At 71.4% G+C, this 55,111-nt stretch carries 50 protein-coding genes, 5 pseudogenes and 2 riboswitches (2 of these 57 cut by a window edge); of the genes and pseudogenes, 20 read left to right on the top strand and 35 right to left on the bottom strand.

All coding sequences use genetic code 11. The features are described 5' to 3' along the window. The 3 genes in view from AB0L75_RS14380 to AB0L75_RS14370 are tightly spaced (each overlapping or abutting the next) and all read right to left on the bottom strand, a layout consistent with a single transcriptional unit that may run on beyond the window. A protein-coding gene (locus AB0L75_RS14380) for a V-type ATPase 116kDa subunit family protein (RefSeq protein ID WP_365180368.1) crosses the window boundary here: on the bottom strand, positions 1 to 1,243 show its 5' portion. It extends 182 nt beyond the left edge of the window; only the first 1,243 of its 1,425 coding nucleotides appear in the window; the start codon lies at positions 1,241 to 1,243; the stop codon falls past the left edge of the window. Next, positions 1,230 to 2,153, bottom strand: coding sequence for a hypothetical protein (locus AB0L75_RS14375; protein ID WP_365180365.1), 924 nt, complete (start codon positions 2,151 to 2,153; stop codon positions 1,230 to 1,232). The genes AB0L75_RS14380 and AB0L75_RS14375 overlap by 14 nt, the downstream gene beginning before the upstream one ends. After that, entirely contained in the window at positions 2,150 to 2,587 is a 438-nt protein-coding gene (locus AB0L75_RS14370) for a hypothetical protein (protein WP_365180362.1), read from the bottom strand. The genes AB0L75_RS14375 and AB0L75_RS14370 overlap by 4 nt, the downstream gene beginning before the upstream one ends. A gap of 175 nt (positions 2,588 to 2,762) precedes the next feature. Here AB0L75_RS14370 and AB0L75_RS14365 point away from each other — a divergent pair, with 175 nt between their 5' ends. Continuing rightward, positions 2,763 to 3,647, top strand: a complete 885-nt coding sequence (locus tag AB0L75_RS14365) for a CBS domain-containing protein (protein WP_365180359.1) — start codon at positions 2,763 to 2,765, stop codon at positions 3,645 to 3,647. Positions 3,648 to 3,650: 3 nt separating this feature from the next. Here the strand turns inward: AB0L75_RS14365 and AB0L75_RS14360 are convergent, their stop codons facing one another. The 6 genes from AB0L75_RS14360 to AB0L75_RS14335 form a co-directional block, all read right to left on the bottom strand. Next, positions 3,651 to 4,358, bottom strand: coding sequence for a response regulator transcription factor (locus tag AB0L75_RS14360; RefSeq protein ID WP_365180356.1), 708 nt, complete (start codon positions 4,356 to 4,358; stop codon positions 3,651 to 3,653). A gap of 118 nt (positions 4,359 to 4,476) precedes the next feature. After that, complete coding sequence (locus AB0L75_RS14355) at positions 4,477 to 5,133, bottom strand: CBS domain-containing protein (protein ID WP_365180353.1); 657 nt, start codon at positions 5,131 to 5,133, stop codon at positions 4,477 to 4,479. Between the two features lie 129 nt (positions 5,134 to 5,262). Next, on the bottom strand, positions 5,263 to 6,933 hold the full coding sequence (gene sulP, locus AB0L75_RS14350; RefSeq protein WP_365180350.1) for a sulfate permease: 1,671 nt from the start codon (positions 6,931 to 6,933) through the stop codon (positions 5,263 to 5,265). Between the two features lie 170 nt (positions 6,934 to 7,103). After that, complete coding sequence (locus AB0L75_RS14345; protein WP_365180347.1) at positions 7,104 to 7,625, bottom strand: hypothetical protein; 522 nt, start codon at positions 7,623 to 7,625, stop codon at positions 7,104 to 7,106. Positions 7,626 to 7,675: 50 nt separating this feature from the next. Further along, positions 7,676 to 8,269, bottom strand: coding sequence for a cadmium resistance transporter (locus AB0L75_RS14340; RefSeq protein WP_365180344.1), 594 nt, complete (start codon positions 8,267 to 8,269; stop codon positions 7,676 to 7,678). Continuing rightward, positions 8,269 to 8,925, bottom strand: a complete 657-nt coding sequence (locus AB0L75_RS14335; protein WP_365180341.1) for a hypothetical protein — start codon at positions 8,923 to 8,925, stop codon at positions 8,269 to 8,271. The genes AB0L75_RS14340 and AB0L75_RS14335 overlap by 1 nt, the downstream gene beginning before the upstream one ends. A gap of 139 nt (positions 8,926 to 9,064) precedes the next feature. On the opposite strand from AB0L75_RS14335, the gene AB0L75_RS14330 reads away from it, so the two are divergent. Continuing rightward, positions 9,065 to 9,376, top strand: a complete 312-nt coding sequence (locus tag AB0L75_RS14330) for a hypothetical protein (protein ID WP_365180338.1) — start codon at positions 9,065 to 9,067, stop codon at positions 9,374 to 9,376. Between the two features lie 20 nt (positions 9,377 to 9,396). Here AB0L75_RS14330 and AB0L75_RS14325 read toward each other — a convergent pair whose 3' ends face one another. After that, positions 9,397 to 11,757, bottom strand: a complete 2,361-nt coding sequence (locus tag AB0L75_RS14325; RefSeq protein WP_365180336.1) for an arylsulfatase — start codon at positions 11,755 to 11,757, stop codon at positions 9,397 to 9,399. A 323-nt stretch (positions 11,758 to 12,080) separates the two neighbouring features. Between AB0L75_RS14325 and AB0L75_RS14320 the strand changes: the two genes are divergently transcribed. From AB0L75_RS14320 to AB0L75_RS14305, 4 genes are all read left to right on the top strand, one after another. Further along, on the top strand, positions 12,081 to 12,422 hold the full coding sequence (locus AB0L75_RS14320) for a DUF202 domain-containing protein (protein WP_365180333.1): 342 nt from the start codon (positions 12,081 to 12,083) through the stop codon (positions 12,420 to 12,422). Between the two features lie 4 nt (positions 12,423 to 12,426). Next, complete coding sequence (locus AB0L75_RS14315; protein WP_365180330.1) at positions 12,427 to 12,939, top strand: SRPBCC family protein; 513 nt, start codon at positions 12,427 to 12,429, stop codon at positions 12,937 to 12,939. 110 nt (positions 12,940 to 13,049) lie between these two features. After that, positions 13,050 to 13,958, top strand: coding sequence for a universal stress protein (locus tag AB0L75_RS14310; RefSeq protein WP_365180327.1), 909 nt, complete (start codon positions 13,050 to 13,052; stop codon positions 13,956 to 13,958). A gap of 34 nt (positions 13,959 to 13,992) precedes the next feature. Further along, positions 13,993 to 14,895 (top strand): universal stress protein, encoded by a 903-nt coding sequence (locus AB0L75_RS14305; RefSeq protein WP_365180324.1) that lies wholly within the window; start codon positions 13,993 to 13,995, stop codon positions 14,893 to 14,895. 99 nt (positions 14,896 to 14,994) lie between these two features. Here the strand turns inward: AB0L75_RS14305 and AB0L75_RS14300 are convergent, their stop codons facing one another. The 4 genes from AB0L75_RS14300 to AB0L75_RS14285 all read right to left on the bottom strand — a co-directional run bounded on the left by AB0L75_RS14300 (position 14,995) and on the right by AB0L75_RS14285 (position 17,681). After that, positions 14,995 to 15,438, bottom strand: a complete 444-nt coding sequence (locus tag AB0L75_RS14300; RefSeq protein WP_365180321.1) for an OsmC family protein — start codon at positions 15,436 to 15,438, stop codon at positions 14,995 to 14,997. Beyond that, complete coding sequence (locus AB0L75_RS14295) at positions 15,435 to 16,616, bottom strand: site-2 protease family protein (RefSeq protein WP_365180318.1); 1,182 nt, start codon at positions 16,614 to 16,616, stop codon at positions 15,435 to 15,437. Before AB0L75_RS14295 ends, AB0L75_RS14300 begins: the two co-directional genes overlap by 4 nt. Before the next feature lie 212 nt (positions 16,617 to 16,828). Then, on the bottom strand, positions 16,829 to 17,218 hold the full coding sequence (locus AB0L75_RS14290) for a hypothetical protein (protein WP_365180315.1): 390 nt from the start codon (positions 17,216 to 17,218) through the stop codon (positions 16,829 to 16,831). A 295-nt stretch (positions 17,219 to 17,513) separates the two neighbouring features. Beyond that, the gene (locus tag AB0L75_RS14285) at positions 17,514 to 17,681 is read right to left on the bottom strand and encodes a hypothetical protein (RefSeq protein ID WP_365180312.1); all 168 of its coding nucleotides are present in this window, start codon (positions 17,679 to 17,681) and stop codon (positions 17,514 to 17,516) included. A 254-nt stretch (positions 17,682 to 17,935) separates the two neighbouring features. Here AB0L75_RS14285 and AB0L75_RS14280 point away from each other — a divergent pair. Together AB0L75_RS14280 and AB0L75_RS14275 are read left to right on the top strand one after the other, a co-directional pair. Continuing rightward, positions 17,936 to 18,974 (top strand): annotated as a pseudogene (locus AB0L75_RS14280) (alcohol dehydrogenase catalytic domain-containing protein). Positions 18,975 to 18,994: 20 nt separating this feature from the next. Further along, positions 18,995 to 19,678: a pyridoxamine 5'-phosphate oxidase family protein gene (locus tag AB0L75_RS14275; RefSeq protein ID WP_365180309.1), complete on the top strand. Its 684-nt coding sequence runs from the start codon at positions 18,995 to 18,997 to the stop codon at positions 19,676 to 19,678. A 67-nt stretch (positions 19,679 to 19,745) separates the two neighbouring features. Here AB0L75_RS14275 and AB0L75_RS14270 read toward each other — a convergent pair whose 3' ends face one another. Together AB0L75_RS14270 and ppdK are read right to left on the bottom strand one after the other, a co-directional pair. Next, entirely contained in the window at positions 19,746 to 20,249 is a 504-nt protein-coding gene (locus AB0L75_RS14270; RefSeq protein WP_365180306.1) for a pyridoxamine 5'-phosphate oxidase family protein, read from the bottom strand. A 13-nt stretch (positions 20,250 to 20,262) separates the two neighbouring features. Then, positions 20,263 to 22,950, bottom strand: a complete 2,688-nt coding sequence (ppdK, locus tag AB0L75_RS14265; RefSeq protein ID WP_365180303.1) for a pyruvate, phosphate dikinase — start codon at positions 22,948 to 22,950, stop codon at positions 20,263 to 20,265. A 243-nt stretch (positions 22,951 to 23,193) separates the two neighbouring features. Between ppdK and AB0L75_RS14260 the strand changes: the two genes are divergently transcribed. The 3 genes from AB0L75_RS14260 to AB0L75_RS14250 all read left to right on the top strand — a co-directional run bounded on the left by AB0L75_RS14260 (position 23,194) and on the right by AB0L75_RS14250 (position 26,379). After that, on the top strand, positions 23,194 to 24,972 hold the full coding sequence (locus tag AB0L75_RS14260; RefSeq protein ID WP_365180301.1) for a GAF domain-containing sensor histidine kinase: 1,779 nt from the start codon (positions 23,194 to 23,196) through the stop codon (positions 24,970 to 24,972). A gap of 66 nt (positions 24,973 to 25,038) precedes the next feature. After that, positions 25,039 to 25,752: a CBS domain-containing protein gene (locus AB0L75_RS14255; RefSeq protein WP_365180298.1), complete on the top strand. Its 714-nt coding sequence runs from the start codon at positions 25,039 to 25,041 to the stop codon at positions 25,750 to 25,752. 69 nt (positions 25,753 to 25,821) lie between these two features. Continuing rightward, entirely contained in the window at positions 25,822 to 26,379 is a 558-nt protein-coding gene (locus AB0L75_RS14250) for a hypothetical protein (RefSeq protein WP_365180295.1), read from the top strand. A gap of 278 nt (positions 26,380 to 26,657) precedes the next feature. Here the strand turns inward: AB0L75_RS14250 and AB0L75_RS14245 are convergent, their stop codons facing one another. Further along, entirely contained in the window at positions 26,658 to 27,311 is a 654-nt protein-coding gene (locus AB0L75_RS14245; protein ID WP_365180292.1) for a CBS domain-containing protein, read from the bottom strand. A 26-nt stretch (positions 27,312 to 27,337) separates the two neighbouring features. Further along, the gene (locus tag AB0L75_RS14240; RefSeq protein ID WP_365180289.1) at positions 27,338 to 27,796 is read right to left on the bottom strand and encodes a cyclic nucleotide-binding domain-containing protein; all 459 of its coding nucleotides are present in this window, start codon (positions 27,794 to 27,796) and stop codon (positions 27,338 to 27,340) included. A gap of 331 nt (positions 27,797 to 28,127) precedes the next feature. On the opposite strand from AB0L75_RS14240, the gene AB0L75_RS14235 reads away from it, so the two are divergent. Continuing rightward, the gene (locus tag AB0L75_RS14235; RefSeq protein ID WP_365180286.1) at positions 28,128 to 28,553 is read left to right on the top strand and encodes an MBL fold metallo-hydrolase RNA specificity domain-containing protein; all 426 of its coding nucleotides are present in this window, start codon (positions 28,128 to 28,130) and stop codon (positions 28,551 to 28,553) included. A gap of 337 nt (positions 28,554 to 28,890) precedes the next feature. Here AB0L75_RS14235 and AB0L75_RS14230 read toward each other — a convergent pair whose 3' ends face one another. After that, positions 28,891 to 31,578, bottom strand: coding sequence for a GNAT family N-acetyltransferase (locus AB0L75_RS14230; RefSeq protein ID WP_365180283.1), 2,688 nt, complete (start codon positions 31,576 to 31,578; stop codon positions 28,891 to 28,893). A 242-nt stretch (positions 31,579 to 31,820) separates the two neighbouring features. Here AB0L75_RS14230 and AB0L75_RS14225 point away from each other — a divergent pair, with 242 nt between their 5' ends. From AB0L75_RS14225 to AB0L75_RS14215, 3 genes and pseudogenes are all read left to right on the top strand, one after another. Next, a complete protein-coding gene (locus tag AB0L75_RS14225) occupies positions 31,821 to 32,315 on the top strand; it encodes a CBS domain-containing protein (protein ID WP_365180281.1) in 495 nt (164 codons plus the stop codon). Between the two features lie 66 nt (positions 32,316 to 32,381). Further along, positions 32,382 to 32,486 (top strand): annotated as a pseudogene (locus tag AB0L75_RS14220) (hypothetical protein); the annotation flags it as partial. 103 nt (positions 32,487 to 32,589) lie between these two features. Next, positions 32,590 to 32,784, top strand: a complete 195-nt coding sequence (locus AB0L75_RS14215; RefSeq protein ID WP_365180278.1) for an SPFH domain-containing protein — start codon at positions 32,590 to 32,592, stop codon at positions 32,782 to 32,784. A gap of 246 nt (positions 32,785 to 33,030) precedes the next feature. Here the strand turns inward: AB0L75_RS14215 and AB0L75_RS14210 are convergent, their stop codons facing one another. After that, positions 33,031 to 33,966 carry a potassium channel family protein gene (locus tag AB0L75_RS14210; protein WP_365180275.1) on the bottom strand — a complete coding sequence of 312 codons (936 nt, stop codon included), beginning with the start codon at positions 33,964 to 33,966 and terminating at the stop codon, positions 33,031 to 33,033. Between the two features lie 447 nt (positions 33,967 to 34,413). Beyond that, positions 34,414 to 35,040: pseudogene (locus tag AB0L75_RS14205) on the bottom strand (universal stress protein); the annotation flags it as partial. A gap of 1,385 nt (positions 35,041 to 36,425) precedes the next feature. Here AB0L75_RS14205 and AB0L75_RS14200 point away from each other — a divergent pair. Beyond that, positions 36,426 to 36,923, top strand: a complete 498-nt coding sequence (locus AB0L75_RS14200; RefSeq protein WP_365180272.1) for a hypothetical protein — start codon at positions 36,426 to 36,428, stop codon at positions 36,921 to 36,923. Positions 36,924 to 36,970: 47 nt separating this feature from the next. On the opposite strand, the pseudogene AB0L75_RS14195 reads toward AB0L75_RS14200, so the two are convergent. From AB0L75_RS14195 to AB0L75_RS14185, 3 genes and pseudogenes are all read right to left on the bottom strand, one after another. Then, positions 36,971 to 38,009 (bottom strand): annotated as a pseudogene (locus tag AB0L75_RS14195) (magnesium and cobalt transport protein CorA). Between the two features lie 121 nt (positions 38,010 to 38,130). After that, complete coding sequence (locus tag AB0L75_RS14190) at positions 38,131 to 38,538, bottom strand: (2Fe-2S) ferredoxin domain-containing protein (protein ID WP_365180269.1); 408 nt, start codon at positions 38,536 to 38,538, stop codon at positions 38,131 to 38,133. Continuing rightward, entirely contained in the window at positions 38,535 to 40,523 is a 1,989-nt protein-coding gene (locus tag AB0L75_RS14185; RefSeq protein ID WP_365180266.1) for a heavy metal translocating P-type ATPase, read from the bottom strand. The genes AB0L75_RS14190 and AB0L75_RS14185 overlap by 4 nt, the downstream gene beginning before the upstream one ends. Before the next feature lie 97 nt (positions 40,524 to 40,620). On the opposite strand from AB0L75_RS14185, the gene AB0L75_RS14180 reads away from it, so the two are divergent. Continuing rightward, positions 40,621 to 41,019, top strand: a complete 399-nt coding sequence (locus AB0L75_RS14180) for a metalloregulator ArsR/SmtB family transcription factor (RefSeq protein ID WP_365180263.1) — start codon at positions 40,621 to 40,623, stop codon at positions 41,017 to 41,019. Between the two features lie 598 nt (positions 41,020 to 41,617). After that, positions 41,618 to 42,022: a metalloregulator ArsR/SmtB family transcription factor gene (locus AB0L75_RS14175; RefSeq protein ID WP_365180260.1), complete on the top strand. Its 405-nt coding sequence runs from the start codon at positions 41,618 to 41,620 to the stop codon at positions 42,020 to 42,022. A gap of 32 nt (positions 42,023 to 42,054) precedes the next feature. Here the strand turns inward: AB0L75_RS14175 and AB0L75_RS14170 are convergent, their stop codons facing one another. The 8 genes and pseudogenes from AB0L75_RS14170 to AB0L75_RS14135 form a co-directional block, all read right to left on the bottom strand. Continuing rightward, complete coding sequence (locus AB0L75_RS14170) at positions 42,055 to 42,348, bottom strand: metalloregulator ArsR/SmtB family transcription factor (RefSeq protein ID WP_365180628.1); 294 nt, start codon at positions 42,346 to 42,348, stop codon at positions 42,055 to 42,057. 52 nt (positions 42,349 to 42,400) lie between these two features. After that, positions 42,401 to 43,261: pseudogene (locus tag AB0L75_RS14165) on the bottom strand (MFS transporter); the annotation flags it as partial. 325 nt (positions 43,262 to 43,586) lie between these two features. Continuing rightward, the gene (locus tag AB0L75_RS14160; protein ID WP_365180257.1) at positions 43,587 to 44,969 is read right to left on the bottom strand and encodes a nitrate/sulfonate/bicarbonate ABC transporter ATP-binding protein; all 1,383 of its coding nucleotides are present in this window, start codon (positions 44,967 to 44,969) and stop codon (positions 43,587 to 43,589) included. A gap of 32 nt (positions 44,970 to 45,001) precedes the next feature. Continuing rightward, positions 45,002 to 46,756, bottom strand: coding sequence for an ABC transporter permease subunit (locus AB0L75_RS14155; protein ID WP_365180254.1), 1,755 nt, complete (start codon positions 46,754 to 46,756; stop codon positions 45,002 to 45,004). A 495-nt stretch (positions 46,757 to 47,251) separates the two neighbouring features. After that, complete coding sequence (locus AB0L75_RS14150) at positions 47,252 to 47,698, bottom strand: hypothetical protein (protein ID WP_365180251.1); 447 nt, start codon at positions 47,696 to 47,698, stop codon at positions 47,252 to 47,254. Between the two features lie 107 nt (positions 47,699 to 47,805). Then, positions 47,806 to 48,537, bottom strand: a complete 732-nt coding sequence (locus AB0L75_RS14145; RefSeq protein WP_365180248.1) for an MgtC/SapB family protein — start codon at positions 48,535 to 48,537, stop codon at positions 47,806 to 47,808. A gap of 46 nt (positions 48,538 to 48,583) precedes the next feature. Further along, a complete protein-coding gene (locus AB0L75_RS14140) occupies positions 48,584 to 48,952 on the bottom strand; it encodes a VOC family protein (protein ID WP_365180245.1) in 369 nt (122 codons plus the stop codon). A 35-nt stretch (positions 48,953 to 48,987) separates the two neighbouring features. Next, positions 48,988 to 50,625: an NRAMP family divalent metal transporter gene (locus AB0L75_RS14135; RefSeq protein ID WP_365180242.1), complete on the bottom strand. Its 1,638-nt coding sequence runs from the start codon at positions 50,623 to 50,625 to the stop codon at positions 48,988 to 48,990. A 307-nt stretch (positions 50,626 to 50,932) separates the two neighbouring features. Then, a riboswitch (M-box (ykoK) riboswitch) is annotated at positions 50,933 to 51,106 on the bottom strand. Between the two features lie 203 nt (positions 51,107 to 51,309). Here AB0L75_RS14135 and AB0L75_RS14130 point away from each other — a divergent pair. After that, positions 51,310 to 51,810, top strand: a complete 501-nt coding sequence (locus AB0L75_RS14130; protein ID WP_365180239.1) for an SAM-dependent methyltransferase — start codon at positions 51,310 to 51,312, stop codon at positions 51,808 to 51,810. On the opposite strand, the gene AB0L75_RS14125 is transcribed toward AB0L75_RS14130, so the two are convergent. From AB0L75_RS14125 to AB0L75_RS14115, 3 genes are all read right to left on the bottom strand, one after another. After that, positions 51,804 to 52,190 carry a glyoxalase gene (locus AB0L75_RS14125; RefSeq protein WP_365180236.1) on the bottom strand — a complete coding sequence of 129 codons (387 nt, stop codon included), beginning with the start codon at positions 52,188 to 52,190 and terminating at the stop codon, positions 51,804 to 51,806. The genes AB0L75_RS14130 and AB0L75_RS14125 overlap by 7 nt on opposite strands. 29 nt (positions 52,191 to 52,219) lie before the next feature. Further along, positions 52,220 to 52,483: a hypothetical protein gene (locus AB0L75_RS14120; RefSeq protein ID WP_365180233.1), complete on the bottom strand. Its 264-nt coding sequence runs from the start codon at positions 52,481 to 52,483 to the stop codon at positions 52,220 to 52,222. A 108-nt stretch (positions 52,484 to 52,591) separates the two neighbouring features. Next, a complete protein-coding gene (locus AB0L75_RS14115; protein ID WP_365180230.1) occupies positions 52,592 to 52,861 on the bottom strand; it encodes a hypothetical protein in 270 nt (89 codons plus the stop codon). A 1,059-nt stretch (positions 52,862 to 53,920) separates the two neighbouring features. After that, a riboswitch (M-box (ykoK) riboswitch) is annotated at positions 53,921 to 54,095 on the top strand. A 305-nt stretch (positions 54,096 to 54,400) separates the two neighbouring features. On the opposite strand from AB0L75_RS14115, the gene AB0L75_RS14110 reads away from it, so the two are divergent. After that, on the top strand, positions 54,401 to 55,111 hold the 5' portion of the coding sequence (locus AB0L75_RS14110; RefSeq protein ID WP_365180227.1) for a CBS domain-containing protein. 657 nt of this gene lie beyond the right edge of the window; the window shows 711 of its 1,368 coding nt (coding positions 1-711); its start codon is at positions 54,401 to 54,403; the stop codon falls past the right edge of the window.

Genomic DNA, 55,111 nt, shown 5'->3' with positions numbered 1-55,111 from the left:
CTGCGCCGGCCACCCCGGCGGCCCCTCGCCCGGCCAGGCCCGTGGCACCGCGCCGCACCAGGTCGGCGAGGGCGGCGTGGGTGAGCCCGAAGGCTGCTAGCCGGGTGAAGGAGAGGGTGTTGGTGCCTGTGCGCACGACGACGTCGAAGATCCGTACGGCCGTCTCGGCCAGGCCCGCGCCGCCGCCCGCGGTGGCCTGGAACAGGCCGAACGCAGCCAGCGCCAGCCCGGCGACCGCGCACGCGGCCCCACCCGCGGCAGCGGCCGGCACGTGCAGCACGAGGCCTGCTGCGGCCAGCGCGAGCCCCAGGTAGAACAGCAGCCCGGCGAAACCCGACGCCGCGTACAGCGCCGACGCCCAACCCCCCTCCCGCACCCGGTTGACCGCGCCCGTGGCATGCGCGAGGGCCAGCAGCCCGGCCCCGAAGACCACTGCGGCGGCGAGGAGCCGGGCGGGGTTCTCCAGCGGGGCCAGCCACAGCACCGGCAGCAGGCCCGTCGGCCCGAAGAACTCCCCGTAGGCAGCGCCCGCGAGCATCGAGGCCAGCCCGGCGCCCGCGAGGAACGGCCACAGCCGGCGCAGCCGGGCGAGCCGCCGAGGCCGGCCGAGGCGCAGCATCAGCGCGCCGAGCAGGAGCAGTGCCCCGTGGCCGACGTCACCGAACATGATCCCGAACATCGTGACCCAGGCGAGGCCCGCCGGCCACGACGGGTCGAGGTCCGCGTACGCCGGCGTGCCGTACGTCGTCACCAGCGGCGTGAACGACACCGGCCCGGACGGCCGGAGCAGCGTCGGGGGATCGGTGCCGCGCGGGGACCGCAGCGGCACCAGTGCGCCGCCCGCCGCTGCCAGCGGCGCCGCGACGCGCGGCACCTCGGCAGCCGGGCACCACCCGGCGAGCGCCGCCACGTCCCCGCGCCGTACAGCGCCCTCCGCACGCTCCTCCAGCTGGGCCTCGCCGGCCAACAGGCCGACATCCCGCCGCTCTTCCAGCTGGTCCAGATCCGGGGCGGCCACCGCCAGGAAGGTCGTACCACCCCCCTCCGACCCGGCAGGTTCGCCATGTCCCCGCAGTCGGCGCAGCCGCAGGCCCGCAGGCCCGGGAACCGCCTCCTCCACGCGGTCCAGCTCCACACACCCCGCTTCGGCGATCCGCACGAGCGCGTCCCGCAGCGCCGCCTGCGGCACGACCACCGCCACCCGGCGCATCCGGACCGGTGTCAACCCCTCAGTCCAGGGCATCGAACACCTCCCCGAGCCGCCCGCCCCGGGCCGCCGACTCCAGGGCCGCCCGCACCCGCCAGGCGTCCACGGACAGCACCGCGACCGCGCCGACGACCACACGGGGTCCGTACCGGCCGCCCCGCAGCATGGCGGTGCCGTCGTCCAGGACCCTGCGCCACCAGCGAGCCTCGGCGCGCCACAGCTCGTCCGGCTCCGCGACGTCCGCCAGCAGCGACCGGGCGGGCGTCGGCAGGCTGGTGCGGAACTCCTCGTACGAGGGCGCAGCCGGCGCACGCGTCCCGAGGAGCCGGGCCGCATCGTGCCGCACCGGCTCCGGCAGGGAGCGGCCATGCACGTACAGTTCACGCGCCGTCAGCAGTGCCGCACGTCCGACGGCCCAGTTCCGCGCCTGCGGTACGGCGACGGCGGTGCGCCGCGCGGCGGCCATCCGCATGCCGGTGACCAGGGCCCAGGGCGTGTCGCCGCCCGGATCGCCCCACGGGGAGGCGGCGAGCGCGGCGCGCAGATCAGCGGGGTTCCCGGCCTCTGCCAGGCGCCGCCAGGCCGTCTCCAGTGCCCCGAGCCGGTACGGTTCGAGGGCGTACGGCGTGTCCGGAGCGGACAGCCGGGCGGCCACGTTGGCCACCTCGAACCCCGAGACCAGTGGAACGAGCAGACGGGCCCCGCCCGGCGGCAGCCAGCCCGCCAGCACCCTTACATGCCACAGCAGCGTCGCGGACACGGCCCGCTGGGTCCCGGGCAGTCCGGCCGTGGCTCGCGTGTACTTCGCGTACGGTGTGTCGGCCAGCGCTTGCAGCGCCTCGCCGAGGGTCGCGCAGGACGCGAGCTCCCGCGCTCCGGCGGCACCGGGGTACCGGTCGACCAGGGTCCGGGCCCGGACCGCTCCGCCCACCCATCCGGCGCTCATGGCGCCGCGCCCGCCCCGGTCGCCAGGCGCAGCGCGTCGGCCACCGCCCGGTCCACCAGAGCGGGCATGCGCTCGCGTGCCCGCTCCCGTACCTCTGCGGCGGCCCGGTCACCGGCGGCGCGGACGGCGTCCGCCTCGCGGAGCGCGTCCCGCAGGACGGGTGCCGCGGCCTGGCGTCGTAGCTCCGGAGCCCGCTCCCGGGCCGCCGCCACGATGCCCTCCGCCTCCCGTGCCGCGTCCCGCCGGAGCCTCCCGGCAGCCTCGTCCGCCGCCGCACGGATCCGGGCGGCCTCCTGCTGAACGGCTGTCAGCTGGTTGAGGGCGGGCTCCAGTTCGGCGGCGCGCTCCGCCGCCCGGTCGGCGGGTACGCCGGTGGCGGCCGCGCCTGGTGTACCGGTCGGACGGAACCGCTCCAGGAAGTCCCGCAGGCTCATCGGCCAGCCTCCTGATCGTCGGCTGTCGGCTGCTCCTTCAGTGTCACCGTCCCCGTCCCGGCCCGCACTGGGTAGGGCCGCCACGCCGTCCCACCAGGGCCGTTCGGCACTAGGCGGGCGGCGGTGAAGCGGAAGACTGGAACGGTAGGCAACCCGACGGAGTCCGGAGGCCGCCGTGAACGAGCACACGCACTTCTCCGCACAGGCCGAGGCCCGGCGGACCCTGCCCTCCCGCCCCTGGAGCCCCGGCGAGGACAAACGGCAGGAGATGCTGGTCCGCTATCTGGGCGCCGTGGCCGCCGCCGCGGCGAAACACGCGGGGGCCGAGGAGCAGCCGCCGCCGGCACGGGAGAGCGGTGCCTCCCGCCCGGCGCCACAGGCCACACCGTCCGCGCAGCGGCCCGGCCGGGCGCCCGACGCCGGGATCCCGCTCGTGCGGGACGTCATGGACGTGCCCGCGGCCTCCCTGCGGGACGACCTGCCATACCGGGACATCGCCCGGCTGCTCGCGCGTGAGCAGGTCGGTGCCCTACCGGTGGTGGACGCCGACGACCGGGTGGTCGGGGTCGTCTCTGAGTCGGATCTGCTGGCGAAGGTCGCGTTCGAAGCCTCCGGTCACCGCCCAGGGCGCGTGGGCAGGCTGCGGGAGCGGCGCCTGTACGGCAAGTCCAAGGGCGAGACGGCGGCCGATCTGATGACCAGCCCCGCGATCACGGTGCTGCCCGGTGCGACCGTCGCCGAGGCCGCCTGGCTCGCCGCGCTGTCCAGACTGAAGCGGATTCCGGTCACGGACAGCCAGGACCGGCTGGTCGGTGCCGTGGGCCGTGACGCGTTGCTTCGGGCCCTGATCAGGGACGATGCCGCCATACAGGCGGAGGTCGAGGACAGCATCCGGGCCGTCTGCACCCCCGGTGACTTCAAGGCCGTCGAGGTGACCGTGCACGACGGAATCGTCGAGCTGGCGGGCCGGGTGCCGTCGGCGACCGGATCCCGGATCGTGGCCGAGGTCGAGACGATCGCCGACGTGGCCGAGATCAAGAACCTGCTCACCGCGGTCTGAGACTCAGTGGTCCCCGTGGTCCTCACGCCCCGCCGCGCCCGGTGGCTCCAGGTGGGACGCGAGGACCGCCGCCTGCACGCGACGCTGGACACCGAGCTTGGACAGCATCCGCGAGATGTGGTTCTTGACGGTCTTCTCGGACAGGTACAGCTTCTTGCCGATCTCCCGGTTGGTCAGTCCGTCGCCGATGAGGGCGAGGATGTCCCGTTCCCGGGGCGACAGGGCCGCGAGCTCCGACGGCAGCGAGGGGGTCGCGGCCGGGGTCCGCAGGGAGTGCATGAGGCGAGCGGTGGTGGCGGGGTCGAGCATCGACTGCCCCGAGGCGACGGTCCGTACCGCCGCGACGAGGTCGGAGCCCTTGATCTGCTTCAGGACGTAGCCGGACGCTCCGGCCATGATCGCGTCCAGCAGGGCTTCCTCGTCGTCGAAGGACGTCAGCATCAGACACGCCACTTTGGGCATCCGGTCGCGCAGTTCGCGGCAGACCGTGATGCCGTCCCCGTCGGGCAGGCGGACGTCGAGCACGGCGACGTCCGGGCGTAGCGCCGGACCGCGGATGAGCGCGTGCTCGGCGGTGTCCGCGTCGCCGACCACGCTGATGTCCGGTTCGGCGTCGAGCAGATCGGTCAGTCCGCGCCGGACGACTTCGTGGTCGTCCAGCAGGAACACACGGATCGGGTCCTGCGCGGTGAAGGTGCGTGGCTCGGTCATGACGACCCTTCGTTCCCCGGTGACGGACGGATTGCGGACTGTCCGTGAAGCCGATCATGGCCCAGTGGGTGCTGTAGGCACCAGGGCCGACCGGCCTCAGTCCCTCCATGGTTGTCAGTCACCGCATGGTCGTCTCGTGCGCGAGGTCGAACTGCACGTCCACCACGCCCTCCACGGCCCGCACCAGGCGCGCGGCCACCGGGACCAGAGCGCTGTCGCGGATGCGGCCGGTCAGCGTGACGACTCCGTCCTGCACCTCCACCTGGACGGCCGCGGACGACAGCGGGAAGAGGTGCGACACGATCTCGCGCCGGACCTCCGCGGCGATGTCCTCGTCGTCGCGGAGGAAGACCTTGAGCAGGTCGGCACGGCTGACGATCCCCTGGAGCAGCCCGGCCTCGTCGACGACGGGCAGCCGTTTGACCCCGCCCCGCGCCATGATCCGCGCGGCCTCGGCGACCGTGGCGTTCGCCCGGACGGTGAGGGCAGGGGCGGACATCAGGTCGCCCGCGGTGGCCGCCCCGGCCTTCGCCACGTCGACCGGCTGACGCAGTTGCAGGTAGGCCGCGTCCGGGTCGTCCCTCAGCTCCTCCTTGGGCAGCAGGTCGGCCTCGGAGACCACACCGACCACCCGGCCCTCACCCTCGATCACCGGGAGGGCGCTGACCTTCCAGTCCTGCATCAGCTGCACGATCTCCTTGAAGGGGGCCCGACGGCCGATGGCGGCGACCGTCTGGGTCATGACATCGCTGACGGTGTGCGGGGTGCCGTACATGGTGAACTCCGTGAGATCTGTGTCGGTCCTGCCCTTACCAGCCTGTGCCAGTGCGGCAGGCGTGGACAGGGGCCACCCGGCCCTGCGGGCGGGCCGCCCGGCTTCGGCCCGCCAGGACTCGGGCGGCGGTCACTGAGTGCCGCACCACGCCCGGTACGCCGCCACCGCCGTGGGCAGGGTCGGGAAGATGCGCTCGGCGCCGACGGACTCCGCCAGGCCGTAGGCCTCCAGGTCGTCCAGCAGGTCCTGCTTGACCCGGGCGAGGGCGAACGCGATGCCGCGGCCTGTCAGCTCCCGGCGCAGGTCGTCGACGGCGTCGAGGGCTGTGATGTCGACCTCGACATTGGCCTCGGTATTGAGCACGAACCAGCGCACCGGTTCCGTCTGTTCGTCGACGGCGGCCAGTGCCCGGCGGTGGAAATCGTCGGCGTTGGCGAAGAAGAGCGGTGAGTCGTAGCGGTACACGAGCAGCCCCGGGATTGTCCGCGCCTGCGGGTAGTCGTCGACGTCGTGCATGCCGGCCACCCCGGGCACCAGGCCCTCGACCGCGTCGTGCGGCCGGGCCACCCGCGTGAGCAGTTCGGCGACCGACAGCCCGACGGCCACGAGAACGCCGTACAGGATGCCGAGGGCGAGTACGCCCGCCAGGCAGCCGAGGGCGAGGAGAAGTTCGCGGCGCCGGAAGGATGCGAGCCGGCGGAAGCCCGCGACGTCGATCATGCGGGCCGCGGCGTACACGACGAGTGTGCCGAGCACGGCGGCCGGCATGCGGGTCAGCAGCGGTCTGAGGAACAGCAGGACGGCCAGCACGACCGCCCCCGCGACCAGCGAGTACGCCTGGCTGCGGGCGCCCGCCGAGGCCGCGAGCGCCGTACGGCTGGCGCTGCTGCTCACGGGGAAGCCGTGGAGCATCCCGGCGCCCAGGTTGGCCGCGCCCAGGGCCAGGAACTCCCGGTCCGAATCGAGCGTGCGCGTTTCCGCGTCGCGGCGGTGCGCGAACGCCCGCCCGGTCAGGATCATGTCGGTGTACGCCACCACGAGCACACCGAGCGCGGGCAGCACCAGACGGGGCAGCTCGCCGAGATCCGGCAGCGAGACGTCCGGAAGCCCGGAGGGCACCGTGCCGATGACCGTGACCCCGTACCGGGTGTCGAGGCCGAACGTGACCACGGCGGCCGTCGCGAGCACCACGGCGAGCAGCGGTCCGGGCAGCGCGGGGAGGAATCGGGCCACGGCGAAGAGGAACACCAGGACGGCGGCGGACAGGGCCGCGGTGGCCGGGTGGATCTGTGACAAGTGGGTGAAAAATGATGTCAGTTGGGGCAAGAAGTCGGGACTTCCGGCGGGCACGCCCGTGAGCCGGGGCAGCTGATCGACCGCCATGAGTACGGCGACCCCGGCGAGATAGCCGATCAGCACCGGGCGGGAGAGCAGGTCCGCGAGGAAGCCGAGGCGGACCGCCCTGGCAGCCAGGCACAGCAGGCCGACCGTGACGGCGAGAGCGGCCGCCAGCGAGGCGTAGCGTCCGGGGTCACCGGTAGCGAGGGGACCCACGACCGTGGCCGTCATCAACGCGGTGGTGGACTCGGGGCCGACCGACAGCAGGCGTGAGGTGCCGAGCAGCGCGTACAGGGCGAGGGCGGGCAGGACCGCCCACAGTCCGGCGACCGGCGGCAGCCCGGCCACCGCCGCGTACGCCATGACCTGGGGAACGAGATAGGCAGCGACCGTCATGCCTGCGGGCAGATCGCTTCTGACCCAGGCCGGCCGTCGTACGAGCAGGGTGTCGAGCCCGGGCATCAAACGCCGTCTCCCCGGCACCGCCCGCCCGCGCTTTCCGTCATGCGCCGTCCCTCGTGGTCCGCTTCCGGTATCCACCGGTGTACGGGTCTCCCGTCTCACCCGTCGCTTCCACACTGCGCTCCCCATAGCGCCGTCGACAGGGCCGTTCCGCCCCCATGGCCGTCCGGTCAGTGATGGATGGCGGTCTTGGCGACGACGATGATCAGGCCGAACACGAGGTTCACCAGGCCTGAGACCGCCACGAGTCGGCGGGAGGCGCCGGCGCGCACGGCGGCGACGGACGCCCACAGGACCTGCTCCGCCAAGGCGACACCGAGGGCGAACCAAGCCGTTCCGGCGAGTCCCAGCCCCAGCAGGGGACTGATCGCCACCGCGATGGCCGGGGGAACGGCGGCCTGGACCATCGGCCACTCGTCGCGGGCCACTCCGCGTACCTCGTCCCAAGTCAGCAGTTCCCCGTGTATCCGTTCGCCGGCCAGACGGGCGTAGACGTGCGCGGCCCAGAACACGATGCCGGTGACGAGGAGGAGCAGCACGAGCCCGAGGCGGGGAAAAGGACCGAACGCGCCGGTCCCGGCTATGACGGACGCGGCCAGGAGCGCGCCGTAGATCGCACCCGTGTAGTCGGTCCGCGGCCGGTCCGGACGGTGCCATGCGGTGGCGCCGCTCCGGGAGAGGACGCTGGGCACACTTCCAGGATTGCCGGAAGCACCGCGCAGCGCACGACGAAGGCCGTCCCCTACAGCAGCCGGCCGGCCGTGGTGGCCATGACGACGGCGCCGGCGGCGATGAACACACACGGCACCACCCACCGCACCTGGCGTTCGACGGCCGCGGCCGCGCTCGCGCGGGAACTCAGCCACGCCCCCGCCAGACACCACACGGCCACCCCGGCCGCGAACACGATCAGGATCACGGCGGTCGCCGCGGGCCCGGAGACCCGGAAGGCCGGGGTGTAGACGGAGATGTTGTCGGTTCCGGTCACGACGGTGAGCAGGGTCACGGACATCGTCCCGCCGCCCCGCGTCGCTTCGTCGGCCCGGCCTCCTCCTCGCACGGCGGCCACAAGACCCCGTACGCCCAGGCCGAACGCCACGAGCCCGAGCAGGCCCAGCCACCCCTCGGAAACCGTCGCGAGGCCGAGGGCCGCAGTGAAGGAGACCCCGGACAGCAACGCGAGCCCGGCGTACTGCCCCGCCCAGATCTCTCGCGTCGCGGGCCGCCCGTCCGTGCGGCTGGCCAGGAACAGCACTGTCACCACGACGAGGTCGTCGACGTTGGTGCCGGCGAACATCACGACCGCCGTCCCGGCCGTGCCGAGCATCCCGGTCATCAGGGCCCGGCCGCCACCAGCAAGTGGATGCTGACCAGCAGTACCCACAGGGGGAACGTCAGTTCGAACCATGCCGAGGCGGGTACGACGAACAACAGGATGACGGCGATGAGGTAGCCGAGCAGGACGAGCCAGCGCGGAAAGACACCGAGCCGGCGCCCGATCGTCGAGGTGCACGCGGCGAATACCGCGGCCATCCGCATGCAGTAATCGCTCAGGAGGGTGAAGGAGGAGTCCCGTCCGTACTCCCACACGAGCAGCCCCGTCCCCGTCCGATGACCACCGGAGGCGGCGAGCAGGCCGCCCGCACCCGCGGCCAGCCCGAACAGCGCCGCGACGAAGAGCAGGCCACTGCCGAGGAAGACGGTGGCGAAGAACTTGTCCTCCGCATCCCCGAAGTAACTGCGCACTGCCCCCATGAACCACAGGAAGGCGATACCGGCGAACGGCAGCACCGTCAGCGCCGCCCGCGCCGCGTCCCGACTGCCGGATCTGCCCAGCCATGAGCCCAGCCAGGCTTCTCCCTGTCCCGGCCCGCCCGGAATCGCGCTGCGCACCAGGACGATGACGGCGGCCAGGACCAGAGCGAACACGATCCCCGCCAGCCCGGCTGCCCGAGGGGTCTGCAGTGAACTGCCCCGTGGCGTCTTCTTCACCGTTCCTCCTCCCCCTGTCCACCGCCCCGGGCGTGACGCCGACCACGTTCGGGACTGATGGACGGTTTGGATGCCTAACATGACGCAATCTAGGGTTTTGGTGCGTTTATAGGTGGACTGTGCAAGGAGGGTGGCGCCGATGGCTGCCGACGACGTCCGTGTGGCCGCGGTGTGCGAGGCGCTGGCGCCCCTCGCCTGGCGGTCGTTCACGGCCGAGTCGTTGTGCCGCCGTGCGCTGGCCGCGATGGACCGTGCCCGACCCCTCGATCCGGGCCTGGAGGTCAGGGAGGAACGACTCGCTGTGCTGGTGGCCTCCCTGGCGGGCCGCCGCTGGCGGTCGTGGACCCTCACCGGGCTGAGCCGCCGGCTCGTGGGCGCCGTCCGGGCGTGGGAGGAAGAGCGGATGTGGTTCGACATCCGGCTCGGATGGCTCCTGGACGAGGCCGGCTGAGCGGCTACGGGTCGGCCCGGTTACTGACGGGCCATGTGCATGCGCATCTCGCTGTGGATGTCGGTGATCAGTTCCCCGGACAGGTCCACGCTCACGTTGTGCAGCGTGCCGGTGAAGGGGAACGGTGAGGTGTACTCGGGGTCCACGGCGGAGCCGGGGTTGCTGCCGCAGGTCATGCTGCCGGGGTTGAACATGACCGGAGTGGTGACGGGGATGGCCGTCTCGGCCGCGAGCGTGCGGTCGATGTAGAGCTGCGCCTTGCCCGGAGTGCCCTTGCCGTGCTGGATGTCGGGCTCGCCCGTGGGCTCGAACTCGAAGCGCAGCTCATGGCTGCCCTCGGGCACGGGGTCCGGGGTGGCCAGACGGTAGAGGGCGCGGCGGACGTAGTTGTGGGTGTAGCGCAGCCGGCCGTCCTTGAGGAACAGTGTGAAGCCGCCCGCGTCGGTGCCCTGGCAGAGCAGTACGCCTTCAGCGCCGCCGGCCGGGTTGTCGACCTGGGCGGTGATGCTGTGCGGGCGGTTGAGCACGCGCGGGGCGACCGCCGCCGGGAGGCTCTGTGTGCCGAGGCGGAAGGTGTAGTTGGTACGGGCCGTGGTGATCTGGGGCCGCTGGGTCATCATCCGCTGCACTCCGCTGCCGTCGATAGGCAGCACGTTGTACTTGCCGGCCTCCACGTACCACAGGGCCACCATCTCCAGCAGCTTGTCGCGCTGCTCGGCCGCGAGGTCGCGGGTCTCGGCGAAGTCGGCGTCGACGTGGTACAGCTCCCAGTGGTGGGCGTCCAGGTCGGAGAGGTCCTGCACGGTGATCGGGGTGCCGAAGGGGCGGCCGGCCTCGGCGAACGACGGGCCGGGCCAGGGGCAGACGGCCCGCCAGCCGTCGTGGTCGATGGCGCGGTGGCCGATCATCTCGAAGTACTGGGTGTGGTGGTCGCTCGGCGCGGCGGCGTCGTCGAAGGTGCGGGCGAAGCTCACCCCGTGCAGCGGAGACTGGGTCACACCCCGGATGCTGGCCGGGGGCTCGATGCCCAGGGCGTCGAGCACCGTGGGGACCATGTCGACCAGGTGCGCGTACTGGGTGCGGATCTCCCCGCGCGCGCTGAAGCCGTGCGGCCAGTGGACCAGGAACGGGTCGCTGGCACCGCCACGATAGGTCTCCCGCTTCCACCTCCTGAACGGGGTGTTGCCGGCCCAGGTCCAGCCCCACGGGTAGTGGTTGAAGGTGCTGGGACCGCCCAGTTCGTCGATGGAGCGCAGGCTGTCCTGAAGCGGCTCGGGCGCGTTGTTGAAGAACTGCGCCTCGTTGGCCGTCCCGGTCACTCCGCCCTCGGGGCTCGCGCCGTTGTCGGACACCACCATGACCAGGGTGTTGTCGAGCTCGCCGGTCTCCTTCAGGAAGTCCAGCAGCCGGCCGATGTGGTGGTCGGTGTGGCTGAGGAAGCCGGCGTAGACCTCCATCATGCGGGCCGCCAGGCGCCGCGCGTCATCGCTCAGGGAGTCCCACGCGGGCACGTCGGGGTCGTGGCGGGAGAGCACGGCGTCGGCGGGGGCGACGCCGAGGTCCTTCTGCCGGGCGAAGGTCTGCTCGCGGTAGGCGTCCCAGCCCTCGTCGAACCGGCCCCGGTAGCGGTCCGCCCACTCCTTGGGCACGTGGTGCGGGGCGTGGGTGGCGCCCGTGCAGAAGTTCAGGAAGAAGGGCTTGTCCGGGGCGACCTGCTTGGCGTCGGCGATGAACGCCATTGCCCTGTCCACCAGGTCGGGGGTCAGATGGTAGCCCTGCTCGGGAGTGGCCGGAGGCTCGACCTGGTGGTTGTCGTAGACCAGTTCCGGATACCACTGGCTGGTGTCTCCGCCGAGGAAGCCGTAGAACCGCTCGAAGCCCCGTCCCAGCGGCCAGCGGTCGTACGGGCCGGCCGCGGACTCCTGCTCGGAGGGCATCAGGTGCCACTTGCCGATCATGTAGGTGTTGTAGCCGTGCTGCACCAGCATCTCGGAGACGAACCCGTTCTCGAACGGGATCTGCCCGTTGTACCCCGGAAATCCGGTGGCCATCTCTGTCACGCCGGCCATGCCGTTGGCGTGGTGATTTCGGCCGGTGATGATGCACGACCGCGACGGTGAGCACAGGGCGGTGGTGTGCATGTTGTTGTACAGCAGCCCGCCCTCGGCCAGGGCGTCCAGGTTGGGGGTGGCGATCGGGCTTCCGTAGCAGCCCAGTTGCCCGTACCCGGTGTCGTCCAGCACGATGAACAGCACGTTCGGCGCCCCCGGCGCCGCCCGCAGCGGCTGCGGCCACGCCGGCTGTGACTCCTCAGCCGTCCGCCCGATCACCCCCGGAAACGCTGCCCCCGGCTGGTATTCCTTCCACGACGGTTGCGACATGACGCCCTCCGTCCCACCGACCCGGCACCCGGTGCCCATGGCCGGCACACGATCTGTGGGGGATGGATGAGAGGCACCGCTGTGACCATGTCGACGTGGCTGGGATCGCCGCTGGCCGGACGCTCCTCCCTGCCGGGCCGGGATGCGGCTCGCCAAGTTGGGGCACGGCGGTTCGACAGGCCGGCCTCGGAGCGTCCCGCGCCTGTCGAGCGCGGCGGCGGCACACCATCCACACTAGAAAGCAGGAGTCGCCCCTGCCACCGCAGGCACAGATCCGCAAGCCCAGTCGCCCGGACCTCTGCATCCCAGCGGGAGGAGGAAGCATGAAGGGCTCCGCCGCCCCCCGGCCCAACACCGGCAGCACCGCACGCGACCACCTGGCCAACGAACGCACTTACCTGGCCTGGCTGCGCACCGGCATCAGCGTCTCCTCGCTCGGCATCGCCATCGCCAAGTTCGCCCCCCACCGCGGCCACCGGGCCGTCGCCGCCGGGCTGATCCTCCTGTTCGCCGGTCTCTTGGTATCCGGCTACGGCACCTGGCGCTACCGGGCCGTCGGCCGCCAGCTGGACGCCGGGGTCTTCACTCCCGCGGGCTTCACCGCCACCGTCACCGCCGCCGTCGTCACCTTCCTCGCGCTGATCGCCCTCCTCGTCCTGGTCTGACGTCATGATCCACGGCCTGCGCCCCGAAGACCTCGGATTCCTCGACAGTGCCCCCTTCCGGCAGACCTGCACCCGCCGACTGCACGTACCGGTCGGCCCCCTCTTCGACCAGCTCGCCGGCCACCCCGAGAACTGGCCCCGCTGGTTCGCGCCGGCCGACGACGTCCACTACGAAGGGGCGGCTCCCTACGGCGTCGGGACCATGCGCTTCTTCCGCCTGTACCGCCTCGTCAGAGCCCGCGAACGGATCATCGCCTGGGATCCCGGGGAGCGCTTCTCCTACCGCGTCCAGGAGGTCAACGTGCCCGGTGTCTCCGCGCTGATGGAGCAGTGGACGCTGGCGCCGCTCACGGACACCACCACCTCCGTCCGCTGGACACTCGCCGTCGACGGCAGGCCGCCCGTCCGCCTGCTTCTCCGAGCGAGCAGGCACCACATCGACAAGCTGTTCCACGACGCGGCACAACGTCTGGAAAACCTCTGCCTCAGCGCTGACGGGCCGCCGTACGACCAGTAACCCCAAGCACCGGGGCCGTTCGGCCCCGCACAGGGACCTGCGGCCCCTGACCCCGCGACCACGGCGTCACCACGCTGGTATCGGATCCCTCGCCCCGAAAGGTGGAGACCATGACCCGAACCACCATCACCGTAGGTCTCGACGGCTCGCCCGAAAGCCGGGCCGCCGCCGAATGGGCGGCCCGCGAAGCCGGACTGCGCGGCCTGCCGCTGAAGATCCTCCACATCTTCGAGCCCCCGCCCGTGCCCGTGGCCCAGGCACCCCTGCTCGGCACCGAGACCAGCCAGGACTGGGCGGAGAGGATTCCCCTCGAGGCCGCGGAGGGCCTTCGGCTGCGCCACCCCGGCGTCGAGGTGATCACCGATCAGGTCACCGGCGAACCTGCCCAGACTTTGGCCGAGGCGGCGGACGCCGCCGAGATGCTGGTGCTGGGCTCGCGCGGCCTCGGCGGGATCGGCGGGTTCATGGTCGGCTCGGTCAGCCTGTCCGTCATCGCCCACGCCACCCGACCGGTGGTGCTGGTCCGGGCCGGAGAGCAGGCCGCCGACGAACACAAGACGGACCCCGCGGGTATCCCGTCGGCAGCGACCCCCTTCCGGCCCGTCGTAGTCGGCGTCGACACCGGCGACGTGGACGAGACGCTCCTGGAGTTCGCCTTCGAGGCCGCCGCGCTCCGCGGCACGTCCCTGAGGGTCGTGCACGGCTGGCCGGAGCCGCCTTCCGCCTTCTACCGCTTCTACGGCGACGCGGAACTCGCGGGCACGCTCTCACGTGAACAGGCGACTGTCCTGACCGAGGCACTGCGTCCCTGGCGGCAGAAGTTCCCGAACGTCGACGTGATCGAGGCGAGCCGCTGCGGCAGTGCCGCGCAGGTCCTCGTCAACGCCGCCCGCGACGCTTCCCTGGCCGTGGTCGGTCGGCGCATCCGCACCAGTCCGCTCGGTGCCCATGTCGGTCACGTCACCCACGCCGTTCTGCACCACGTCGTCGCGCCCGTCGCCGTGGTCGCGCATGCCTGATCTACGGCGAGGAGGAGGAACGAGGAGGAGGACCATGGCGGATCTTCCGATCGTCGTGGGCGTGGACGGCTCGGAGCCGAGTCTGCGCGCCGTGGACTGGGCGGCCGACGAGGCCGCCCTGCGCGCGGCGCCGCTCCGGCTGGTGTACGCCTCGCTCTGGGACCGCTACGAAGGCGCCCTGATCGCCCAGGAGCTCGACAAACCGGTGGAGGAGGTGATGGCTCAGGACGTCGTCGGCACCGCTCGGGAACGGGCGGAACGACGTCAGTCGGGCGTCAAGGTCACCACCGCTGTGCGGCCCGAGGAGCCGGAGTACGCACTCGTACGCGAGAGCCGTACCGCCCTCGCCGTGGTCCTGGGCTGCCGGGGCCGTAGCGGAATCGCCGAGGCGCTGCTCGGTTCCGTCAGTGTCACGGTCGCCGGGCACGCGCACTGTCCGGTCATCGTGCTGCGGGGCAGCCACGACAACCAGGCCCGCTCCGGGACCCGCGGCCGCGTCGCCCTCGGAGTGGGCGAGAAGCCCGCCGGCTCGGCCGCGGTACGGTTCGCAACCGAGGAGGCCGTGTTGCGCGGGGTGCCCCTGGAAGCCGTACGAGCCTGGCGGCGCCCCGCGCACGCGACCGTCAGCCATCCTCCCCCAGACTTCGTCCGGGGGTACCCCCAGCTCGCCAACGAGCCGGCACACCTCTACGAGCGGCAGGCCGTCGAGGCGGTGGAGGAAGCCCTGCGGGACGCACCGGCCGGCCTTGATGTGTGCCGCGGCACTGTCGAGGGCCACGCCCGCGACGTCCTGATCGCCGCGTCCTACGAGGCCGACCTGCTCGTCGTCGGCGCCCGGCGTCGGCCCGGACACTTCGGGCTCCAGCTCGGCCGTGTCGCCCACGGCGTGCTGCATCACGCGGCGTGCCCGGTGGCTGTCGTACCCGAACTGCCCTGATCCAACTGGCATTCGACTGAACGCCATGCGGCCGCACGCCGGCGAGCAGTCCTGACGGACCACGTCCGTCAGCCGCTCGGCCGGTGCCGCAGGGGATGCTCAGCCGAACTCGACGGTGACCCGCGGTGTGTGCCGGAGCGTGTTGTGGACCGTGCAGTGGTCGACCACCGCACGTAGCCCCTCGCGGCGCGCCTCATTCAGTCCCGGTGGCGTCGTGACACGCAGGTCTACGGAGGCCACACGGGCCGGCCGGTCGTCGGCCATCGTGAACTCGGCCGTCACACTGAGGTGTTCTACGTCGAGGTGGTGGCGTTCCAGGAAGCCTCTCGCGTAGTGGGCGACGCACGCGGCCAGGGAGACCACGAACAGTTCGACGGGAGTGGGGCCGACGTCGTCGCCACCCGCGTCGAGGGGCTGATCGATGACGAAGGCGTGGCCCCGCATCTTCACCGTGAACGCCTGGTGCCCGAAGTACGTCACCTCCACGCGACCGGGCGGCAGCGGGACGGGCGGGACGGCGGGCAGGGTCGTGTGGGACATCATTTCTCCTTCGAAGGCTCCGGAAGGTGCCTACGCGGCCCGTCGGGGCCGGGATGCGCGGCGGAGACCGGCCAGGCCAGGGCGCGGGTGATGTCGGAGAGGGTGAGGATGCCGACGAGCCGGTCGCCGTCGAGGATCAGGGCTCGGTGCAGCGGGCTTTCCTGCAGGCGGGGGACCAGGTCGACCACGGGCTCGTGCGGAGCGGCTGTCACAACCTCGTCGAGGGGGCGCATCACGTCGCCGACGGTCGTATGCGCACGCTCCTGCGCTGGCGTCCACTCCACGCGCCGCACGGTGAGCAGTCCGGCGACCGAACCGTCCGCCGCCAGGACCGGGAACGCCGAGTGCCGGTAGCGGCCGAAGGGACCGTCGGACAGGAAATCGGAGAGAGTCGCCGTCGTGGGGACGGTGACCGGGTCCGGGGTCATGACCCGGCTGACCGGGACTCCGGTCAGGGCGCCCCGCAGCTGTGCCTGACGGGCCTCGGCGGTGGCGGCGGCGATGAGGAACCAGCCGATCAGCGCGGGCCACAGGCCGGCGATGTCCCCGGCGAACAGTACGTCCGCGAAGCCGCTCACCACCATGAACCAGCCCAGCACCCGGCCCGCCGCCGAGGCGCCCCGGGTGGCCCGCAGCGGGTCACCGGTGCGGTGCCACAGGTAGGCCCGCAGCAGCCGCCCGCCGTCCAGCGGGGCGGCGGGCAGCGCGTTGAACACGGCCAGCAGCACGTTGATCGCGGCCAGCCACACGATCGCCTCGATCACTAGCCCGGACGCGTGCAAGGCGTGCAGCCCCGCCGCGGCACCCGCGAACACGGCACCGGCCAGCAGGCTCGTCAGCGGTCCCACACCAGCGATCCGCAGCTCGGCGGCGGGCGACGGGGCGTCTCCGCGTAGCCGGGCGGCCCCACCGAGCATCCACAGCGTGATGCCCTCCACCTGCACGCCGTTGCGCCGGGCGACGACGGCGTGCGCCAGCTCGTGCGCGAGCAAGGAGACGAAGAAGACGACGGCGGTCAGGACGGCGAGCGCCCAGTAGGCGACAGGGGAGTGGCCGGGATGGGCGGCGGGGAAGCGTCCGTGTGCCAGCGCGACTGTGATGAGGGCGAAGATGACCAGGACGCTCCAGTGCAGGCCGATCCGGACACCGGCGATCCGGCCGAGGGGCAGTGTCTCGTCCATGAACCTCGCCTCACCTTCCGGCTTTCACCGCATGATCCACCGCTCCCGCGCTGCCGGCGGGGAGTGCGTCAGTGGCACCTTCAGCGTGTGCGCCGGCCATTCCGAGTTGGAGGGGCCGGTCGGCTCTCGTCGGGGGCGGGTCGGCCCCGAGGCGGTCGGTACGGCACGCCACGCGCGGGCGGAACTCGCCCACGTCGACCGGCTCCGCGGCCTCAACGGGGTTCCACCGCGTCCCACTCCCGGTCCCAGCGGGCCATGCGCCGTCGGTCGAGCCGGGCCCGTGCGAACGCCGCCGCCCCGTATGCGGGGGCGGCGAGGGCGGCCACGGCGCCGAAGAGGCTCGCCTCGACGTCGCCCTCGGCACCATCCGTCGGGTTCGAGGGAGCCAACCGGCCCTGGTCGTCCTGCCAGACCAGCACCCGGGACCCGGCTCGCAGGCACCCGTCGACCAGCGTCTGTCCGGTGCGCGAGGTGCCGTCCAGAGCCGTCCAGCGCACGGCCGCCCGGACCAGACCGTCCGCAGTCAGAGCCGCGGCGGCGCGACTCGGCGCCTCGGCCAGGAGTACGGCATGGGCCGCGTGCAGGTGCGCACGCTGCTGCACGACACATCCTCGGCGGCACGGTCCGTCCTCACTCCGGCTACGGCGCCGCCGACCACCACGACGCCCCAGGCCTCGACGACGTCCTCGCGCCGGCCCAGTGGATTGCTCCGCCAACGCCACAGCGGATTCCTGACGTTCATCGGTCACCTCCTCGTCGTGGTGACACCCAGACTCCGCCGCGTGATCAGGGAGACCTCCACTGTCGGCGAAGGGCGAGGGAGTCGTGGGTGCACGTCGGAGACGTCCCGCAGCCCCGCGACGCGCAGAGTCCGCAAAAGGCCCGCGTCGTCCCTGATCAGCCGCAGTCGTCCTGGCCGGGCGAGACCCGGTTGTCCGCGCGGCACAGGACAGCCAGCCCGGCACAGTCGGTGAACGTGACCGGACGCGGATCCAGCACCAGGTCGGGGCGCGGATCCGGGGTGAGCGTGTCCAGCCGTTCCGACGGCGGGGGCGTCGACAGCACGTCGCTCTCTCCCCCCGCAGGGCGACCACTGTCGCTCTGCAAGCTGAGCGGTGGGCCACACATGACACCGACCGGGGCATCCGCGTCGCAGGCGAACGCCGTGGGCTCGCAGTGGCGCCGTCCAGCCGGAGGTCAGGGCCGTACGGCCCAAGCGGAGCGGTTCACGCCGTGCCGAAGCTGAACGTGAGGGGGGTCCGGCTCGTGCCGGAGCCGCCGATCCTGCGACGGACCGACCGAAGAGGGTGAGGAAACCCATGAAGGGCTTCGTCTTCCATGGTCCCGGACAGGCGTCCTGGCAGGACGTCCCGGACCTCGGCATCAAGGAGCCGACCGACGCGATCGTGAAGGTCGATGTCGTGACGATCTGCGGGACGGACCTGCACATCCACCAGGGCGACGTACCCGAGGTGCGTCCCGGAACGGTACTCGGCCACGAGGCCGTCGGTGAGATCGTCGAGATCGGAAGCGATGTCCGAACCGTCCGGCCTGGTGACCGGATACTGATGCCGTGCATCACCTCCTGCGGCCGGTGCCGCTCCTGCCGCGAGCAGAGCTACGGCCAGTGCAGGGGCGGCGGAGGCTGGATCCTGGGCCACCTGATTGACGGTACCCAGGCCGAGTACGTCCGTGTGCCCTACGCCGACCTGTCCGTCCACCCGCTGCCCGCCACCCTGCGCAGCGAGGACGCTGTCCTGCTCGCGGACATCTTCCCGACCTCCTACGAGGTGGGCGTTTTCAACGGGCACGTACGCCCCGGAGACACCGTGGCCATCGTCGGCGCCGGCCCCATCGGGCTGGCTGCCATCGTCACGGCCCGGCTGTTCGCTCCGGAACGGATCATCGCGATTGACCTGGCACCGGCCCGGCTGGAGGCAGCCCACCGAGGCGCCCGGCCAGTTGGTCGCCGATCTGACCGACGGGCTCGGCGCGGACGTTGTCATGGAGGCGGTCGGCGTTCCGGAGAGCTTCGAGCTGTGCACGCGCATGGTCCGCCCCGGCGGGCATGTGGCCAACATCGGCGTGCACGGCAAGCCCGTGACGCTGCACCTCGAAGCACTGTGCATGCAGAACGTGACGATCACGACCGGCCTGGTGGACACCTGCTCCACACCCACCCCGCTGCGGATGGCCGCGGCCGGCCGGCTGCCGACCGGGCAACTGGTCACCCACACCTTCCCGCTGGAGCAGATGGCGGAGGCGTACGACGTCTTCGCCAAGGCCGCCGAGACCGGTGCGCTCAAGGTGGTGCTCGGCGGGGAGCAGCACGCGGAAGTCGCCGTTCCCGCGGCCTGATCGGAAAGGACAAGCGGGCCATGACCGAACAACAGACGATGACGGGCACGGCGGCAGAAGCTCCGCTGGGCGACCTGGGCCGCCGCCTCGCCACCCGGCGGGCGCAACTCGGCCTGCCGCGCCGTGAGGTGGCCCTGCGCGCCGGCATGTCGGTCGGCTACCTGCGGTATCTGGAGGAGTATCCGGCCGCGACCCCCGGCAGCGGCTCGCTGATCAGGCTGGCCCATGTGCTGGAGAGCACGGTGACGGAGCTGACCGGCGGTGCCGTCGACCTGCCGCCCGGCCCCGGACTCGCCGTATGGGGACACCACTTCATCGAACTGGGTCCCGCCGAGTGCCGGGCTCTGCTGGGGTCGCACGGCGTGGGCCGACTGGCGGCGCCGACGGGCACCGGACCGGTGATCGTGCCCGTCAACTACAGCATCGTCGATGGCTCGATCGTCTTCCGGACCGGCAACGGCGCGACACCGTCGTTCGCGTCCGGACACCAGGTGGCTTTCGAGGTCGACCGCATCGACGACGCGTTCAGCCAGGGGTGGAGCGTGCTGGTCCGCGGCAGCGCCCTGATCGTGACGGACGAGCGGGACACACGCCGGTTCACCGAGCTGGCGTACAGCACCCCTTGGGCGGGTGGCTCGCGGGACGTATGGGTGCGGATCGAGCCGCACACGGTGACCGGGCGACGGATCAGGGTTCCCGATTAGGACCACCGGCTCGGAGCCTGCAGTAGAGGCGTATAGGCGGTGTGCGTGACGCGATACGCGCACCGCCTCAGTCGTGCGGTTGTACCGACCTCCGGCCATGCTCCCATGCCTGGCCCGGCACCTTCTCCTCCATCCCTTCTTCGCCGGTGAGCCGGACGCCTGCGACCAGTTCGGGGCTGATGCGGACCGCTTGGTCCATGCCCGGCTGTGGCGCCCAGGCGTGCAGCAGGGACCGGATACGGGCCAGTTCGCCGGGATCGGTGACGAGACGGGCGTACCCCGTGACCACCACGCTCCAGCCGAGGTGCGTGACAGGGTCGATCGCGTCCGCCTCGTAGGCGACGACCACGCCGGTGCCGTCGTCCTGCTGTGCGTGATAGGTCAGGGCCGCGCCCTCGTGGGTGCGGATGACGATGTCGCCATGGTCCAGGATGTGGTTGACCGGGCGGACGGTGGGCAGGGCCTGGCGGGTGAAGACGATCCGGCCCAGGGGCACAGTGGCCAGCAGCCGCAGCGCCTCGACGCGGTCGAGATCGATGCGGCGGCATGACGTCTGGTTGTCCTGGGGCATGGTTTGACTCCGTTCACCTGCTGTCACCGGTGTCGGCCCCGCCGAGAGTGGCCCGGCCGGCCTCCAGACGGGCCACTGGGACCCGGAACGGCGAGCAGGAGACGTAGTCCAGACCCACGGTGTGGAAGAAGCGGATCGACTCCGGATCACCGCCGTGCTCCCCGCAGACACCGGTCTGCAGCTCCGGCCGGGCCGCACGTCCCTCCTCGACCGCGATCCGGACCAGCCGGCCCACGCCCTCCCGGTCGAGCGTCTCGAACGGCGAGGCGGCGAACACACCCTTGTCGAGATAGGCCGAGAAGAACGCGGCCTCGACGTCGTCGCGAGAGAAGCCCCAGGTGGTCTGGGTGAGGTCGTTGGTGCCGAAGGAGAAGAACTCCGCCTCCTTGGCGATCCGGCCCGCCGTGAGCGCGGCCCGGGGCAGTTCGATCATCGTGCCGATGGGGCAGTCGACTGGTACGCCGGTCTCCTCGCCGACCTGGGCCAGCACGCGCGCCACCTCCTCGCGGGCGAGCCGCAGTTCCTCGACCGAGCCGACGAGGGGGACCATGATCTCCGCCCGGGGTGTACCTCCGGCGCGTACGCGCTCGGCCACCGCCTCGGCCAGCGCCCGTACCTGCATGGCCACGAGACCCGGAACCACGAGTCCGAGCCGTACGCCGCGCAGGCCGAGCATCGGGTTCTCCTCGTGCATCCGGTTCACCGCGTCGAGCAGTTCCACGTCGTGCGGGTCGGGTTGCCCTCCCGAGGCCTCGACGGAGGCGATGTGTACGGCGAGTTCGGTGCGGTCGGGCAGGAACTCGTGCAACGGCGGGTCGAGAAGGCGGATGGTGACGGGCAGGCCGTCCATCGCCTCAAGGAGGCCCGTGAAGTCCTGCCGCTGGAGCGGGAGGAGAGCCGCCAGCGCCTTGGCGCGTCCGGCCTCGGTACGGGCGAGGATCATCTCCTCGACCAGTTTGCGCCGCTCGCCGAGGAACATGTGCTCGGTGCGGCACAGGCCGATGCCCTGCGCCCCGAACCGCCGGGCCCGCGCCGCGTCCTCCGGCGTGTCGGCATTGGCCCGCACCTCCAACCGGCGTACTGAGTCGGCGTGTTCGAGGGCGCGGGCGACTGCTGCGACCACGCTGTCCGTCTGCTCGCCGGACTCCAGATACCGCATCGTGGCGGAGGTGACGAGCGGGACCGCGCCCGCGTACACGGCACCGGTGGAGCCGTCCACCGAGATGAGGGTGCCCTCCTCGACGACCGTGCCGTCACGGGCCGTGAAGCGCCGTGCGCCGGTGTTGACGGCGATGTCCTGCGCGCCGCACACACAGACCCGGCCCATCCCGCGGGCGACGACGGCCGCGTGGCTGGTCTTGCCGCCCCGGCTGGTCAGCACTGCTTGCGAGGCGACCATGCCGGGCAGGTCGTCGGGCGTGGTCTCCTCGCGCACCAGCACCACGTGTTCACCGGCGGCGGCACGCCGTACCGCCTCGGCCGAGTCGAAGACGGCCGCACCGACTGCCGCGCCTGGCGAGGCGGGCACGCCGCAGGTGATCGCCGCACCTGCCACGTCGGTGTCGAAGCAGGGGAACATCAGCCGGCCGAGCTGGTCACCGTGCACCCGGTTCAGACCCTCGTCGGCCGTGATGAGCCTCTCCCCGACCAGTTCCGCGGCGATGGCGAAGGCGGCCTCGGCGGTGCGTTTGCCGATCCGGGTCTGCAGCATCCACAGCGTCCCGCGCTCGATGGTGAACTCGATGTCGCACAGGTCGCGGTAGTGCCGCTCCAACGTCTGGGCGTGGTCGCGGAGTTGCCGGTAGGAGCGCGGGTCCAGCCGCTGCAGTTCGGCGAGGGGTACGGCGTCGCGGATGCCGGCCACCACGTCCTCGCCCTGGGCGTTCGGCAGGTAGTCGCCGTACACGCCGGGCTGTCCGGTGGCCGGGTCGCGGGTGAAGGCGACGCCGCTGCCGGAGTCGGCGCCGAGGTTGCCGAACACCATGCGCTGCACGGTGACGGCTGTGCCGAGGTCGTCCGGGATGCGCTCGCGCCGCCGGTACAGGCGAGCCCGCTCGGCGTTCCAGGACCGGAACACGGCGAGGACCGCCTGCTGCAACTGCTCGGCGGGGGACTGCGGGAAGTCGCGCCCGGTCTCGTCGCGGACGAGCCGCTTGTACGTCTCCACCAGCCAGGCGAGGTCGGAGGCGTCCAGGCGCAGATCGTCCGGCGCCTCGCGGGCCTCCTTCAGGAGGGTCATGGCCTCGTCGAACAGGGCGGGGTCGACGCCCATCACCGTGCTGCCATACATCTGTACCAGTCGGCGATAGGAGTCCCAGGCGAAGCGCTCGTTTCCGGACACCTTGGCGAGGCCGAGCACGGAGGCGTCGTTCAGGCCGATGTCGAGGACCGTCTCCATCATGCCGGGCATGGAGAAGCGGGCACCGGAGCGCACGGAGACCAGCAGCGGGTCGTCGGGCTGTCCCAGCAGCCGACCGGTGGCCTTCTCCAGCGCCGACAGGTGCCGGGACACCTCCTCCGCCAGGCCGTCCGGCTCCTCGCCGGTGGCCAGGAAGGCGCGGCAGGCCTCGGTGGTCACGGTGAACCCCGGCGGCACCGGCAGGCCCAGGCGGGTCATCTCGGCCAGGTTGGCGCCCTTGCCGCCGAGCAGATCGGCCATGGTCCGGTCGCCGTCCTGGAAGTCGTACACGTAACGGGCCATGGCGCCACTCCTCGCCTGTTTGATCTCCGTATACGTACAGCGTCTGCCGGGACCGGACGAGCCGGGGAGGTGCCCTCGGTCCCGCGCACGGGGCCGACCGGCCCCCTGCCGGGTGGGGAACGCCGGGCCGTCCCGGCCGGCGGCTGGTTGCCGATGCTGCGTACCGTCGCCCGCGGGGGAGGGATACCGTGGAGACGACCCGTCGGCGTCGGGTCCGTTGGCTGAGGGACCGGGAGGAGCACGGTGGGAACTCCCGAGGATCTCCGCGATCTGCTGCCGCAGCTGAAGCTCGATGAGCTGCTGGGGGAGCTGCAGTCGCGGATCGATGCTGTCCGCGGTACCAGGGACCGTGTGCACAGCTTGCTGTCGGCGGTCCTGGCCGTCGGCCGGGACCTGGACCTGGAACAGGCCCTGCGCTCCATCGTCGAGGCCGCCGCGACCCTGGTGGACGCCGAGTACGCGGCCCTCGGCGTCATCGGACCCGACGGCAGAACCCTGTCGGGCTTCCACACCATCGGTGTCACCGACGAACAGGCCACCCGGATCGGCTCCCTGCCCGAGGGCCACGGCATCCTCGGCGAACTGATCCGCCACCCGGAGCCCCTGCGCCTCGAAAAGATCTCCCAGCACCCCGCCTCGTACGGCTTCCCGCCCCATCACCCGCCGATGAACAGCTTCCTGGGTGTCCCGATCCGGGTCCGCGACCAGGTCTTCGGCAACCTGTATCTGACCGAGAAGCGCGGCGGGCTGGCGTTCGACGAGGAGGACGAGGCAGTCCTGTCCACGCTGGCGGTCGCCGCCGGTGTCGCCATCGACAACGCCCGCCTGTACGAGGACTCCCGGTTGCGTGAGCGCTGGCTGACGGCGAACGCGGAGATCACGCACAGCCTGATGTCAGGCCGCGAGCCCGCCGAGGCGCTGGACCTGATCGCCGAACGCGCCCGGGAGATCTCCGGCTCGGCGCTGGCCGCGGTCGCGATGCCCCTGGAGGGGAGCGAGGCGCTCAGCGTGGAGATCGCCGTCGGAATGGACGCCGCGGCGCACCGGGGACTGGTACTGCCCCTGGACCGGACCCTGATGGGACTGGCGTTCTCTGCCGCTGCCCCGGTCGCCAGCGATGACGTCACCCACGACGAGCGGGTCTCTCCCGAGCCGCCGCGCTTTGGGGGGCTCGGCCCCGCCGTGGCCATCCCCATCGGCACCGGCACGAACGGTGTGCGCGGAGTGGTGCTGCTGGCCCGCGAGACGGGCCGTCCGGTCTACTCCGGCAAGGAGACGGAGACGCTGCTGGGGTTCGCCGGGCAGGCGGCGATCGCGATGGAGCTCGCCGAGCGCCGACAGGACGCCCAGCAGATCGCGGTCCTGCGGGACCGCGACCGGATCGCCCGCGATCTCCACGACCTGGCCATCCAGCGACTGTTCGCCACCGGGATGACCTTGCAGAGCGCGGGCCGCTTCATCGAGCATCCGGAGGCCTCCGAGCGGGTGCTGCGGGCTGTGGACGACCTGGACGAGACCATCAAAATCATCAGGTCGGCGATCTTCGGCCTGCGGACCCGCGGGACCGCCGCGGACGGCGGTCTGAGGGCCAGGGTCGTCCAGGTGGCCGGCGAGGCCGCGCCGGTGCTGGGTTTTGCGCCCAGCCTCCGCATGGAGGGCCTGCTCGACACCGATGTGCCGAGCGAGATCGCCGACCATGTCGTGGCCGTGGTCTCGGAGGCACTGACCAACATCGCCCGGCACGCACACGCGAGTCGGGCCGACGTGGCGCTGACCACGGACAGTCGCGAGATGCGTCTGAGGGTCGCGGACAACGGCATGGGCATCCCTGCCGAAGGGCGGCGCAGCGGCCTGCGCAACATCGCCGAGCGGGCGGAACAGCTGGGCGGGCGACTGGATGTCATCAGCCCGGACAGCGGCGGCACCGTGCTGGAGTGGCACGTCCCGCTGCCCGAGAACCGGGCGTTCCCCGCGGAACGCGGGGCCGCCAGGGACGGTGGGTCGGGTCCACTCGGCCCATGACTGGGACGGTGTGTGACGCGCAGCCTGAAGGTGTCCTGTGGCGCGGCCGAACCCTGGGAGGACGCCATGAACGGCACTCCGACCGTAGTGAACGACGTGATGGCCCACCGCGTCGTCGCCCTGCGCATCGGCGCGGTCTTCAAGGACATCGTGCAGGCCATGCAGGAATGGCGGGTCAGCGCACTGCCCGTGCTGGACGACGCCGGAGTGGTCGTCGGCGTCGTCTCCGAGGCCGATCTGCTGCCCAAGGAGGAGTACGGCGACGGAGACATCGGGCGGTACGGCCAGCCGGCGCACTCCGCCGACCTACGCAAGGCGGACGCGGTGACCGCGGGCGAGCTCATGACCGCTCCGGCCGTCACCGTGCGGCCCGAGGCCACCCTCGCCCACGCCGCCCGCATCATGGCCCGCAGCAGGGTGAAACGGCTGCCGGTCGTCGGCCGCGACGGCACCCTCAAGGGCATCGTCAGCCGCTCCGACCTGCTGAAGGTCTTCCTGCGGGAGGACGACGACATCGCGGAGGAGGTACGGCGCGAGATCGTCGTACGGCTCTTCGGCCCGCACGCGGACGCGATCCGGGTCGAGGTGCACGACGGAGTCGTCTCGCTCGCCGGGCGGGTCCACGAGACCGTCCTGATCACGGTGGCGGCTCGGCTTGCCCGGGCGGTGCCGGGCGTCGTCGACGTGAAGTGCGCACTGACCGGCCCGCTGCGTCCCCCGGACCTCGACCCCGACGTCCCTGACGTCCCCGACGCCGGCGGCCGGGCCCGCACGGTCTGAGGCAGAGCCGTCGGCACAGGACAGCAGGCGGCGACGATGGCACCGGCATCTCCCAGGGCGGTCACTTCAGTGAGGCTGTGGCACTGGCGACGCAACCCGCTGCGGCGGCACAGCGACGTCGTCGAGGGCTGGATCCTGCTTGTCATCTGGACACTCGCGGTTCTCGCCGGAGTTGTCGCGGGTGCGCTGGCGGCGCGGGCCGTCGACCGGCCGGCCCGGGTGCACGCGGTGTCCGCCGTACTCACCGACGACGCGGCGCGTACCCCGGTCGGCGCAGGCGGATACGACGACGGGCGGGTATGGGCCGCCGTCCGCTGGACGGACGTGGACGGCTCGGTGCACATGGGCCAGGCGAAGGTCTTCCCGGGCGCCCCGCCGGGCACCCGGGTCGCGCTGTGGACGGATCCGAAAGACCGGGTGGTGTCCGCACCCGTCACCGGTGGGGTGGCGACGCTGCAGGCGGTCATGACGGGGGTTCTCGTCGCCCCGGCGGTCGGTTGCGTGGTCTGGGGCGCGGGTCGGGTGGTCCGCACCCAGCTTATTCGGCGCCGGATGGCCGAGTGGGACGAGGAGTGGAAGCAGATCGGACCTCGGTGGGGCGGACCTGAGTGGAGGAAGCTCGGGTGATCTACGAGAGCGCGCACAGTCAGGGCGAACTCCGCAATCGGGGCGCGCACTCTGTCAGGAGCACCATCCCGATGACACCCTTCGCCCTCGCTGACGGGAGACCCGTGACGGGAGAACCGGCCTGTGACATCGTCGGCCGCATCGCCCACCGCGTGTTTCAGCGGGACACCCGACGCGCGGCCGGGAAGCAGCGGCTGAACACCGGGCCCGTGCGGTTGTCGGCGACGAGCCGACGGCCGCACGGGCCGCGTCGTGGCGGGTGCGCTGCTGCCGCAGTCTCACCCCTCACCGGTCGCGGTGAGCCGGCAGTCCACGCCGACCACGCCCTCGACGCCACGCACCAGGCGGGCGGCGAGCGGTATCCGGGCGGCGTCCTGGACCCGGCCGGTCAGCGTCGCGACGCCGTCGACGACCGTGATGTGCACGGGCTCGACCGGAGCCGGAAACAGTACGTCGACGACGTCACGCCGGATCTCGTCGGCGAGGTCGTTGTCCGGACGCAGGAACACCTTCAGCAGGTCGCCTCTGCTGATCACCCCTTCGAGCAGTCCCTCGGCGTTCACCACGGGCAGCCGCTTGACGTGCCGCAGCGCCATGATGCGCGCGGCCTCGGCGAGTGTGGCGTCGGCGTGCACGGTGACGGCCGGCGTGCTCATCAGCTCCTCGGCGCGTACGGCCCCGGCCTTGGCCAGGTCGGACAGCCGGCGCTGCTGGGTGAAGCGGTCCGGATCGCTGTTGCGGAACTCCTCCTTGGGCAGCAGGTCGGCCTCGGACACCACGCCTACCACCCGGCCGTCGCCCTCCAGCACGGGAAGGGCGCTGACCTGCCACTGCTCCATGCGCTCGACCATGTCCTTGAACGGGGCCTGGCGGCCCACGGCGACGGCGGCACGCGTCATCAGGTCACACACGTGGTGCGGGCTGCTTTCCATGGTCTCCTCCTCACGGGGTCGCGTGGTCATTTCAGGCCGCCGCTGCCGTAGGGGGCGTACAGGTCGAGCAGGCGGACCCGGGAGGCATGCAGCCGCTGGGCGACCACGCGACCGACCCAGACCGCTATCGACCGGCCGAACTCGGCGTCCTCGGCACACATCGTCCGGACCGCCTCGGCATCGAACTCCCAGGCCCGCACGGGGCTCGTCGCCTCGGCGCCCAGGTGCCAGCTGTGCGGCGTGAAGTGCCAAGACCAGCCGATGAGTTCGCCGTGCCCAAGGGTCTCGATGACGGCCGCCCGGCGGCCGGGTACGTGCAGGTCGAGGGCGACGGTTCCGGTGCGCACGATCCAGAAATGGTCGGCGTGGCCGCCCTCCTCGAACAGGCGGGCCCCGGCCTCGAAGGAGACCTCACGGGCGAGGCGCATCAGCCGTTCGCGGTGCGCGGGCTCAAGAGCCATGCTCATAGTCGTGGCGGAGGTCATCGCACCGGCTCCCTTCATCATGTGTGCTTCCAGCCTGGCGGCGCCCTGCGTCCGGCACCACGGGCCGCCAGGACCCGACCGGGGGCCCTTCGGCCCATGTCGCGGGGTCCGCCGCGCCTCACGCTGGAGGAACGCGGAAGGAGAGGCACATGACCGAGCGAGAAGGACACCACCCGCTTCTCGCGGATCCGGATTGCGCGGTGCGCGGCTGCCAGCCGCTTCTCCGCGTCTCCAACGGGCCCTTCCCGCCACTACCAGCACATCACGTGCACGACCGTCCCACCAGGGCCGATCGGCCCCGATCGGGCGAGAAACGCGAGGAGTCCACGCCATGACCACCGCGCCCGAAACCTCCGCCACCCGGCCCTCCGGGCGTGTCCGGCCCGCCCTGCTCACCTTCCTCGGCGGCGTGGGAACGGTCACCGGCAGCAAGTTCCTGGTCGAGAGCGACCACGCCCGGGTCCTCGTCGACTGCGGCCTCTTCCAGGGCCTCGCCGACCTGCGACGGCGCAACTGGCGCGGCCTGCCCTGCGAGTACGTCCCGGTGCGGGCCACCGTCGCCGACGTACCCCACTTCTCGGCACACGCCGACGCCGGCCAGATCATCGGCTGGCTGCGCGGCGCCCCCGCACCCCACACGACCTACCTGGTGCACGGCGAACCGGACGCGGCCGCCGCGCTGCGCGACCGCATCGACCGGCAGCTGGGCTGGACGGCTGCCGTTCCCCGCTCCGGGGAACATGTCCTCGTCCGTTGAGCAGACAGACCGAGGGCCTCGGCGCGGAACTCCGTGCCGGGGCCCTCGACAGAGGTGCGGGTCGGTCAGTAGGGCAGCCGCCGCCCGGAAGGGGTCCGCAGGTCCAAAGGCTCGGGCTCGCGCGGAGTCGGGGTGCGCTTCTCCAGCTGCGTCCGCCTCATGATCGACGCCTCCTCGACGCGAGGGACCCGGTTCTCCGGTTCCGCCTGTACGAAAGCCTCGTCCACCCGCGACGGACCTTGTACGGGGCGACGGACCCCGACCGATGGGCCGCTCCGGCCACGCTCGGAGACCATCCGGCCCACCCCCACCGGGCCCCGGCACACTGTGGTGGCCCTCAGCGCAGCCGGCGCAGATACGGGTCGTGGAACCGACGGGGGACCAGGCGCAGGCGTACATCGAGCGTGGTGACGCCGTGCGGCCCGGCCAGCACCGGGTTGAGATCGGCCTCGGCCAGCTGGGACAGGTCGGACGCCATCCGGGACAGCCGGTGCAGCAGCTGCTCCAGGCCGGGGAGGTCGGCGGCCGGGCTGCCGCCATAGCCGAACAGCAGCGGGGAACAGCGGGGCGAGGTGAGCAGGTCGTGCACGTCGAGATCGGTGAGCGGGGCGAGTCGGGCAGCGTGGTCGGCGAGCAACTCGGTAGCCGTGCCGCCGAGTCCGAAGACGACGAGCGGCCCGAAGACCTCGTCCTGGACGACCCCGGCGAACAGCTCGGTGCCGCGTTCGGCGAGCGGCTGCACCACCACGCCGGTCATCCGGTCGCCGAACCGGGTCACCAGGTCCCGATGCGCGGCCTGGACCTGCGAAACATTCTGCAGGTCCAGGTGAAGGGCGTGCTGCTCGCTCTTGTGCAACAGACCGGGCCAGTACGCCTTCATGACCACCCGTCCGTCGGGACCCGCGAGCCGTTCGAACGCCGCCACCGCCTCCGTCTCATCGCGTGCCCAAGCCCAGGGAATCTGCGGAATGCCGTAACAGCCCAGGAGTTCGGCGGTCTCCTGGGGGTCGAGCCAGGTCCCCTCAGGATTCTGGTCCAGGAACGCCGCGGCGACGTCCCGCGCGCGGCCGGTCTCGACGTCCGGCAGCTCCGGTACGACACCGGGTGGCCGGCCCAGCCAGCGGGCCCGGGCGGCGGCATGGGCCAGGGCGCGGGCGGCGTCCTCGGCATCGGAGTACGCGGGTACGGTTCGCCCACTGGAGGCCGGCAACAGCTCGACCCGGGCCGACTGTGCCGGCAGCACCGCGGCGACCGGGCGGGGCAGTGGCCCCGGAACCGACGTCAAGGCGTGTACCAGGTTCTCGCCCGTGGCGACAGCCACCGCTGTGGGTACGAGGCTTACCAAGACCGCGTCGACGGCGCCATGCTGGGCCAACAGCACGATGCAGGCGCGCAGTTGCTCTTCCTCGACGGCGGCCGTGAGGTCGACCGGGTTCGCGGTCGTGGCACCTTCGGGCAGCACGGTGAGAAGTTCGTCGACGAGACCGACCGGGAGACGCGGGACGAGGAGCCCGGCATCCGCGCACGCGTCCGCGGCCAGGACACCCGCCCCGGCCGTGTTGCCGACGACCGCGACCGTGGTGCCCGTGGGTAGCGGCTGGGAGTGCAACAAGGCTGTGGTGTCGAGGAGTTCACCGATCGTGCGGGTCGCGGTGGTGCCGGCCTGCGTGAACAGTGCCTGCCGGGTCATGGTGGGGGTGGCCGCCGCTGCGGTGTGTGCGGCCGCGGCCCGTCGGCCGGCCTCCGAGCGTCCGGCGTCGATGGTGAGCACCGGCATCGTGCGAGCCACCCGGCGGGCGGTTCGCGAGAAGGCCCGCGGATTGCCGAAGGACTCCAGGTGCAGCAGCGCCAGGTCGGTGTGCCCGTCGCTCTCCCACCACTGGAGCATGTCGTTGCCGCTGACGTCGTACTTGTCGCCGAGCGAGACGAAGGTGGAGACGCCGATGCCGAGCCGGGCCAGCCCGTCCAGCAGAGCGATGCCGACACCTCCCGACTGCACGGCGACTCCGGCGGTTCCGGGCCCGGGATGCCGGGCGGCGAACGTGGCGTCAAGGCGGACGCCGTGCTCGGTGTTGGCCAGGCCCAGACAGTTGGGGCCCACCAGCCGCATGCCGTGGCGGCGGCAGGCGCGCATCAGCTCGCCGGACTGCTGGGCGTCCAGACCGGCGGACACCACCAGCAGGGCACCCGCACCGGCCTGCCCGCATTCCTCAGCGACCTGCGGGACGGCCGCCGCTGGTACGGCGACGACGGCCAGGTCGGGCACCAGGGCCAGATCCGCGACGCTGGGGCAGGCATGCACGCCGGCGATGGCCTGCGCCTTCGGGTGCACGGCGAAGACCCGCCCGGCGTAGCAGCCGGTGCTGATGTTGCGCAGGATCGCGCGACCGACGGAGCCGGGGGAGCGCCCCGCGCCGATCACGGCGACGCTGCCGGGGCGCAACAGGGGCTGCATGCTGATGACGTCGGCGACCCGGGCCCGGGCCTCGACGGCGCTCATGTAGGTTTCGTCCTCGGTGAGTTCCACGGTGCAGCGGACCTCGGGACCTTCGAAGTGATGGGTGACGCGCAGGCCCAGGTCGTGGAAGACCTTGAGCACGTCGTGGTTCTCGGACAGGGCGTCCGCGCGGAACGCCGTGACGCCGGCCGCCCGGGCGGCGTTCGCGAGGTGTTCCAGCAGCAGCGTCCCCACACCCCGGTGATGCCAGCCATCGGCCACAGCCACCGAGAGGTCGGCGCTGCTGCTCGACGGCAGGATCTCGTACTCGGCCAGACCCACCAGCCGCCCTCCGCTCTCGGCAGCCAGCGCGCAGTACGCGGGCCGCTTTCCCGCGGCCACCCGGTCGGCGGCCCAGTGGGCAGAGACCGGATCGGTGGAGAAGAACCGCAGCCGCAGGTTCTCCGGCGACATCTCCTGATACAGCCGCAGCACGTCGTCACGGTCGGCTGGGCCCGCCTGCCGTATCCGCACGGTGGTGCCGTCGGTCAGCAGGGCGTGCACGGAGGCCTCCTGGATGCCGGTCATCGCGAACACTCCTTCAGACGCTTGTCTTCAGCGTCCAGGCGGACGACGGGCGGAGACAGGGGCGCATCGGGTACGACGCCGGGCCGAGTGGCCCTGTGCACCGGGCCTGCCGTGGGGCCATCGGCACGCTCCGAGGCCATGCGGCCCCATGACAGGGGGCGCCTGGCGGACGAGCGTGAGAGAGCATGCGGCGCGCATCCGTGGATCACAGGGCCCGGATGTCCGGAACGAGGAGGGCAACGGTGAACGAGCAACCCAGGGTGCGGAGTCTGATGGACGCCGCCCCGTACGCGATCACCGAGGACGAGAGCGTGCTGATGGCCTGGGAGGTCATGGAGAGGTCCGAGCAGCGTCAGCTCCCCGTGGTCCGCGGGGACGGCTGCTGCGTCGGACTCCTGGACCGCGCCGAACTCGCCGTGATCTGCGCGGCTCCCGCCACGGCGCTGTCCGGTCGAAAGGTGCGCGACCTCGTGCACGCCCGCCGGACAGTCGTGGTTCACCCCGAGGACTCGCTTCCGCGCGCGGCAGCCGTGATGACGCAGGAGCACCTCGACGCCTTGCCGGTCACGGATCCGCACGGACGACTGGTCGGCCTCCTCACGGCCCGGGACTACGTCGCCTCCGCCGCGGGTGTGGAGGGCCGGGCCAACCCCGCCAGCCAACGCCCCGCACGGGCGACCTTGCCTGGGCTGCCGCCTCACCGCGCAGCACGGGAACGCGGAATCGTCATTCCGTAGCGCGCCGCGCATGAGGGCCGCCCGGACCCGGGGGCTGAACACTATGAAGGAAGAGCGCACCAGGAGGTGGGCCAGACTCCGAATCTCGGAGTCGCGATCGTCCGGCAGTACCAGCGCGGTGTCGTGTTCCGCTTCGGAAAACTGCGCAATCTGCGGGACCCCGTAGTTCGGTTCATGATTCCCTTCGCGGACCGGATGTGGAAGGTCACCCTGCGCACGGTCACCACGCCGATCCTCCCGGCAGGGGATCACCCGGGACAACGTCTCCATCGACGTGGTCGAGGAGACCCTCAACAGCCAGATCAAGGACATCCTCGACGGACTCACCCAGCAATGGGGCGTCTACGGCTTGCTCGTGGAGCTGAAGGACATCGAGCTGTCGGCGGGCATGCAGCCGGCCATGGCACGCCAGGCGGAGGCCGAGCGGGAGAAGCGCGCCAAGATCATCGCGACGGAGGGGAGGCCCTGAGCGCCGACGACCCGGTCCGTCCGGGACGAGGCCGCCGGAGCAGGCGCCTTACCGCAGGGGGCCCTCGGCGGCGAACTCCGAGAGCCCGCGTTGCAGAGCAGCACCGCTCAGGTAAGAGCCAGATAGTCAGAAACGGTGGTTGAAGGCATGGCTTGGGCATCAGGGCCGGCGACGGTGCCGAGCACGCCGACGAGGAACCGGAGGACGAGCCCGACAGCGGCCGCTGGTGCGGGTGGTCGGTCCCTTTCAGGGACGCCCCTCTTGACCGCCCGGGGAGGGCATGTCCGGCCCCCTCCGGCGCGCGGGCCTGGACCCCGTGCGGTCGCCGTGATCCGAGGCGTACGACGCGAAGACGCCGACCGTAGCCGCCCCGGTATGCAGGAAACGTTCGTCCAGGATCGTGGCCAGGTCGTCCAGCGCCCTGCGCAGCACCGTGGCAGAAAGCCGGACGTCGGGATGCCGCGCGCTCACTGCCCGCTCTGCGAGGCCGGCGGCATGGCGGATCTGCAGGGGCAGCGAGGTGTTCTCGTCGCCGTCGTAGAAGTAGTACGACTCAGCGTACTGGAGGAAGTCGACCGTGATCATAGAGACGGCCGTGGCCAGGCTGTCCAGCAGGGCGGCGCCCCCGTCCGAGTCGAGCGCCTCGGAGGTCACCCCGCCGCGGCGTACATGGGAGAGGCGCAGCGCGAGCGTGCGGCGGCGGGCCAGAGCGGGGTAGATGCCGAGGATCCACGACACGGTTGCCGACAGCAGGGCGAAACCGACCAGCGCCTCCAGAGGGCCGGCGACGCGCAGCCAGCCTGCGACCGGCGTGATGTCCCCGAGGCCGAGGGTGGAAAGTGTCACCAGGGAGACGTACAGCGCGTCCACCGGCCCCGCATGCTCGGCCGGGACGAGGTTTGAGGAGTACGCGAAGCTCCCCGGCATGTGCGGCCAGTAGACCAGGGCCCACCCCACGGCCACGGTCAACGCCCACACCGCGACGACGCAGACCATGCCCAGGGGGCCGGCGAGCCCGGACGCGCGCCACCGGGTGCTCAGGCGCGAGGACAGGCGCCACATCCCCGTCATCACCAGCCTGCTCAGGCCGCCGTGGCGGGTCGGGTGCCAGATGGTGTGAAACACGTCCCGGAGGATGGCCATCACGAGGGCGACACCGAGGAGCGTCACAAACCACGTCATGTCCTCGCCCTTCCCGCCAGGGGCGGCGGCCTCCCACAGCCGAGGTGGTCTCAGCCCGTGTGAGTGACCGCGCGTCCGTACAGGTCGGCGCGGCGGGGCTCGTCGCCGTCCCCGTGTCGGCCCGTTCGCGGCCGTGCGGCCTCCTGGTGTGCGACTGCGAGCCCCTGCTGAGTGCTGATGGGCACGGCACGAAGTGGAGCCTTGCTGCTCGTCACTCTGTGATGGTGCTGCCGACTGCCGCTTCTTCGGCGATTGGGCTGTGGACTCCAACGGCGGGTCGCAGACGCCGGTTCAGCCGCATGGACGAGGGTCGCGAGAACATCACCCTGTTCGGGAGCCACTGAGTCGAGCCGCCGTGGACTGGCCCTCGTCACTGACGGTGAGACCTTCCGCGGCCAGTTGACTCCCCGGGCACTGACACACCGCTTAAGGGAAGCAGGCCTCCTCGCGGAGCCGCTCGACGTCGACCACCATGTTCAGCGGGTCACCCGGCCCCTCGTACGCCCGTTCGCTCCACGTATTCCACACGTGCAGGGCCATCAGGTCCACACCGCGCATCGACGCTCCGGCGAAGGCGAACTCGACAGCGCGTTCGCCCGCCGGGGACCCGTCCACCGCCAGAAGCACGGGACCGGTCGGGTTCGTCCTGCCCCGCACCACCAGCACTGGGCAATGGCCATACGCGGCCAGATGCACGGCGGTTGAACCGAGCAGCAGGCTTCCGAACGCGCCCAGCCCGCGGCTGCCCACCACGACGAGCGAGGCGGTCCGCGACTCGATCTCCAGCACCATCAGCGGCTCGCCGACGGTGACCTCCCGAGTGATGTCCACGTGCGGCGCGACCTCGCGTGCCCGCTGTTCGGCCTCGGCCAGCGTGCCGTCCACCAGCTCGCGCACCCCCGCCCTGGCAGGGTCCCAGGGCGGCCCGCCAGGCGGTGGATGGATCGACGGCCACCCGAAGGCGTGCACCAACCGCAGGCCGACCCCGCTCAGCACCGCCTCGTGCGCCGCCGTCTCGACCGCGTCCAGGCTGGACGGTGAGCCGTCGACTCCCACGACGACCGGTTTCGCCATGCCGCGCCTCCTCGCCACACCGACCTTGCACCCGCCCGCCCGGCTCTCGTCCATCCTCCGCTACCGCGCCGGGCAGCGCATCGGACCCGATGTCTCTCCCGGCACCCATCCGAGGCAGCGATGCCGCACGTGCCCGTGGACGTGCTCCCAGGCGCCGCCGTACCACCGTGACCGCAGTGACTCGCCCTGTTCCTGATCACTCCCTGTCATCACCCGGAAGGCTCAGAAGACAGGGCAGTGGTGCACCCGAACGGGTCGTACGAGAAGGGGCGCTGTCACCCAAGAGGCCCCCGGAGCAGGAAGTCGTGTTCCGCCACTCGATACGTACGCTCCTGGTCGGTCTGGGCGCGCTGGGTCGTCGGCACCCTGCCAGTGCCGCGCTGGGCTGTCGAGTGCCGTTGCCGTCCGCCGTCGTTGCCGTCAGCGCCGCCGTCACTGCCGTCGGCACCTCGGCGGCGAAGAGATGACCGACCGCCGTAGCGCCGACAGAGCTGCCTCTTGCCCGTGCCCGGTGTCAGCGGGGCGGGCTCTCCATTGAGCTGGCTGTCGTCGTCCACTCTGCGCTGAGCAGGAGGCACAGGCTGTCGGCCGTGACGCTCGTTTGGCGCTCTGGGCGCCCGCACGCTGCGCGATGAGCCGAGAAAGCGGCTCTGACCTGGTCTTTTCTGTGACTTGCTCAGGCCGACATCTTCCCCGTGACCTCGCATATGGAGTGCGTCGTGATGCCTGAATCCGTCGTGGATTCGGGGGCGGAGACCGGAGAAGCGCGGTCGTAGCGGCGGCCGGTGACGGGCTCTTATGGGGGCCTGGTGTAAAAGCGCGGCTGAATACCTTACCTCGGGTCGCTGACCTGCGTAGATGACCTTTCGGCTGTTTCACGCTCATGGCTGGTGTTCGTGCATTGGTGGTCTGCTCTGAACGAACGGTAACGCGCGCTTCTCGAACGGGCACAGGTGACCGAGGCCGGCCGGTTCCATCTTCGGCATGATCGTCATCCCGACGCCCCGGCATTTGCAGACAGCGGTGATCAGGTGTTGTAGCCGGGATTGCGCCTTCGGCGGCGGGCGCCGGGAGGCATGGGTCCACGGGACGCACGCGCACTCCGACGCCTTACGGTGAACGGCCCGTTACTCGGGCTCGACGGGCGAAGGCGATGGTGCGTTCCACGACAAGCGGAGACCGCGACGCGGCGCGCTGGGTCTTTCCCTTCCAGGTGTGCGCGCAGTGCGTCGCCGTCGCCGAGGGCATCGAAGATGCCGGGGGTGTGTGGCCGGTCGCAGCAGGGGCCCTCGGCGGGTGAGACGGGCGGAACCAAGCAGGATTTCGCCGGCCACCTCGACCGTCTGCCGATCGCGGAGCGAGGATGGAGGTGACGGGAGGCGCCGATGTGGATCCTGCTTCTCCTTCACTCTGACCACCGCGGCCGCACGCTGGCCTTTCTGCCGCCGGTGTGGACAAAGATCCCTGCCGGCGACCACATCGGCGTGGCCGCTGTCGTGCTGGCCGTCGCCTTCGCCGCCGTAATCGTCGGCACGAGGCTGCGGCAGGCTCAGGGGCGGACGTTCCGGCGTCCGCATGCCCGGGGCGTCGAGCCGGTTGACGCGACGTGGTTCACCGCTCACACCCTGGACGGTTTCCCCGAGGAGGCGGTTCGCGCCACCTTCAAGGCAGGGGAAGCGCCGTCCGCCGATCGACTGTATGCGGCGTGGGTGCTGGCCGCTCATGCGCACGGGATGAGCGCCGGGTGGCTGGAGCGGAACCTGGGCCTTCCTGCCGACGCGGCGCACCTGATCGTCGAGGCTGCCGAGGCCAGACGTCGTGACGCTGCGGACCAGGGAGCTGGTGACGAGGCCGCGGGCACGCCGCGAGGAGAGCGGAGGTAGACACGGGCGGTTCTCAGTAGTGCGAGCTCGTCAACACCGATTCCGGCTCACAGCCAGCCGTTGCGCTTGAAGCTGCGGTGGAGGAGGAAGCAGGCGGTGGCGATGACGCCGATGGCGAGGGGGTAGCCGTAGCGCCAGCGCAGTTCGCGCATGTGGTCAAAGTTCATGCCGTAGACGCCGCACACCATGGTGGGTACGGCGATGATCGCGGCCCATGCGGTGATCTTGCGGGCGTCGTCGTTCTGGGCGACGGCGACCTGTGCGAGGTGGGCCTGGAGGATGGAGTCGAGGAGGGAGGCGAAGGACGTGATCTGCTCGGTGGCGCGGGCGAGGTGGTCGGCGACGTCGCGGAAGTAGGCGCGTATGTCGGGGTCGATGGAGCGCAGTGGCTTGGTGGAGAGCGTCTCCAGGGGGCGGGCGAGCGGGACCACGGCCCGCTTCAGTTCCAGGACCTCGCGCTTGAGCTGGTAGATGCGGCCGGCGTCCGCAGTTTTGGAGCCCTGCGGGGAGAAGACTTCCGTCTCCACCTCGTCCAGGTCGTTCTGGACCGCGTCGGTGACGGTCAGGTAGTCGTCGACGACATGATCGGCGATGGCGTGCAGGATGGCCGAGGGAGCCGTGGCGGCCGTGGCGGACGGTGACGACGAAGTCGGGGCCGGTGAAGACCATGATCTCGCCGGTGTCGACGACCTCGCTGGTGGCGGTGAGGCGCTCGTGCTCGACGTAGGTGACGGTCTTGAAGACGGTGAAGAGGATGTCGCCGTACCGCTCCAGCTTGGGCCGCTGATGGGCCCGGATCGCGTCCTCGACGGCGAGCGGGTGCAGGGCGAACAGCTCGGCGACCTCCGCGAACTCCGCCTCCGTCGGCTCGTGCAGACCCAGCCACACAAAGCCGTGGCCGTGTTTGCGTACCTGCCGGACGGCTTCCTCGACCGTGTCCGTGACCGGTTGCCGGACACCGTCGCGGTAGACCACGCAGTTGACCACTGAGGAACCCAGCGGGGAACGGGCCGGGTGGCTCAGGTCCACGCGGCGGCTCCGCCGCGTCAGGCGGGCCACTTTGCGCAGGTTGCCGACCATCGACATGCGGGATCTCCTTCGCCGGATCCGGACAGTGTGCCAGGAGCCGGTAAGGCGAGCGTCGGGGGCGGGGAACACGGGCGGCCCCTTGACGCGGAGGCCGCGACAGCGTCCCGTGCGGTTCTGCTCAGTCCCCGATCTGCCGGCGAACGCGGCGGGAGGGACTGAAGGCGTAGAGGTCCAGGACGGCGGGCGGGTCGGCGAGTCCTGGGCCGCCGTCGCGTACCCAGGCGGTGATGTCGGCGGTCGCCTCTGGGTCGTTGACCAGGCCGAGCCAGACCGGGCGGCCGCCGGCCCGGCGTCCGGTGGCGGAGGGCTGGACGACGAGCACGTTGGCACGTTCGCAGGCGTCCAGGCAGCCGGTGGGCCGTACGTTCGCCACTCCGGACAACGAGGCGCGCAGATCGGTGAGTTGGGCCGCGTGGTCCAGGTCCGAGACCTTCGGCGTGCCGCAGCAGCAGCCCCGGCAGACCGTGACGGTGCAGCGGTCCGCCGTGCCCTGAACGGGGGTGGACCGTCGGGTGCGGCGGGTCACCGGTTGTCCTCCGTGCGGGCCTTGGTCCATGCGGCCTCGCGCAGCAGACGCAGGCCGTTGAGGCCGACGATGACGGTCGAGCCCTCGTGGCCGAGGACACCGAGCGGCAGCGGCAGCGTGGCGACGAGGTCCCAGACGACCAGGCCGGAGATGAACACGGCTGCGATGACCAGGTTCTGCACCACCAGGCGACGGGCCCGGTGGGAGAGGGCCAGCACGGCGGGGACGGTGGCCAGTTCGTCGCGGACGATGACCGCGTCGGCGGTCTCCAGGGCCAGGTCGGAGCCGGCCCGGCCCATGGCGATGCCGGTGTGGGCGGCGGCCAGGGCGGGGGCGTCGTTGACCCCGTCGCCGACGAGCAGCACCCTACGACCGGCGCGCTCCTGTTCCCTGACCGCCGTGACCTTGTCCCCGGGTAGCAGTCCGGCGCGTACGTCGGTGATGCCGGCCTCGGCGGCCAGGCGGGCGGCTGCGCGCCGGTTGTCTCCGGTGAGCAGTATCGGCGGGGTGCCGATGAGCGCGGTGAGGGAGGTGACGGTGTCGGCGGCGTCGGGGCGCAGGCGGTCGGCGATGCCCAGTACGCCCACCTGTGCACCGTCGGCCATGACGAGCACGGCGGTGCGTCCTTCTTCCTCCAGTCCGGCGGCGACGGCCGCCGCGAGGGCGGAGTGGGCGTCGGTGGCGCCGGAGAGGAGTCGGGCGGGGGAGCCGACCGCGACCGTGTGTCCGTCGACGGCGGCGGTCACTCCGAGGCCGGGCGTGGAGGTGAAGTCCTCGGCGGCGGCCAGGGCGAGGCCGCGGGTGCGGGCGGCGTTCACGACGGCGCGAGCCAGCGGGTGCTCGCTGGGGTGCTCGGCTGCGGCTGCGAGCGCCAGCAGCCGAAGTTCGTCCAGACCTGAGCCGGCCAGCGGGCGGATCTCCGTCACGCGCGGCGTGCCCTCGGTAAGCGTGCCGGTCTTGTCCAGAGCGACCGCATCCACCTGGCCGAGGCGCTCCATCACCACGGCGGACTTCACCAGCACGCCGTGCCGCCCGGCGTTGGCGATCGCGGACAGCAGCGGCGGCATGGTCGCCAGCACCACCGCGCACGGCGAGGCCACGATCATGAACGTCATGGCCCGCAGCAGTGAGCCGGTCAGTGCGGCACCGAACACGAGCGGCACCGCGAACACGGCGAGGGTCGCCGCCACCATACCGATCGAATAGCGCTGTTCGACCTTCTCGATGAACAACTGGGTCGGCGCCTTGGTCTCAGACGCTTCCTCGACCATCTGGACGATGCGGGCGATCACCGAGTCGGAGGCGTCGCGTTCGACCTTGATGCGCAGGGCGCCGGTGCCGTTGAGGGTGCCGGCGAACACCTCGTCCCCCGGCTCCTTCACGACCGGGAGCGGCTCACCGGTGATGGTGGCCTGGTCGACCTCGCTCGCCCCGTCCAGGACCCGGCCGTCGGCGCCGATCCGCTCGCCGGGCCGCACCAGGACGGTGTCACCGGCAGTGAGATCGGCGGTGGCCACGCTCTCCTCGCCGCCGTCGTCGCGCAGCCGGGTCGCGGTGGCCGGGGCCAGATCCAGCAGGCCGCGCACCGAGTCGGCGGTGCGCGCGGTGGCCAGCGCCTCCAGCGCACCGGAGGTCGCGAAAATGACGATCAGCAGGGCGCCGTCCATCACCTGGCCCACGGCCGCCGCCCCCAGCGCAGCGACGATCATCAGCAGGTCGACGTCGAGGGTCTTCTCCCGCAGCGCCTGCAGCCCGGCCAGCGCGGGCTCCCAGCCGCCTGCCGCGTAGGCGAGTGCGTACGGCACACCCCAGGCCCAGGTGGGCGCGCCGGTCAGCTGCAGCGGCAGTGCGAACAGGAACAGCACCGTGGCCGCAGCGGCCCAGCGGGCCTCGGTCAGCGCGAACACCTGGGTCCGCCGGCGCGGGGCAGCCTCGGGACGTGCGGCCGCGGCGGGCGCGGGGCGCTCGGTCAGGGTGGAGGACATGACGGAAGAGACCTTCGGCAGGGAGGGGCAAACCAACTCGTCCACCATACAGGTACATATGAAGAGCTCTTCAAGTATCGCTTGTATGATGGCTTCCATGGGCCATGGAGCAGCTCCCGCGAAGAACGCCGTGCCGCGCACCCGCCTGGACGCGGACAGCGCCGCCCGGGTGGCCACCACCCTCCAGGCCCTGGCCACCCCCTCCCGGCTGCTGATCCTCTCCCGCCTGCGGGAGGGCCCCTGCCCCGCCACCGAACTCGCCACCGAGGTCGGCATGGAGCAGTCCGCCTGCTCCCACCAGCTACGACTGCTGCGCAACCTCGGCCTGGTCGTGGGGCGCCGCCAAGGCCGCTCGGTGATCTACGCCCTCTATGACAACCATGTCGCCGAACTCCTCGACCAGGCCGTCTACCACATCGAGCACCTGCGCCTCGGTCTCAGCGACGTCGCCGACGAGGTCCAGGCGGACGGGGTCGCTCTCGGTGTCACGCGCTGATCCGCGTCACAACCGGCGCGCCTTCGGGGGAAGACCAGGTAGACGAGGGTGACCAGGGCGTCAGCGCCGATGAGTGTCGTCGGGAAGTCGAAGAGCCAACGTCGTGATTCTGTCGGACGCGGGTCCGGGCGAGCGGCGTGACCGTGCGCTGCAGCTCGGCGAGGTCGCGTTTGAGCTGGTAGATGCGGCCGACGTCGTGGCCGACCTCCGGGGAGAAGGCGCGGTCTCCGGGGCGGTGATGACGTCGAGGTGCTGGTCGACGAAGCGGTCGGCGATGGCGTGCAGGACGGCTCTGCCGGGCCCTGGGCGAGCCGCTCGGACGGATCGTGGCGGACGGCGGTCCGCAGGGCGAGGAAGAGGGTGTCGTACCGCTCCGGCTCGGGGCGCTGGTGGGCGTTCAGGGGGCCTCGACGGCGAGGGGGTGGAGGTCGAAGGCGCGGGCGACGACTCGGAGCTGGTCGGCGGCGGCCGTCCTCGTGCAGGGCGCAGTCGATCACGGGGACGGGCCGCTGCGGGGTGCTGTCGGCCGCCATGGCTGTTCTCCGAGTCCTCGTGACGGGCAGGTCCTGTCGGCGTGGAACGCCGGTACCATAGTTGCATGGATGCGCAAGAACAGGCGTGGGACGAGGAGGCCGCAGAGCGAGCCGTGGCAGTGCTGAAGGCGGTGGCCGACCCCTCCCGGTACCGGCTGCTCTGGGCGCTGAACGGCCGGGAGCTGCCGGTGAGCGAGCTGGCCCGGATCCTGGGCGCCCATGTGGCCGCTACCTCGCAGCACCTGGCGAAGCTGCGGGCGGCCGGGCTGGTGACCACGCGGCGGGAGGGTACGCGCATCTACTACCGGGCGGCGAGCGTGCGCGGTCTGCTGGAGGAGGTCCAGCTGGTGGCGAGCGCCCGTGACGACGCCTCGGGGCCGGGCGGCACGGCGGGCCAGGAGTCGGCCGCGGCAGTGCCGGAGCAGTCCGTAGCGCGTGGGGCGCTCAGACGACGGCCCGCTTTGGGCTAGGCCCGGGCGGAGTACGGCGCGGACGGGCCGGCTCAGTCGTGGGGCGGGAGGTGGCCGATCTGGTGGTCGGCGGCGTTCAGCGCCTCGTTGACCAGGCGGCCGAGGTGGCCGTGCTTGAGCATGTAGACCATGCGGCGGCCGTCCTTGCGGGTGGCGACCAGGCCGGCCAGGCGGAGCTTGGCCAGGTGCTGGCTGACGGAGGGACGGGCGGCGCCGCACGCCTCGGTGAGCGTGGTGACGTCGGCCTCGCCCTCGGTGAGCTGCTGGAGCAGTGCCAGGCGGGTGCGGTCGGCGAGCAGGGCCAGGATGGCGGCGGCGGTGTCCAGGCGTTCGCCGTTGCGGCCACCGCGGCGAGCAGGGCGGCGAGGACGAAGGCGGCGGCAGCATCAGCGAGCGGTCGGTGCGTCGCTGGAGGGCCCGGGGGAGGAGCAGGGCGGTGACCATGGAGCCGGCACCGTACGCGCCGAGGGCCAGGGGTACGTCGGAGGCGGCCCGGTGCAGGTGGTCGCGGATGTACACGATGGTGTTGACGGTGACCAGGGCGCTGGCGGCGGCCACCGCGAGGTTGAGGACGAGCAGGGCGCGCAGGCGCGCGGTGGCCAGGAAGAGGCGGGTGCCGCGCGTGGCCCGGGTGTAGATGCCCGCGGAGTCCGGGAGGCCGGAAGCGGCGGGCCTGGGGAGGGTGACCGAGGCGACGAGTGTGGCGGAGGCCAGGAAGCCCAGCAGGGTGCCGAAGAAGAGCCGGTTGTAGCTGATCAGGGTGAGCAGGGCGGCGGCCAGCGCCGGGCTGAACAGGCTCTCCAGGTCGTAGGCGAGGCGGGACATCGACAGCGTCTGGGTGTAGTCGCGCTCGGCGGGCAGCACCTCGGGGATCACCGACTGGAAGGCGGGCGTGAAGGCGGCCGAGGCGGACTGAAGCAGGAAGATCAGTACGTACACCTGCCAGACCTCGGTGACGAACGGCAGCGCGAGCGCAACCGCCGCCTGCGTCAGGTCGGTCCCCACCAGCAGGGCCCGGCGGGGGAGCCGGTGGGCGAGCGCGCTGATCACCGGGGCGATCCCGACGTACGCGACCATCTTGATCGCCAGCGCGGTGCCCAGTACCGATCCCGCGTTCGCGCCCGCGATGTCGTAGGCGAGCAGACTCAGCGCGACAGTCGCCAGTCCGGTGCCGACCGGGGCGATGACCTGCGCGGTGAACAGGTGGCGGTAGGTGCGGTTGCGCAGCACCGTCAGCATGGGTCCCTCCTGCCCCAGGAGTTCTCGGTCCCACCAGCCTGCAACATGTGCGCATAAATGCACGCGTTGATTTCATGTGTGGTGATGTCATGCCCGGGTCGGGTGAAGGCGGGGCGCAAAAGGCTGTGGGCTGGGGCGGTGGGCAGGGGCGGTGGGCAGGGCTGCACCCTTGGCCTGCGCGGGAGCTGTCTCGGTGAACTCGCGGTCGCCAGAGGGAAGTTCGTCCGGTGCGTGTGCCGCAGCCGGGTCCGTCAATGCGGCATGCGCCGCCCGCCCCGGTGGGCCGACGCCCTCGCATGCGTCCGCCCGGAACTGTAGTACCGGCTCAGCGGGTGAGGTGCTCCTCCCGGTGTCCGGGGCCCTCGTCGTCCTGGTCCAGGCGGTATTCCTGCGGTTCGGCGTCGTAGGAGTACAGCTCGGCGTAGCGGCCCCAGTCGGTGGCCGTCTCCAGTTGGTGGGTGACCTGTTCGCTGGTGAAGTGGTGGGCCAGGAGGTCGCGGAAGAAGCCGGCGCGCTGGGTGCCGGAGGGCTTCTGGCGCAGACTGCTGGTGATCAGCTTCACCAGCGGGGCGCGCATCACGGCCTCGGCGAAGATCTTCTTCGACTCCTGCACGTCCGCGCTCGCGAAGGCGGTGCCGGTGGCGGTGAGGATGAGGTCGTCGCCGGTGATCTGGGCGAGGCCGAGCAGGTCGAGGGCGTCGACCTGGGGCAGGATGTCGTCGATTGCCAGGCCGAGGTCGTCGGCGAGGTCGGCGAGGTCGCAGCGCTCGCCACGGTGCAGGACCATCTCTGCGAGACCGGACAGGCCGTCCACGCTGGCCCGGGGTAGCGGGGTGTTGGCCGGGGTGCGCTTGTCCAGCTCGATGCCTTCCGCGCGGCCCGGTGTACGGCCCTCCTTCTGGCGTCCGGTCATCGTGCGGTAGACCCGGTCGATGAGGTCCTCGAAGGCGGCCGAGTTACGGTCGCGCGGGCGGTCCAGGCCGACCTCGAAGACCTCCCGGATGGCGCCGTAGGGCCGGGAGCCGAGCACCACGATCCGGTCGGCCATCAGCACGGCCTCCTCGATGTTGTGGGTGACCAGCACGATGGCCCGGGTCGGGAACTGGCCGGACTCCCACAGCTCCATCAGTTCCCCGCGCAGGTTCTCGGCGGTCAGGACGTCCAGGGCGGAGAACGGCTCGTCCATCATCAGTACGTCCGGCTCGACCACCAACGCCCGTGCGAAGCCGACCCGTTGGCGCATGCCGCCGGACAGCTCCTTGGGGTAGGCGGACTCGAAACCATCGAGGCCGATCAGGTCGATGGCTTGCCGGGCGGCGTCCGCGCGTTCGGGGGCCGCTACTCCCTTGGCTTCGAGGCCGAGTTCGACGTTCTGCTGCACCGTCAGCCAGGGCAGGAGGGCGAAGGTCTGGAAGACCATCGCCGTGCCTGGGTTGGCGCCGGTCAGCGGGCTGCCCTTGTAGGTGACGGTGCCGGAGCTGGCGGGTACCAGCCCGGCCAGGCAGCGCAGCAGGGTCGACTTGCCCGAGCCCGACTTGCCGAGCAGGGCGACGACCTCACCGGCGCGGACCTGAAGGTCGATGCCGGACAGGACGGGCAGTTCGCCGTCGGCGCCGGCGTAGGACTTGGTCAGGCCGACGGTCTCCAGCAGTACCTCGCCATCGGTGGGGCGGGCGGTGTCGGTCAGGGGAAGGTTGTTGATCGCCATGACTGGCTCCACATGCTGTTCGACGGGGGAGGTCAGAGGGAGTAGCGCGACTCGGCCAGCCGGTACAGGCGGCGCCAGAAGAAGCGGTTGAGACAGACGACGTAGAGGCTCATCACGGCGACGCCCGCGATCAGCTTCGGAAAGTTGCCGTCCCCGGTGGCGTGGGCGATGTAGGCGCCCAGGCCGGTCGCCGTGAGGGTCGTGCCGCCGAAGCCGACGACCTCGGAGACGATCGAGGCGTTCCATGCGCCGCCCGATGCCGTGATGCCGCCGGTGACGTAGGCGGGGAAGATCCCCGGGATGATCAACCGTTTCCAGCGCTGCCAGCCGGTCACGCCCAGGTCGTCCATGGCCTCGCGCAGGTCGGTCGGGATGGCCATGGCGCCGGCGATGGTGTTGAAGAGGATGTACCACTGCGCGCCCAGCGCCATGAGGAACATGCCGCCGATGTCGATCGTCAGGCCCGTCTTGATGAAGAACCAGACGGCCAGCGGGAAGAGGAAGTTGGCGGGGAAGGAGGCCAGGACCTGGACGACCGGCTGGGCGATGCGGGTCAGCTTCGGCGAGAAGCCGATCTTCACGCCGATCGGCACCCACACCAGCGTCGCGACCGTGACCAGGACGGCGACGCGGGCGAGGGTGGCGAGGCCGAGGAGGAGGGGTTCGCCGAAGACGCCGAGGCCGGTGCGGTCGTGGAGGTAGTGGCCGAGGTCGATCAGGCCCCACAGGATCAGTCCGCCGGCGACGAGGGTGAAGGCGACGTCTCCGGTGCGCTGCCGGGTGCGGTCGACGGCGAGTGGGCGGTCGTCGACGCCGAAGACCCGCCCGGCCCGGTTCAGGGTCTGTCCGGCGGGGCGCAGGGCGCGGCCGAGGAGCCGGGGCCAGTGGGAGCGGCGCAGGAGGTCCAGGACGTAGGAGCGCTGGACCTCGCTGGCTTCCGACTGCTCGTTCTTGAAGCGCTCGGCCCAGGCGGTCAGCGGGCGCCAGAACAGGAAGTTCACCCCGATGACCATGACCGCCATGGTGAGGATGGCCCAGCCGACCTTGCCCAGATGGCCTTCGGCGATCGCGGCGCCGGCGTAGGAGCCGACTCCAGGCAGGGCGTAGTTGGTGCCGCCCAGGGTGACGGCCTCGGAGGCGACGAGGAAGAACCAGCCGCCGCCGAAGCTCATCATGCCGTTCCAGACCAGGCCGATCATGCCGGAGGGCAGTTCCACCTTCCAGAACCGCATCCAGCGCGTGAAGCCGAACGACCTCGACAGTTCGTCGAGTTCGCGGGGGAGCGAGGTGAGCGAGTAGTAGAAGCTGAACGTCATGTTCCACGCCTGGGAGGTGAAGATCGCGAAGATCGACGCACACTCCAGGCCCAGCATCGAACCGGGGAACAGGGCGACGAACCCGGTCACGGCCACCGTCAGGAAGGCGAGGACGGGGACGGACTGCAGGATGTCCAGTGCGGGGACGAGGATCCGCTCCAGGCGGCGGGACTTCGCGGCGGTGTAGGCGTAGACGAGGGTGAAGACGGTGGAGAGGGCCAGCGCCACGAACATCCGCAGCAGCGAGCGGGCGGCGTCGTAGGGCAGCTCGGCGACGCTGGTGTCCACCCTGACGTGGCGGCTCGGGGTGAAGGAGACCGTGGTCCCCTTCCCGACCCGCAGGGCGAGATAGAGCAGCACCAGTACGGCGGCGGCGACCGCCAGGTCCACCCAGGAGAAGTGGGACAGCCGGCCCGCGAACCGCGCGGAGAACGAGGACCGGGTGGCGGGCGTGCTCGTCCTGAACGACATCACAGGAACCTCCAACCGCACGGCACGGCTGGAGCGCGGCACGCGAGCGGTGAGAAAACAGCAGGTGGTGAGGGGGAAAGGGGGCTGCGGGCCGGGGCGCCGACGGGCACCCGCGGGGGCAGCGCGTCCGTCACGGCCGTATGGACCCGGGGTCGTATGAGTCCACGGGTGTTCTGGCCGTCATGTACGGGGGGTGAAGTCAGTGGCTGCCGACGAGGCAGCGGCATGGACTGGGTGGGTCGATGTCGATGTCCATGGGTGCCTCCGTTCGGTTGCGCGGTTCCGGTGGTGGACAGGCGGGTGCCGACAGAGAGTGTGCCGCTTATTGCATCGATGCGCAAATAGCGATCTCGGCGTTCCCGCGCCGGGCGCCAGGCGTCGAGTGGGCGCGGTGGACAACGCTGAGGACGGGGCGGGCGGTCGGCGACCAGGGGTGCCGGGTCGCCAAGTTCACTCTGGAACCCCGTGTTCAGAAGTACCTATAGGCCCGGTCGCTCAGTGACGCTGCCGGGCCGCCTCGACCAGGAGACGGGTGATGTTGGCGGGCAGGTCCAGGTGCCGGTCGATCCACGTGGCGTCTTGCCCGTGCGTGGCGAAGACCCATGCGGTGTAAAGGGTGTTGAGGTTGGGCGCGTCCTTCCCGAGCAGGTACGGGCGTACGTCCTCCATGGGAAAGCCGTACAGCGCGCGTGCCGTGAACCACGACTCGTCGACCGTCTGCGGCAGGCGCAGCCGGGCCTGACGGGCGGCGTTGCGGTGGTTGTGCCACATGGCGGCCACCACGACGAACGTGGCGGTGGCGGCGCCGATGAGAGCCCCGCTGACGAGTGGCCGGTCCCGGGCGGGCGCGGTCGCCAGAGCGGTCATCTCCAGCACGGTCAGCGTGAACACTCCCAGCACGGTGGCTCCCTCGCCCGTGCGCAGGTGAGGCAGGGTCCTCATGACACCCTCTCCCTTCAGGTTCCATCCTGGCCCGTGACCGGACCGTTGCCCTGGGGCCGTGGGACCCCTGTCCGAGCCATGGGACAGAGGGCGCTGCCCTGGTCGTGTCAGGCCAGCGCCCGGGGTCGTTCCCGCTCGGACCCCTCGTCGTCCATGTGCCAGTGCAGGTCGCTCACGCCCGGCTCCAGAGAGAGGCGGGAGATGACCTGTTCCAGCGCGGCGGCGACGTCGCCGTGGATCGTCACGCCGGCGTGCAGGCTGGTGGTCTCGCCCTCGCGGCGGGCGCGCAGCCCGGTGAGGGCGAGCGCGGAGGCGGCCAGGGTCTGCAGCAGCAGGGCCCGCAGATGGGCTTCGGCCTGGCGCTCGCACACCAGGTGCACGGTGGCGCGGACGGTGGCGTCGGGGTCGGTGCCGGCGGCCGGGGCCCGGTCCAGCAGCCGTCCGGCGGGCCGCAGTACCAGGTGGACCGCCAGTACCGCGACCGTGCCGAGTACGGCCAGTTCGAGTCGGCCGGCGGCGGCCAGGACGCCGGCCGCCGCCGAGCACCACAGGGTGGCGGCTGTGTTCAGGCCGCGCACCCCGCCGCCGTCGCGCAGGATCACCCCGCCGCCCAGGAACCCGATCCCGGACACGACATAGGAAGCGACCCGGGTGGGACTGCCCGCGTCCCCGACCGCGACGCTGTAGAGGACGAAGAGGGTGGCGCCGGTGGCGACCAGGGCGTTGGTGCGCAGCCCGGCCATCCGGGCGCGCCACTGCCGCTCGACGCCGATCAGCGCCCCGCAGCCCACCCCGGTGCCGAGCCGGGTCAGGAAGTCGACGGTGGTCAGGGCCTGCATGAGGCACCTCCTTCAGTCGCGGTGCGCACGGCGTCCGCTGCTGGGCTCAGTCGAGGGGTTCGAGGAATTCCAGGCGGTTGCCGACGGGGTCGGTGCTGTAGAAGCGGCGGTGGCCGGGCAGGTTGTCGTCCCAGGTCACCGGGGCTCCGTGGGACGCGAGCCGGTCGGCGAAGGCATCGATGTCCTTCACCCGCAGCCCGGGGTGGGCCTTCGTCGCGGGCCGGAAGGGCTCCTCGATCCCCAGGTGCAGCTGGACGGTCCCGTCCTCGCTCGCGAACCAGGCGCCGCCCCGAGCGGCCAGCACCGGCGGCTTGGGGATTTCGACCAGGCCCAGGGCATCGACGTAGAAGGCCCTCAGGCGGTCCTCGCTCGCGGGCGGTGCGGCGAGCTGGACGTGGTCGAGAGCGACGAGCATGTCGGTGTGCCTTTCGGTGAGAAGGTGGGCGGTGTTCAGCCGCCGAGGGCGACCTCGACGATCTTGATGACGACCAGGACCATCGCGATGAGCAGATAGGTCCGCAGGGCGCCCATGCCGATCTTGCGGGCGGTGGACATGGGCGGCCGGGTCAGGGTCTGAAGCGGCGGCATCCGCCACTCGTCCTTGCCGGTCCGGTCGATCGGGTCCTCCTTGGTGCCCGTGCGACGGCGGGTGAAGGCGTAGCCGGCGGCCAGCACCCCGACGACGCCGCAGGCGGCCATGATGTCGAGGATCGCTTCGGAGGAGATGTCGGGGAACAGCACCGAGGCGGTCAGGATGATCGACAGGCTGACGAGGACCCCGACGACGGCCGAGGTGAAGGCGTTGGTCTTCGGGCCGTTCACCCACGGGCCGAGGACGGCCTTGTCGTTGCACAGCAGCAGGAGGAAGACGGAGGCGGACGGCAGCAGCACCCCGGCCAGCGTCTGGACGCCCTCGGTCAGCAGGCCGAGCGGCGAGCCCGGGATCAGCACGATGGCGGCGGCCGCCGCGACCAGGCCGGCGTAGACGGCGTAGAAGCCCTTCGCGCCGCCCACCCCGCGGTGCAGGGAGTGCTTCATCCCGAGCACGTCACCGATCGCGTAGGCGGTGGACAGCGAGACCGCGAACGCGCCGATGATCGATGCGTCCAGCAGCGCGATGGCGAACAGCACCCCCGCCAGCTTCCCGGCCTTGTTCTCCAGGCCGGTCGCGATGCCCGCGGTGTCGGTGAACTGCCCGAAGCCGTGCGTGCCCGCGAAGGCCGCGGCGGTGAAGCCCATCATGGCCGCGGCCCCGATGACCACCACGACGATGCCGATGACCAGGTCGGCCTTCTCGTACTTCATGAAGCGCGGGGTGATCCGCTTGTCGATGACGTACGACTGCTGGAAGAACAGCTGCCAGGGCGCGACGGTGGTGCCGACGATGCCGATGATCAGCAGCATGACGGTGGACAGCTGGCCGGTGCCGCCGGGCATGTTCGGTACGACGAAGTCACGCGCCATCTGCGAGGCGTGCGGGTGGATCATGAAGTAGATCGGCACCAGCAGCAGCGAGGCCGCGCACAGCGTCATCGCCACCCGCTCGAACCGCTGGAACGACCCCGTGAACGCTGACGCGATGATGATTCCGGCCGCGAGGACCACGGCGGCCACCTTCGGCAGGCCCAGATACCCGGATGCCAGCGTGATGCCGATGAACTCGGTCACCAGCGTCAGCGCGTTCAGCAGGAACAGGTCGATCACGCTGAACGCGCCCCAGAACTTCCCGAACCGCTCCAGGATCAGACGGGCGTGCCCGACGCCGGTGACCGCGCCGAGGCGCAGCACCATTTCCTGGTTGACGTACAGCACGGGCACGAGGAGCAGCAGGGTCCACAGCAGGTGGGTGCCGTAGTTCTGGCCGGCCTGGCCGTAGGTGGCGAAGGCGCCGGCGTCGTTGTCGCCGACCATCACGATCAGGCCGGGGCCGACTATGGCGAGGAGCGTCTTGAGCTTGGCGGACAGGCCGGTGCGGGGTGCGGTGTCGTCGAGCTTGATGGTGCCGAGGGCGCCGCGGATGTCGCCGACGTGCGCGTCGTCGAGGACCGCGGCGCGCGGGGTCTCGGTGGTCTCGGTCACGGTGGTCATGTCATACCTCCCGAATCCCCCCAGAGGGGGAGGTAGAGGGGCACGCGAAAGCCATCCCCCCTGCGTGAGCGCGCAGGACGGCGGCCCGTCACGGCACAGGGCCGTACGGGGCTCGGGACGCGGAGTGGATCCGCGCAGGGGAGGTGGTTACCGCGTGCCGGAAGAATGCGAGGACAAGCGGGTCAGGGGCCGACTGTGGCCCGGACTACTGCTACTGCAGTCCATGTCTCTCGCCTCCTTCCGGCCGGGGACGCGACTTGTGCGCGTCAGCAACGACTCGGCAAGGAGTAACCCGGTCCGTACGACCGGCTCACCCCAACTCGTCAGAGCTTTGGCACTCCACGGCGTAATCCCCTTGCGAGGGAAGCCACTTGGCCTCACCCCTTGGGCCGGGGAGAGGTGTCCTGACCCTGGGCGTCTCTCGAAGTCGTGGGGTCAGTGGCCTGTGTCCGTGAAGACGCCTCACCGAACGAGGTGCCCTTTTCAAACCTCCATGAGTCTAGCCCCCTACTTGCGCATGAACGCAAGTTCTTGGCGGAGTCTTGACCGGCGGCCGACCGTACATGTAGAGGCGGGCGCAGTCCTCGCCAACCGCACCGCGGCGCGAACGAGTGATCGATACGGTGAGCCACGTGCGGGTCGACCTGCACCCGCTCCCGACGCTTTCACGAAAGGTGCGACAGCATGTCTGAGGCGCGACACGTGCCCGAGAGCAGCACTCTCGCTGAGGTGGTCTCCGTTCCCGTGGGCCGGGTGATCGGCGGCCGGCCGGAGATCCGGGACGACGACTGGGGCGGGGAGACGGCCGTCATCCGCCTGGACGCCACCCGCTTCACCTCCGACGCGGTGGCCGGCCTGGACGCCTTCTCCCACCTGGAGGTCGTCTACCACTTCGACCGAGTCCCGGTGGAGAAGATCGAGTCCGGGGCCCGTCACCCCCGCGGCAACACCGACTGGCCGCAGGTCGGCATCTTCGCTCAACGCGGCAAGAACCGCCCCAACCGGCTCGGCGTCTCCCGCTGCCGCCTGATCGAGGTCGACGGACTCGATCTGCACGTCCAAGGGCTGGATGCGGTGGACAGCACTCCCGTCCTCGACATCAAGCCCTACATGACCGAGTTCGGCCCCCAGGACCCGGTCACACAGCCCGCCTGGGCCACCGCTCTTATGTGCGGGTACTACTGACCGGCTGTTCCCCCTCTGCCGGGTTGGAGGAATTCCAGGCGGTTGCCGACGGGGTCCTGGCTGTAGAAGCGGCGGTGGCCGGGCAGCGTGTCGTCCCAGACCACCAGGGCATCGAAGGCTTCGAGGCGGGCGGCGAGCGAGTCGATGGCCTGGACGCGCAGGCCGGGGTGGGCCTTCGCGGACGCCCGGTACGGGGTCTCGATGCCCAGGTGGAGCCGGACACGGCCGTCGTCGTCGCTGAACCAGCAGCCCCCGCGGGCGGCATGAAGGGCCGGCCCGGGGACTTCTACGAGACCGAGCGCGTCGACGTAGTAGGCGCGCAACAACTCCTCGCTGCCCAGCGGGGCGGCCAGCGCGATGTGGTCGACTGCGGTGATCATGCCGGACCTCCGGTCAATGGTCGGTGACGTCAGTGACGGGTGTGCCAGATCGCTTCGAGGCGCCGTACGCCGTCCGGACTGGCGGTCATCTGCCAGTGGGCGTACGGCCGTTGCCGGACGGCGCCGACTGTCACCCGGCGGACCGGGGCGTCGAGCGCGTGGAGCACGGGCTGCTCCAGAGGGCTGTCGGCGAGACGGCGGACGATGCCGACGAGTACGTTGCGCAGGGACTGCCGGGCGCCGTGCGAGCGGATGCCCGTGGGGCGCGGAGGGTGGTGGGCGAAGACTGACATGGGGGATTGCCTCCGCGGAGTGCGCTCGGGCACGGCTTGACGGCCGTCCGCGCGCAGGGGCGGGACGGGTGCGCCGGCCCAGAGGTAGGGGCTTGGGGTGGGGTCGTGTCAGGGATGTGTCGCGAGGTCGGTGATGTGCTGTGCGGCGTTCAGCGGAAGGCCGGTGAACTCGGCCAGCCAGGCAGGTCGGTGGCCCTGCCGGGCGAGGATGTGGGCCAGGTGGACGCGCGGTTCGTAGGTCCCGCATCGGCCCTCGACGCAGGCCGGGAGGTCGAGCAGATAGGTGCGTTCGACGCCGTCGTCCAGGGTCAGCCGGACCCGCGGGCAGATACGGCCGGGCGGGCAGGGCGCGGGGGTGAGGTTGCCGGGGAGGCGCATAGTGGTGCCCTCCTTTGTGAGGGGCGGGAAGCTAGCCAAGTAGCCCACATCTCCAGGGAAGTTGGGACCTCGGGGTAGAGGGGGCCATGCCGCCGAGCCGAGGGTGTGCGCCCGTAACCGGCGTGGCCTTTCGGACTGTTGGCGCCCAGAGCCCGCGATCGAGGGTTGCGGAAGACGATCTCCGTCGGCCCGCCTTCGGCCTCGACTGTCGCGCCGGCGTTTCAGGGCGGTGATACGACTCCGGTCAGATGCGCGGGAGAGTGCCCGGATGTGGGGCCGGACTATGACCGGGGCTGCAACTGCTGTCCATGTCCGCCCCCTTCCGATCCTGGCGCGAGGTGAGACCCGTGCGGTTCGCTGGTTGGCTGCCTGGGCTTCGTCGCAGCGTGTCGCTTCGGCACGGTCCGCCGCCATGCTGGCCCACTCATACTTGCACATCCATGCAACAAGGGCAATGTCGCCCCTCGCCATCCGGCCGCGACCGCCGGTTTCCGGCTCGCCCCCTCAGGCGAGCAGTCCGCGCCCGCCTGTCGCCCGGTAGTAGATCCACACGGTAGTAGATCCACGTGCCCTCCTGCCTTGTGGTCACCAGCCCGGCGGCTCGGAGCCTGCCCAGGTGCTGCGACACCGCGGCGACGTGGGCGCCCGGCGGCCGAGCCGGCTCACCCGTCGGGAGCCCATGGCGGATCAACACCCACAGCAGGGGCAGGTGTGATGGGTCGGTCACGGTCCTGGCGCCGCCACCGCATGCTTCGCGGCCTCCGCGCCCCACGCCTATCCTTGCGTGTCCACGCAACTAGCGTGCGGGGCCCCGCTTCCGGTGGGGCGCCGTGAGCCGGCGCCAGGGCGCCAGCGCGCTGTCCGTGACGAACTCGTCCGCGTGCTCGCCCGTGACCAGGCAGGCCACGCACCCTGCCACCGAGACGGTGTGGTCGGCGAAGCGCTCGCTGCCACCGAGCCGGAGCCTGAGACGGTCACAGTCCCTTAGCCGCGAGGGAAAGCGCAGGCCATGGAGGGGAAGGGCGGACCGGCGGGGGCGTATCCTTAACACGGTTTGACAAGACACCTCGTTCGGTGAGGCGTCTTCACGGACACAGGCCACTGATCCCACCCGTCGAGAGACGCTCCGGATCAGGACAGGTCTCCCCGGCCCAAGGGGTGACCCCAAGTGGCTTCCCCGCGAGCGCGGGGACACGCCGTGGAGTGCCAAAGCTCTGACGAGTTGGGGTGCGCCGGGCCGAGTCGCCCGGTTGCCCCTTGCCGTATGGCCGCAGCGTCGCACGCGGCCGGGACCGGGAGGAGGCGAAAGTGGACAGTAGTCCGGGCCATAGTCGGCCCCGATCCCCGTTGTTCTCGCCGTCCTTCCGCGGTCCGGGGCAGCCTCTCCTCTCTCACTGATCCGACCCGCCCGTCCCCGTCGTAGGCCCGCCAGGGCGCGGCGTGCGCACGTGTGCTGTGGCATCGGTGGCATCGGTGGCGGCGGAGGTGCTGCCGCGCCCGCTTGCCGCCCCGTCATGCCGGGGCAAGGGGGTGTTCATCTTGTCCGTCAACACTCTGCTCATGTCCACCTCGGCCCGTCTGCGCGACCGCCGGGTCCACCTGGAACGCCGCGCCACCGCCTCCAAGGCCGTCCGCACCTCACTGGTCTCGCTGGCGGGGCTGATCGGCGGCCCGGTCACCAACCAGGCCGGCGACGAGGTCGGCCGTGTCGTGGACGTCGTCGCACGGCTCTACGGAGCGGACTCCTATCCGCCGGTCACCGGACTGATCATGCGCATCGGCCGACGGCGCACGTTCCTGGCCGCGGACGCCATCAGCAAGGTGAATGCCGGGCAGGTGAGACTGCGCACCGCCCGCGTGGACCTGCGGGACTTCGTACGGCGCCCCGGCGAGGTGCTCCTGTCCAAGGACGTCCTCGACCACCAGCTGGTCGACGTCGACGGCGTCCAGGTCACCCGTGCCGCCGACCTCTACCTGGCGCCACTGGTCGACAAGGTGGTGCTCGTGGGAGTGGACGTGTCCCTGCCCACCCTGCTCCGCCGGCTCGGCCCGCGCCGCTGGCAAGCCCGCCCCACCCCCGAGCGGGTGCTCGACTGGCAGGCCATCGCCCCCTTCGCCGAGCAGGCCACCGAGGGCCCGGCCGAGGTGCGGCTACGCGCTTCCCGGGCGGCGCTGCACCGGCTGCGCCCGGCCGATCTCGCCGACATCCTCGAAGACCTCGGCCGCAATGAGCGCCAGCAGCTGCTGGAC

Source organism: Streptomyces sp. NPDC052101, assembly GCF_040680235.1.
In the GTDB taxonomy this organism is placed as follows: Bacteria; Actinomycetota; Actinomycetes; order Streptomycetales; family Streptomycetaceae; genus Streptomyces.
This window is presented reverse-complemented; position numbering and strand designations above follow the sequence as displayed.

Excerpts from the sequence above, each read along its gene's own strand:
- AB0L75_RS14185 (WP_365180266.1), bottom strand. The coding sequence starts at position 40,523 with ATGTCCTCCACCCTGACCGAGCGCCCCGCGCCCGCCGCGGCCGCACGT.
- AB0L75_RS14175 (WP_365180260.1), top strand. The coding sequence starts at position 41,618 with ATGGATGCGCAAGAACAGGCGTGGGACGAGGAGGCCGCAGAGCGAGCC.
- AB0L75_RS14245 (WP_365180292.1), bottom strand. The coding sequence starts at position 27,311 with ATGGAAAGCAGCCCGCACCACGTGTGTGACCTGATGACGCGTGCCGCC.
- AB0L75_RS14235 (WP_365180286.1), top strand. The coding sequence starts at position 28,128 with ATGACCACCGCGCCCGAAACCTCCGCCACCCGGCCCTCCGGGCGTGTC.
- AB0L75_RS14370 (WP_365180362.1), bottom strand. The coding sequence starts at position 2,587 with ATGAGCCTGCGGGACTTCCTGGAGCGGTTCCGTCCGACCGGTACACCA.
- AB0L75_RS14375 (WP_365180365.1), bottom strand. The coding sequence starts at position 2,153 with ATGAGCGCCGGATGGGTGGGCGGAGCGGTCCGGGCCCGGACCCTGGTC.
- AB0L75_RS14295 (WP_365180318.1), bottom strand. The coding sequence starts at position 16,616 with ATGGACGAGACACTGCCCCTCGGCCGGATCGCCGGTGTCCGGATCGGC.
- AB0L75_RS14125 (WP_365180236.1), bottom strand. The coding sequence starts at position 52,190 with ATGATCACCGCAGTCGACCACATCGCGCTGGCCGCCCCGCTGGGCAGC.
- AB0L75_RS14355 (WP_365180353.1), bottom strand. The coding sequence starts at position 5,133 with ATGTACGGCACCCCGCACACCGTCAGCGATGTCATGACCCAGACGGTC.
- AB0L75_RS14300 (WP_365180321.1), bottom strand. The coding sequence starts at position 15,438 with ATGATGTCCCACACGACCCTGCCCGCCGTCCCGCCCGTCCCGCTGCCG.
- AB0L75_RS14275 (WP_365180309.1), top strand. The coding sequence starts at position 18,995 with ATGACCGAACAACAGACGATGACGGGCACGGCGGCAGAAGCTCCGCTG.
- AB0L75_RS14255 (WP_365180298.1), top strand. The coding sequence starts at position 25,039 with ATGAACGGCACTCCGACCGTAGTGAACGACGTGATGGCCCACCGCGTC.
- AB0L75_RS14320 (WP_365180333.1), top strand. The coding sequence starts at position 12,081 with ATGAAGGGCTCCGCCGCCCCCCGGCCCAACACCGGCAGCACCGCACGC.
- AB0L75_RS14240 (WP_365180289.1), bottom strand. The coding sequence starts at position 27,796 with ATGACCTCCGCCACGACTATGAGCATGGCTCTTGAGCCCGCGCACCGC.
- AB0L75_RS14310 (WP_365180327.1), top strand. The coding sequence starts at position 13,050 with ATGACCCGAACCACCATCACCGTAGGTCTCGACGGCTCGCCCGAAAGC.
- AB0L75_RS14140 (WP_365180245.1), bottom strand. The coding sequence starts at position 48,952 with ATGCTCGTCGCTCTCGACCACGTCCAGCTCGCCGCACCGCCCGCGAGC.
- AB0L75_RS14180 (WP_365180263.1), top strand. The coding sequence starts at position 40,621 with ATGGGCCATGGAGCAGCTCCCGCGAAGAACGCCGTGCCGCGCACCCGC.
- AB0L75_RS14150 (WP_365180251.1), bottom strand. The coding sequence starts at position 47,698 with ATGAGGACCCTGCCTCACCTGCGCACGGGCGAGGGAGCCACCGTGCTG.
- AB0L75_RS14340 (WP_365180344.1), bottom strand. The coding sequence starts at position 8,269 with ATGACCGGGATGCTCGGCACGGCCGGGACGGCGGTCGTGATGTTCGCC.
- AB0L75_RS14210 (WP_365180275.1), bottom strand. The coding sequence starts at position 33,966 with ATGACGTGGTTTGTGACGCTCCTCGGTGTCGCCCTCGTGATGGCCATC.
- AB0L75_RS14120 (WP_365180233.1), bottom strand. The coding sequence starts at position 52,483 with ATGTCAGTCTTCGCCCACCACCCTCCGCGCCCCACGGGCATCCGCTCG.
- AB0L75_RS14325 (WP_365180336.1), bottom strand. The coding sequence starts at position 11,757 with ATGTCGCAACCGTCGTGGAAGGAATACCAGCCGGGGGCAGCGTTTCCG.
- AB0L75_RS14145 (WP_365180248.1), bottom strand. The coding sequence starts at position 48,537 with ATGCAGGCCCTGACCACCGTCGACTTCCTGACCCGGCTCGGCACCGGG.
- sulP (WP_365180350.1), bottom strand. The coding sequence starts at position 6,933 with ATGCCCGGGCTCGACACCCTGCTCGTACGACGGCCGGCCTGGGTCAGA.
- AB0L75_RS14305 (WP_365180324.1), top strand. The coding sequence starts at position 13,993 with ATGGCGGATCTTCCGATCGTCGTGGGCGTGGACGGCTCGGAGCCGAGT.
- AB0L75_RS14115 (WP_365180230.1), bottom strand. The coding sequence starts at position 52,861 with ATGCGCCTCCCCGGCAACCTCACCCCCGCGCCCTGCCCGCCCGGCCGT.
- AB0L75_RS14200 (WP_365180272.1), top strand. The coding sequence starts at position 36,426 with ATGTGGATCCTGCTTCTCCTTCACTCTGACCACCGCGGCCGCACGCTG.
- AB0L75_RS14155 (WP_365180254.1), bottom strand. The coding sequence starts at position 46,756 with ATGTCGTTCAGGACGAGCACGCCCGCCACCCGGTCCTCGTTCTCCGCG.
- AB0L75_RS14315 (WP_365180330.1), top strand. The coding sequence starts at position 12,427 with ATGATCCACGGCCTGCGCCCCGAAGACCTCGGATTCCTCGACAGTGCC.
- AB0L75_RS14160 (WP_365180257.1), bottom strand. The coding sequence starts at position 44,969 with ATGGCGATCAACAACCTTCCCCTGACCGACACCGCCCGCCCCACCGAT.
- AB0L75_RS14360 (WP_365180356.1), bottom strand. The coding sequence starts at position 4,358 with ATGACCGAGCCACGCACCTTCACCGCGCAGGACCCGATCCGTGTGTTC.
- ppdK (WP_365180303.1), bottom strand. The coding sequence starts at position 22,950 with ATGGCCCGTTACGTGTACGACTTCCAGGACGGCGACCGGACCATGGCC.
- AB0L75_RS14230 (WP_365180283.1), bottom strand. The coding sequence starts at position 31,578 with ATGACCGGCATCCAGGAGGCCTCCGTGCACGCCCTGCTGACCGACGGC.
- AB0L75_RS14135 (WP_365180242.1), bottom strand. The coding sequence starts at position 50,625 with ATGACCACCGTGACCGAGACCACCGAGACCCCGCGCGCCGCGGTCCTC.
- AB0L75_RS14130 (WP_365180239.1), top strand. The coding sequence starts at position 51,310 with ATGTCTGAGGCGCGACACGTGCCCGAGAGCAGCACTCTCGCTGAGGTG.
- AB0L75_RS14330 (WP_365180338.1), top strand. The coding sequence starts at position 9,065 with ATGGCTGCCGACGACGTCCGTGTGGCCGCGGTGTGCGAGGCGCTGGCG.
- AB0L75_RS14270 (WP_365180306.1), bottom strand. The coding sequence starts at position 20,249 with ATGCCCCAGGACAACCAGACGTCATGCCGCCGCATCGATCTCGACCGC.